The sequence below is a fragment of the Pseudomonas sp. W15Feb9B genome, assembly GCF_000828175.1.
GTDB classification, from domain to species: Bacteria; Pseudomonadota; Gammaproteobacteria; order Pseudomonadales; family Pseudomonadaceae; genus Aquipseudomonas; species Aquipseudomonas parakoreensis.
This window is the reverse complement of the sequence record NZ_JTKF01000029.1, coordinates 1-57671: the sequence shown is the minus strand read 5'-3', so window position 1 is coordinate 57671 and position 57671 is coordinate 1. Positions and strand designations below refer to the sequence as shown.

33 protein-coding genes (1 of these 33 running past the window's edge) are annotated in these 57671 nt (G+C 61.6%); 12 read left to right on the top strand and 21 right to left on the bottom strand.

Features of this window, described 5'->3' with window-relative positions; all coding sequences use genetic code 11:
- From OC71_RS15665 to OC71_RS15655, 3 genes are all read right to left on the bottom strand, one after another.
- A protein-coding gene (locus OC71_RS15665) for an Ig-like domain-containing protein (protein ID WP_041070963.1) crosses the window boundary here: on the bottom strand, positions 1–730 show its start. It extends 6584 nt beyond the left edge of the window; 730 of the gene's 7314 nt are visible here — the first part of the coding sequence; its start codon is at positions 728–730; its stop codon lies beyond the left edge, outside the window.
- 53 nt (positions 731–783) lie between these two features.
- Complete coding sequence (locus tag OC71_RS15660) at positions 784–1629, bottom strand: sulfotransferase (protein ID WP_041070960.1); 846 nt, start codon at positions 1627–1629, stop codon at positions 784–786.
- A 138-nt stretch (positions 1630–1767) separates the two neighbouring features.
- The gene (locus OC71_RS15655; RefSeq protein ID WP_041070957.1) at positions 1768–3363 is read right to left on the bottom strand and encodes a glycosyltransferase family 39 protein; all 1596 of its coding nucleotides are present in this window, start codon (positions 3361–3363) and stop codon (positions 1768–1770) included.
- A 241-nt stretch (positions 3364–3604) separates the two neighbouring features.
- Between OC71_RS15655 and OC71_RS15650 the strand changes: the two genes are divergently transcribed.
- Both OC71_RS15650 and OC71_RS15645 read left to right on the top strand, forming a co-directional pair.
- Positions 3605–4192: a phage tail protein gene (locus tag OC71_RS15650; RefSeq protein WP_041070954.1), complete on the top strand. Its 588-nt coding sequence runs from the start codon at positions 3605–3607 to the stop codon at positions 4190–4192.
- 56 nt (positions 4193–4248) lie between these two features.
- Positions 4249–4560 carry a hypothetical protein gene (locus tag OC71_RS15645; protein WP_041070951.1) on the top strand — a complete coding sequence of 104 codons (312 nt, stop codon included), beginning with the start codon at positions 4249–4251 and terminating at the stop codon, positions 4558–4560.
- Positions 4561–4569: 9 nt separating this feature from the next.
- Here OC71_RS15645 and OC71_RS15640 read toward each other — a convergent pair whose 3' ends face one another.
- From OC71_RS15640 to OC71_RS15570, 15 genes are all read right to left on the bottom strand, one after another.
- Positions 4570–5064, bottom strand: a complete 495-nt coding sequence (locus OC71_RS15640) for a GNAT family N-acetyltransferase (RefSeq protein WP_041070948.1) — start codon at positions 5062–5064, stop codon at positions 4570–4572.
- Between the two features lie 11 nt (positions 5065–5075).
- A complete protein-coding gene (locus OC71_RS15635) occupies positions 5076–7172 on the bottom strand; it encodes a biotin/lipoyl-binding protein (protein ID WP_041070945.1) in 2097 nt (698 codons plus the stop codon).
- A complete protein-coding gene (locus OC71_RS15630) occupies positions 7173–8492 on the bottom strand; it encodes an efflux RND transporter periplasmic adaptor subunit (protein ID WP_041070942.1) in 1320 nt (439 codons plus the stop codon).
- A complete protein-coding gene (locus OC71_RS15625; RefSeq protein ID WP_041070939.1) occupies positions 8489–9268 on the bottom strand; it encodes an efflux RND transporter periplasmic adaptor subunit in 780 nt (259 codons plus the stop codon). The genes OC71_RS15630 and OC71_RS15625 overlap by 4 nt, the downstream gene beginning before the upstream one ends.
- Before the next feature lie 83 nt (positions 9269–9351).
- Positions 9352–10926 (bottom strand): efflux transporter outer membrane subunit, encoded by a 1575-nt coding sequence (locus tag OC71_RS15620; RefSeq protein WP_177327916.1) that lies wholly within the window; start codon positions 10924–10926, stop codon positions 9352–9354.
- Positions 10923–11993 (bottom strand): HlyD family secretion protein, encoded by a 1071-nt coding sequence (locus OC71_RS15615; protein ID WP_041070937.1) that lies wholly within the window; start codon positions 11991–11993, stop codon positions 10923–10925. The genes OC71_RS15620 and OC71_RS15615 overlap by 4 nt, the downstream gene beginning before the upstream one ends.
- Before the next feature lie 26 nt (positions 11994–12019).
- The gene (locus OC71_RS15610; RefSeq protein WP_041070934.1) at positions 12020–13558 is read right to left on the bottom strand and encodes an MFS transporter; all 1539 of its coding nucleotides are present in this window, start codon (positions 13556–13558) and stop codon (positions 12020–12022) included.
- 189 nt (positions 13559–13747) lie between these two features.
- The gene (locus tag OC71_RS15605) at positions 13748–14665 is read right to left on the bottom strand and encodes a LysR family transcriptional regulator (protein WP_041070933.1); all 918 of its coding nucleotides are present in this window, start codon (positions 14663–14665) and stop codon (positions 13748–13750) included.
- A 193-nt stretch (positions 14666–14858) separates the two neighbouring features.
- Entirely contained in the window at positions 14859–15725 is an 867-nt protein-coding gene (locus OC71_RS15600; RefSeq protein ID WP_041070932.1) for an ABC transporter permease, read from the bottom strand.
- Positions 15726–15745: 20 nt separating this feature from the next.
- Positions 15746–16606: an ABC transporter ATP-binding protein gene (locus OC71_RS15595; RefSeq protein ID WP_041070929.1), complete on the bottom strand. Its 861-nt coding sequence runs from the start codon at positions 16604–16606 to the stop codon at positions 15746–15748.
- A 5-nt stretch (positions 16607–16611) separates the two neighbouring features.
- Entirely contained in the window at positions 16612–17637 is a 1026-nt protein-coding gene (locus OC71_RS15590; RefSeq protein ID WP_041070926.1) for an ABC transporter substrate-binding protein, read from the bottom strand.
- 18 nt (positions 17638–17655) lie between these two features.
- Positions 17656–18552: a TauD/TfdA family dioxygenase gene (locus OC71_RS15585; protein ID WP_041070923.1), complete on the bottom strand. Its 897-nt coding sequence runs from the start codon at positions 18550–18552 to the stop codon at positions 17656–17658.
- A gap of 371 nt (positions 18553–18923) precedes the next feature.
- Positions 18924–20291: an HlyD family type I secretion periplasmic adaptor subunit gene (locus tag OC71_RS15580; protein ID WP_041070920.1), complete on the bottom strand. Its 1368-nt coding sequence runs from the start codon at positions 20289–20291 to the stop codon at positions 18924–18926.
- Positions 20281–22437 carry a type I secretion system permease/ATPase gene (locus tag OC71_RS15575; RefSeq protein WP_027611114.1) on the bottom strand — a complete coding sequence of 719 codons (2157 nt, stop codon included), beginning with the start codon at positions 22435–22437 and terminating at the stop codon, positions 20281–20283. Before OC71_RS15575 ends, OC71_RS15580 begins: the two co-directional genes overlap by 11 nt.
- A 42-nt stretch (positions 22438–22479) precedes the next feature.
- Positions 22480–23832 (bottom strand): TolC family outer membrane protein, encoded by a 1353-nt coding sequence (locus tag OC71_RS15570; RefSeq protein ID WP_041070916.1) that lies wholly within the window; start codon positions 23830–23832, stop codon positions 22480–22482.
- A 357-nt stretch (positions 23833–24189) separates the two neighbouring features.
- Here OC71_RS15570 and OC71_RS15565 point away from each other — a divergent pair, with 357 nt between their 5' ends.
- Positions 24190–40425 (top strand): LapA family giant adhesin, encoded by a 16236-nt coding sequence (locus OC71_RS15565; protein WP_041070913.1) that lies wholly within the window; start codon positions 24190–24192, stop codon positions 40423–40425.
- Between the two features lie 147 nt (positions 40426–40572).
- Positions 40573–40911, top strand: coding sequence for a hypothetical protein (locus OC71_RS15560; protein WP_041070910.1), 339 nt, complete (start codon positions 40573–40575; stop codon positions 40909–40911).
- A 151-nt stretch (positions 40912–41062) separates the two neighbouring features.
- Here OC71_RS15560 and lapD read toward each other — a convergent pair whose 3' ends face one another.
- Both lapD and lapG read right to left on the bottom strand, forming a co-directional pair.
- On the bottom strand, positions 41063–43009 hold the full coding sequence (lapD, locus tag OC71_RS15555; RefSeq protein WP_041070907.1) for a cyclic di-GMP receptor LapD: 1947 nt from the start codon (positions 43007–43009) through the stop codon (positions 41063–41065).
- A gap of 14 nt (positions 43010–43023) precedes the next feature.
- Positions 43024–43716, bottom strand: coding sequence for a cysteine protease LapG (gene lapG, locus OC71_RS15550; protein WP_007962016.1), 693 nt, complete (start codon positions 43714–43716; stop codon positions 43024–43026).
- Positions 43717–43912: 196 nt separating this feature from the next.
- Between lapG and OC71_RS15545 the strand changes: the two genes are divergently transcribed.
- The 5 genes from OC71_RS15545 to OC71_RS15525 all read left to right on the top strand — a co-directional run bounded on the left by OC71_RS15545 (position 43913) and on the right by OC71_RS15525 (position 50991).
- Positions 43913–44623, top strand: coding sequence for a GntR family transcriptional regulator (locus tag OC71_RS15545; RefSeq protein WP_041070905.1), 711 nt, complete (start codon positions 43913–43915; stop codon positions 44621–44623).
- 768 nt (positions 44624–45391) lie between these two features.
- Positions 45392–46168: a DUF3050 domain-containing protein gene (locus tag OC71_RS15540; protein ID WP_041070902.1), complete on the top strand. Its 777-nt coding sequence runs from the start codon at positions 45392–45394 to the stop codon at positions 46166–46168.
- Positions 46165–47094 (top strand): diiron oxygenase, encoded by a 930-nt coding sequence (locus OC71_RS15535; RefSeq protein ID WP_041070899.1) that lies wholly within the window; start codon positions 46165–46167, stop codon positions 47092–47094. Before OC71_RS15540 ends, OC71_RS15535 begins: the two co-directional genes overlap by 4 nt.
- Positions 47095–47107: 13 nt before the next feature.
- Positions 47108–50500, top strand: coding sequence for a non-ribosomal peptide synthetase (locus OC71_RS15530; RefSeq protein ID WP_041070896.1), 3393 nt, complete (start codon positions 47108–47110; stop codon positions 50498–50500).
- 23 nt (positions 50501–50523) lie between these two features.
- Complete coding sequence (locus OC71_RS15525; protein ID WP_041070893.1) at positions 50524–50991, top strand: SRPBCC family protein; 468 nt, start codon at positions 50524–50526, stop codon at positions 50989–50991.
- Between the two features lie 146 nt (positions 50992–51137).
- On the opposite strand, the gene OC71_RS15520 is transcribed toward OC71_RS15525, so the two are convergent.
- Positions 51138–53018, bottom strand: a complete 1881-nt coding sequence (locus OC71_RS15520) for a methyl-accepting chemotaxis protein (protein WP_041070890.1) — start codon at positions 53016–53018, stop codon at positions 51138–51140.
- A gap of 311 nt (positions 53019–53329) precedes the next feature.
- Here OC71_RS15520 and OC71_RS15515 point away from each other — a divergent pair, with 311 nt between their 5' ends.
- The 3 genes from OC71_RS15515 (at position 53330) to OC71_RS15505 (ending at position 57420) form a co-directional block, all read left to right on the top strand.
- Positions 53330–53830: a sigma-70 family RNA polymerase sigma factor gene (locus OC71_RS15515; RefSeq protein ID WP_041070887.1), complete on the top strand. Its 501-nt coding sequence runs from the start codon at positions 53330–53332 to the stop codon at positions 53828–53830.
- Positions 53830–54831, top strand: a complete 1002-nt coding sequence (locus OC71_RS15510; RefSeq protein ID WP_041070884.1) for a FecR domain-containing protein — start codon at positions 53830–53832, stop codon at positions 54829–54831. Before OC71_RS15515 ends, OC71_RS15510 begins: the two co-directional genes overlap by 1 nt.
- Positions 54832–54918: 87 nt before the next feature.
- Positions 54919–57420 (top strand): TonB-dependent siderophore receptor, encoded by a 2502-nt coding sequence (locus OC71_RS15505; protein ID WP_041070881.1) that lies wholly within the window; start codon positions 54919–54921, stop codon positions 57418–57420.
- Positions 57421–57671 lie beyond the last annotated feature (251 nt).

Below are 57671 nucleotides of genomic sequence, written 5' to 3'. Positions count from 1 at the left end.
TCATCGACAGGGTCGACAGCACGTTGGCGCTCTCGATCTTGCCCGTGGCGATTTCCAGATCCCAGTCGCCGCCCACGCCGGTGCGGTTGTTCGAGGCGGCTACATCGCGGCCGGTCAATTGTGCCAGCGAGTCAACGAAGCTCAGGCCTCGGTCGCCCTCGGCGGTGTAGCAGCCGTAAATGAGGATGTCGCCGCCAACGTTCATGTCCTTGCCGATGTCCGCCAGCAGCGCACTGCGTTGCGCGACGTTGTCCGCCGACAGGTAACTGTTGCCGAGCCACAGGTCACCGGCGTTGCCGTGAGCGATGATCTGCACCGAGCTGACACCCGAATGCTGGTCGAGGTAATCAGCGATCTGCTGCAAGCCGTCCTTGCTGGCATCGAGCTTGACCACCTGCGCGCCGGGAGCAACGCCTTTGAGCAGGCTGTCGGCATCCTTGACCCGGGCATCGACGAACACCACGCTCTGGCCCGGTACGGCGACAGGGCTGGCAGCCGGCGTGGCATCGGCCTGGCCGTGGGTGTCCTTGCTGACCGACGGATGATCGACCGTGGGCGCCTTCGCTGCATCGGCAGTGGGGTGGCTGTCGGGCTGGGCCGCAGCGGTATCGGCCACGGTGGCCGCGACAGCGCCGTCGAACAGCATGCGCGGTTCCAGCGACATGATCAGCGGCGCAGCCAGCGTCCGTTGGCCTTCGGTTACCCGCGACTTTTGCTTGCTCCACCACATGTTGCTCACCCGGACTCGAACAGTTGTAAACGCATCAATGAAAAACGCCGCGATCAACTGATCGCGGCGTCGGACTTCATACGAATCACATTGGCAGCGCTGGCTGAGCCATCGAGCCAAAAGGACAGATCGGCGTATTGCTTGAACAGGTCCGGCGGCAGAATCGTGCGTCGGGACTGCAGGGCGACCTTGGGTTTGACCTTGTGCAGGCCGGCCACACCCAGGGCCTGGTCGAACTCCGGCGCGTCATAGGCCAGGTGTTCGAAATCGTGCTCGAACCAGGGTTCGCCAATGAAGTCGTAGACCAGCCGCAGCACCCGCTCCGGGGCCTGGGTCAACAAGTCGTAATCGACGATCAGCAGCGAATCGGCGTGCTCGCCGTAATAGGCTTCCTTGAGTGCCGCCCAGGCAAAACCGACCAGACGATTGCGCTGGGCCAGGGTTTCGCAGCGGCTGTAGACGGTGTTGCGCTCGACAGCATCGCCGAACAACTTGGTGTTTTCATAAGGATTGGCGCGGTACAACCGTTCCAGGCTGTCCATCACCCAGGCGACGTTGCGCACGCAGGCAATGACTTTGGCTTTGGGGAACAGATCGCTGATGGCCGGCAGGCGCGAACTCCACTGCCGGTTGGTGTCGAACACCACCGGTTTGTCAGCCTTGTCGGCGTAGTAGGCATCGAACAGTCCGCGCAGCAGGCGGCGGCGCATGTCGGTGTCGATCACCGCGCCGAATTCGCTGCCGGCGCTGCATTGTTCAAGGACACCGGAGAACAGCGCGCCGACCGGGCTGGTCATGCCGGCATGAAAGCGCGGGTTCTGCAGAAGAATCGCAGAAAGCAGGGTGGAACCTGAGCGCGGCAAGCCGGAGATAAAGTGGAACTGCTGCAATCCCTTCACCTTACTTTGTAAGTCCTTTTGTCCGACGAGCGTAGTCCAACAATACCCTTTCGACTAGTAGTGTTTTGATATCAAAATAGAGCAAAACGGACTATGAAAGCCCGTTTTAATCGCGAAAAAAATGGTGAAGCGTTTAAGTCATTTCTCCGTCGTTCCGTTATCAGTGGTCAACGAAAAAAGTCGCGCATTTGCGCCACCGGCATGGGTCTGATCACGCAGCTGCCAGGTCGTCGGCAAGGGTCGGAATGGATCAGGCACGTCCACGTCCAGATCGCCGATCAACCAGACGCGAGCACTGCCCTTGGGCAGGTCACCGAGTCGATCCAGATAGACTTCCTCGGACACCAGGGTGCCAAAACCGTAGTGATTCGGGCGCGTCGAACGACCATCGGCGGCGGGTGGGGTATACAGACGCACCTGAGCGTCAGTGCGGTTGTAGTAGACGTAACTGAGGTACCAGAGCATGTCGCTGGTGACGATCCGGTCACCGCTGACGAAATGCCGGTTGATGTAATCGACCATGACGTTGAACTGATCGTGCGGGTCGACCGTGGCGTTGGTGTTCACCCCCACCAACTCAACCCCGACCCATGACACCAGGATCGCCACCGCCAGCACACGAGCGCGGCGGTACAACCGGTCAATGGCCAGCGCCGCCAGCATCGGCAACCCCAGCGCATAGGCTGTCAGGTAACGCTCGATGAACACCGGGCTGATGAAGGACACCGCGAACACCAGCAACAACGGCATACCGGTGTAAAGCGCCAGCAAGACGCTGCCATGGTTCACGCTGCGGTCGCGGGCCACAGCCACGCCCGCCAGCGCCAGCAAGGCCAGCGGTACCCCGCAGAACAGCAACATCGGCAGATGCTCGCCGTCGTCCTGGATCAACCAGAGCCAGATCATCGACGGCAGTGAGGACAGGGTCACCGGATCTTCCCAGCCCACATCGCCACCGACCTTGAGTTCTTCCATGTGTTGCGTCAGATCAAGCAGGTTCGGCAACCACGGCAGGTAGAGCACGACGATGGCCAGATTGGCAAGCCACCAGTCCTTGCGCTGGATATGCCGCAGGCGATAACCCGGCAGCAGGCGAATAAGCCCCAGATACAGCCAATGGCTCAGCGCGGCCAGCACTGCAAAGTAGTGGGTGTACAACGCCGCGCTCATCAGCAATGCATAGATCAGCAGATACCGCCGGCGCTGCGAGCGCCTGACCCAGCAGATCAGCGCCAGTGTGGAACCGATCAAGAGCAAGCCGAGCAGCGAGTACATGCGCACTTCCTGGCTGTAGCGCACCGCCGTCGGCAGCAACGCCAACAGCACCCCGGCAATGATCGCGGCGCGGCGGGTGGCCAGGCGATCGACCAGGCAGACACCCAGCCCGACCGTGGCGATGCCAGCCACGGCGCTGAGGCTGCGAATCGACAGGATGCCTTCACCGAACAACCCGATCCAGCCATGCAGCAGCATGAAATACAACGGCGGATGCACGTCGAACGCCGCGTGCTGCCAAATACCGGTCAGCGAATAGCGCGCCAGCAGCAGGCTTGAGCCTTCGTCGCCCCAGATCGCGGCAGCGGTCAGGTCATAAAAACGCACCACCGTCGCCAACAACAGAATCGGTATCAGCCACTGCTGGCGAGCCCAGCGCCATAGACGCCGGACACCGGCATTCGGTGCGGCAAACGGGTCCTGGGTATCCCCCAGCGGAGTCTCGCGACGCGCTTCCATCAACCTTCCCTTACAGATTTACCGAGTCACAACCAGCATCACTCATTGCGCACACTGTAGGCCAGAGGCGAAGTCGACGCGCGGCCATGACGACGTCCGGCAAGTCCGCTGATCCGGGTCTACGCTACGGCTTGGCGTGACCTGCCCGCGCAAATGCAAGGCGTCAGCACAGCCTGTGTACCTGCCCTGCAACTAGGCTACCGCGCGGCGCGCCGACCACATAACAGAAGGATGAGGAACCATGGAAGTCTTTATGGGTACGATTCAACCGTTCGCCTTCAACTTCGCCCCCAGTGGCTGGGCCTTGTGCAACGGACAAATCCTGAGCATCTCGCAATACCAGGCATTGTTCGCCTTGCTGGGCACCTACTACGGCGGCAACGGCACGACCAATTTTCAGTTGCCCAACCTGCAAGGTCGGGTGCCGGTGGCACAGGGTAACGGACAGGGGCTGACGCCGCGTGTCATCGGTCAGGTGTATGGCACAGAAAACGTAACGGCCACGATCGCCAACATGCCCAACCACACCCACGCGATGACCGGCCTTTCCGCCAACACCGCCCTGCAACTGGCGGTGCCTGCAAGCAATCCGGCGACCGTACCCACCGCCACCAACTCGTACATCGGCGCGTCCGGCGGCGGCCCTGGCTCGGCGAACATCTATTCCGATGCCCAAGGTGCCACACCGGTTCCCATCAAAGGCCTGACCACCACGGTCACCGGGGACATTTCCTCCACGGGCGGCAGTCAGCCGTTATCCATCGTCAACCCCTCTCTGGTCGTCAACTTCAGCGTTGCCCTGAACGGGCTGTTCCCTTCGCGCAACTGAACAAACGTCGGGGGCCTCACGGCCCCCAGCCGTTCTTTTTTCAACGGAGTCAGATCATGCTGCAAGCGGTTCAGATCCAACACGTCCAGCCGTTGCTCGGACAGCAAAGCACGCTGCACCTGCCAGATGGCACGGCATTGCCGATCCACATCGAGTACCTCAACGAAGTCCACGCCGCGAAAACCCGCTACAGCGAGCGCATGCCGTTCTGCCTCGAATTCAACAGCCTGGTGCCGACCGGGTTCGTCGACGGCCTGTGCGCACTGGAGCTGCCGGAACTCGGGCGAGTGGAAGACATTTTCGTGTCACGAGTGCCGGCGATGGGGCGGGATCCGCAACTGGGTTACTTCTGCATGTCCTTCAACTGAAGTCCCGCCTCACTGCGGATACCACACCAGCCGCTCCGCCGCCGGGTTGTGCTCCTCTACCGCAAAGCCCAACGCCAGATAGTGTTGCCGCGCGTGAGGGTTGTTGGCCCAGACCACCGTTGCCACCGGGCAGCGGACCTGCTGCGCGGCCTTTTGCACGCCTTGCAACACCGCGCGGCCGTAACCCTTGCCCCGCGCCTGAGGGATGAAGGCGATGTACAACACGCGGATTTCATTGGGGCCGAAGTCGGTGCTCAGCGCCCCGATGGCCGTGCCAAGTTTTTCCACAACGTAGTGCATGGCGTTGGGATGGTTTTCACCCACGCCCTGTTCCTGCACCTGAAATTGCTGGGCGACCACTTGCTGCACCACTTCCTGCTCGCCGTCGATCCATTGCAGATCCGGGCGCGCCGACTGATAGAGGCGGTGCAAAAACGGCTCGTCGGTGGCCCGCGAAGGTCGCACCACCAATCCGTCTGCCGCCACATCTGCGTTGCTCGCCATGTTCACGCTCCCTAGAAACCGCTTTCCCTGACCCCCAGCGCCGCCAGCCGGCGCCAGGCCACGCCGAGTACCGACTCGCCGCTGCCCTGCAGCACCACCACACCGCGCAATGGTTGAACCGGGGTGGGTGGCTGATCCAGCGTAGTCAATCGCGCGCCATATTGCGCTTGTACAGGCTCGGCTCGTTGCAGTTGATCGCGGCGCACGGCAATCGGCCCGTGATGATCGGAGGTCAGCGCCTCCTGATCGACATAGGCCACGCCATTGGTATCGATTTCATCCAGCTTTACGGCGAGCGCCGGATGCATCGGATCATCGGCGATGAAGCGCCCGGTCGCACCCGGCTGGACTCGCCACAACTCGGCTTCGGCGATATAGCCGCGCAGGCGCGAACCGTCCTCGACCACCCGCGCCAGCGCATCCTTGCTCGACAGCCAGCGCCCCGGCGTCAGGTTTGGCAGCACATCACGCACAGTGCCGGCATGGGGCGCGCGCAGCAGCAGGCGTTCGCGCCGAGCGCTCAGGCCACGGTATTGCGCCACGGCTTCGGCGAGGCGTTGCTCGATGATACTGGCGTCGGCCGCGGTTTCACTGCGACCGGCCTGTCGGCGCATCAGCAATTGCTGGATCTGGATTTCCCGGCGGACGATGGCCTGCTGAGAATCGAGGTCCGGCGATTCCAGTTCGATCAACACATCACCCTGAGCGACCGTCTGCCCGTCCGTGACCTTGACTGTTTTGACCCGTGCCGCCACCGGCGCATGCAACGCACTGGCCCGACCGCCCTCAAGCATCGTTGGCAGTTCCACCGCGCTGCGCCACGGCACGATCAGCACCAGCAGCAGACCAAGCACAGCGAGACTGCTCAGCAGCACACGCGCACCGTGGGCCTGTTCGCGGCGGCTCCACCACTGACGCCACTCATTCATGATCGGCAGAAAGATGAACCACACCAGTTCCACCAGCATGAGGAAGATCCCCAACACTTTGAAAAACAGGTGATAGACCGCCAGCGCGATCCCGAAAAACAACGCCGCACGCCATAACCACGAGCCATACCCCCAGATCAGCAAACGCCGTTGCATCTTCGGCGACCAAGGCTCCGGCGCCGGAGCACCATAGCCGAACAAAAATTCGCGCAACCGCCAGCGACACAGGGCAAAGGCCCGGCCCTGCAGGTTGTCGACCTCCCACAAGTCGCTGAGCAAAAAGTAACCATCGAAACGCATGAACGGGTTGAGATTGACCACCAGCGTGGTGATCCAGGTCGCACTGGCGAGCATGAACGCCGCTGTTCGAGCCGGGCCGTCGGGCAATAGCGACCAGACCAGCAACGCGATGCACGCCAGCAACAACTCCGCCAGCACCCCGCCGGCACCGATCAGCAGCCGCGCACGCCGATCATTGACCCGCCAGGCATCGCTGACATCGGTGTAGAACATCGGCAGGAGCACCATGAACGCCACGCCCATGCTCTGCACCCGACAGCCGGCGCGCTTGGCCATGAATGCGTGGCCAAACTCGTGACAGAGCTTGGCGAAGAACAGCGCCACACCAAACGAGAGCGCCCCACCGAGGCTGAACAGGTGCGGAAAGGTGCCGACAAAGCGCTGCCAGTCCCGCGAAACCAGAAACACCCCGAGCGCCAGCGTTACCGGCAGACCGACGCGCAACAGTCGAGGTCCGAAGCGCTCCAGCCACGGCCACGCGCGATTGAGAAAAGCGTCCGGGCGCCACAATGGAATGCGAAAAAACAGATATTGGTGAAGCAGGATTTTCCACAGGCTCTGCCGTTGCGCGAGGGCCTTGAGCGAGTAACTGGCACGCTGCTGATCGTCGAGGGCGCTGATCAGGTCATGCCCGCGCAGAAATGTCAGCAGTTGCTCCAACTCGACACCGTCCAGCGGCAAGCCCGGTTCGCGGTTGGCGGCGCGCAGCACTTGCTCGGGATCGCCCAGCGACCAGTGGCGCAACAGACGCATCGCCGCCGCACCGAGTTTGAAATACCGACCGCGCACCGGATCGGCCAGGGTCCAGCGCGGTGAACCGTCCAGTGCCGGCGCCGCGGGCGACAGTTGCAGGTCGGCACGCAGGCTCGGCAGATTCATTTACAGGCCCACGCTCTGGCGCAGACCGGCGAGCGGGCGGCGCAGCAGGTACAAGGCCAGCGGCGCGCGGTCGCCGAATATCTTGGCCGTACCGCGCAGGCCGATGCGCGGCGGTGCCTCGGTAAAATTCGCATCCAGTCGATACGCCAGTTGGCCGCCGGCCGTGGGCTGCGCTTCATAGGCCGAACGCTCAAGTCTGGCGGTGTGGCGTTGCAGCGGATCGCTGTCGAGGAACAACGCAATATCGGCGCCCGGTTCCAGCGCAATCGCGTCGCCCACCGCCAGTTCGATGCGCAGTTCGGCCTGATTCGGGTCGGCGATTTCCATCAAGCGCTCGCCGGTCTGCACCGGTCTGCCGGTCAGGCGTTCGGCATCGGCGAACACTGCAATGCCGTCACGCTCGGCGCGCACTTCGCTGCGCGCCAGCAACTCGCGGGCGTAATCGCGCTCGGCGCGTTTTTGCTCGGCGCGGGCGGCGAGCAAATCGACCCTGGCACTGGACTCGGCATCGGCAAATGAACGTTGCGAGTTGGATTTCAGCTCTGCTTCCGCCACGCCCAAGGCACGCTCGGCCACATCGGCCTGGGCCTTGAGGGTGGTGCTTTCAAACCGCAGCAGCAGGTCGCCGGTTTTCACCGGTTGATTGGGCTTGACCAGAAACTCGGCGATCACCCCGTCCAGCGGCGCCGCCACCACGCGCCCGCCCTGCGGCACCACCTCGGCCGGGGCCAGCACTGACTGGCGCACCGGGATCAACAACCCGAGCAACAGCACCGCCACCAGCGCCACCTGACGCTTGCGCGTCCAGCGCAACCGCCACGGTTTGCGCGGCTGCAGCGCCAGCCACGCATGGCTGTAGGTGTCGCCCAGTTGTGACAACAGAACTTGTTCGGAAGGATTCCACGGCACGTCGCGGGCCAGCCACAAACCGCCGAACACCTCTCCCTCGCGGTCGATCAGTGGCAGCCAGAACACCTGAGCGGCAGACAGACTGCGCCAGTCAGCCTGAATCGCTTCGCCCACCCGCTCAGGCGTGATGACCCGCGCAATCTTCAATCCATCCTGCTTGAACAACTGCGCCACCGCCTGCTCGACGAATGCCACAAACGGTGCATTCGGCTCGACCGTACTGACGCCAGTCACCGCCTGTACCTTGCCAGCGATCAGTAATGCCGTATGGCGATACCCGAACAGCGCCTGGCCGTCGTTGACCAGGCTATAGGCCAGTTGCGAGGCATCGCGAGCAGCGCGTGTCTGTCGTTCGAGATCCAGAAACCGCGCAAACACCTGTTCGGCGCCGCCGGCCACCGGGGCGTTCATTTAAGCTCCGCAAAATGCGCCGTGCCGCTCATGCCGGCGAGCAAGCCCTTGGCTTCGGGAAGTGTGGCGACCAGCAACAGGGTCTGACTGCCTTCGTCAATCCGCGCACCGAGTCGTTTGACCGTGGCGTCGATGGGCTGGCCAGTCTCATCGGGAACGAAACTGAAGGTCTGGCCTGGCTTGAGTCTGGCCATCCAGCGTGAGGGCACCAGCAGGTGAATTTCCAGGGTACGGTTGTCGACGACATCGAGCAGTGGCGCGCCGGCCGGCACACTTTCGTAGCGTTGTACCTTGCGCTCGACCACTTGCCCGTCGAACGGTGCAACCACGCTGCAGCGTTTGACCTGAACCTGATAAACCTGAGATTGCGCCTGGGTCTCGCTGACCTTGGCCTCGGCCCGCGCCACTTCGAAACGCCCGACGGAATTGAGCGCCGCCAGTTGCCGATTGTGCGCCAGCTCCTCACCGGCACCGCGACTGGCGGCCTGGGCGGCATTGAGCTGCGCCTGATACGCCGAGCAATCGAACTTCGCCAGCACATCGCCCTTCTTGAACGACTCGCCCTCGCTGAACGGCAACTCGACAATCCGCCCGGACAACTCACTGGCCAGCGTCGCCTGATCCCGAGCGCGCAACACACCCCGCGCCTCACTGCTCGCCGTGGCTGTCACAGGCGCTGCGTTATCCAGCAGCGGATCGTCTGGCCCGGGCGTTTGCGCCTGAACTGCACACGTAACAAAGGTCAATCCGATAACCCAACCGCGCAAACGCTGCATAACCGCTACTCCCTGACGGATGAGCGGAGTCTACGACAGCGGGGAATAGCGTCAAGCGAAAGGCCATCATTCGGGTGTGAGAATCAACGCTGCGCCATCTCCCCCACCGGATACACCGACTCCCATCCCCCACCCAACGCCTTGTATAACCCGACCATCGCCAACGACACACCCGTCGAACTCTCCACCCACTGCTCCTGAGTGGCCAGCAACGCGCCTTGCACGGTAAGGACGTTGACGAAATCGACCACGCCTTCGACGTATTGCTGTTGCGCGGTGCGCAGGGCGATCTGGTTCTGCCGCACGGCTTCGGCGAGGCTGTCGCGGCGGCGTTGGCTGGCGTTGTAGGCGGTCAGTTGATCGTCGATTTCATGCCAGGCGCGCAGCACGGTCTGCTGATAGGCGATGGCCGCTTCCTGTTGCTGGGCTTCGCGCAGTTGCAGCATGCCGCGCAGGCGGCCGCCGTCGAACAGCGGCAGGCTGAATTGCGGGCCGATACCAAAAGCTCGCGAGCCCCAGGAACCGAAATCGCTCAGTTGCATTGCCTGCGAGCCGAGATTGCCGGACAGGGTGATGCGCGGATAGAAGTCGCCTTTGGCCACGCCGATGTTGGCAGTGGCGGCGTGCAGGCGCGCCTCGGCCTGGCGGATGTCCGGTCGGCGTTCGGCCAGTTGCGACGGCAGGCCGATGGCGACTTGCAGCGGTGACTGCGGCACGGCAGCGTCTGTGGATAACTCTTTGGCCAGCGCTTGCGGTGGCTCGCCCATCAACAGACTGATCGCGTTGATCAGTTGCGACTGGCGTTGTTCAAGCGCTGGCAGACGCGATTCGATGGCCGCGACCTGAGCGGCGGCTTCGGCGACGTCCAGATCGGTCGCCACACCGTCGTTCAGGCGCAGTTGCGACAGCTTGAGGCTGTGCCGGGCGACATCGAGGTTCTGCTCGGTGACCGCGCGGGTGTTCTGCACGCCGCGCAGCTGGATGTAGTTCTGTGCGGTGTCGGCGAGGACCGCGAGCAGCACGCCGCGCCGATCGTTTTCGGCGACGTCGAGGGTGGCATCGGCAGCCTCGGTCTCGCGGCGCACGCGGCCCCAGACATCCAGTTCCCACGAGGCGGAGAAACCGGCGTCCCACAGGTTGAAGGCGGAATCGCCGTTGTGCCCGGACGGGTCATTCAGGCCTTCGCCGCTGTTGCGTTTGCGCGCGTAGCTGCCGGTAGCGGCGGTGTTCGGGTAGCGATCCGCGGTGATCACCTGGCGCGCGGCACGGCTTTGTTGCAAGCGGCTGCCGGCCAGTTGCAGATCAAGGTTGCTGTTCATCGCCCGCTGGGTCAGGGCTGAGAGTTGCGGGTCGTGGAAAACCTCCCACCAGCGTTCGTTCAGCGGTTCGCTGACCGCCTGGCTGGGGGCGGACTTGGCGGGTTTGGCCCAGTCGGTGATCTGTGTGGCTTCGGGCTTGTGGAAGTCCGGGCCGACGGTGCAGGCGCTGAGGCCAAGGGTAAGCAAGGCACTTAAGGTGAGTTGCTGCCACGGGCCTCTTCGCTGGCAAGCCAGCTCCCACAGAGAACTCTGTTTGGAGTGAGAATCCCGGCCAGTCTGCACACCCTCTGTGGGAGCTGGCTTGCCAGCGATGGCGCCAGCCGATTCAACAAAAATCATCGCTGAGTCACCTCGCGCTTCGCCGACGCCGAACGGCGAGTGTCGATACTCGCCTCCACCGACATGCCCACCCGCAAACGCTCGGCCATTGGCTGACCCGGCTCAAGCACGATCTTCACCGGAATCCGCTGCACGACTTTGGTGAAGTTGCCCGTGGCGTTATCCGGTTTCACCGCGGCGAATGTCACGCCGGTCGCCGGGGCGATGCTTTCGACGCGACCGTTCAAGGCCTCGCCGCCGAGGCTGTCGACGCGTACCTGTACGTGCTGCCCCGGCTGCACGTCGGTAAGTTGGGTTTCCTGGAAGTTGGCAACCACATACGCCTGCTGCAACGGCACCACCGCCAGCAGCTTGCTGCCCGGCGTGACATAGGCTCCGACGCGCACCGCACGCTCGCCGACCATGCCGTCCTGCGGCGCAGTGATGCGCGTATACGACAGCTCGAAACTGGCAATTTCCAGTGCCGCTTGCGCATGCTTCAGATTCCCTTCGGCGGCATCGCGTTGCGCCGTGAGAATCTCCACCTGCTTGCGTTCAGCCGCGAGCTTCGCGCTGGCCGTATCGAGCCGTGCGCTCGCCTGATCGATGCGCGTACGCGCCTGTTGCGCGTTCTGCACCGTGCCGGCGCCGACGCCAGCGAGGTGGTTGTAGCGATTGAGCTCTTGCTGGGCGAAGGCCATTTCTGCCTTGGCCGAGACCACCGAGGCCTGCGCCTGAGCAATCACCGAGGTCTGCCGCTCCAGCGTCGCCTTGGCGTTTTGCAGCTGAGCCCGGGCGACCAGGGTTTGCGCATCGGCCGCTTCAGCGGCGGCGCGCAAATCGCGATCATCGATCAACGCCAGCAATTGCCCGGCCTTGACCTGCTGGTTGTCTTCCACCAGCACTTCCTTGATGAACCCGGCCACGCGCGGCACCACTAACGTGTAGTCGGCGGAAACGAACGCGTCGTTGGTGTTTTGCTGGGTGCGCTTGCCGAACAGTCCCGGCACCGCCAGGGACAGCAACACGCCGACCGCCAGTGCGGCGGCCACGGCCACCGCGAGTTTTTGCTTTGCTTGAGTCGTCATAAAAACCTTCGGTATCTGTGAAGCAATCAGGTCGGCGCGCGCGGCGGAAAAATCCGCGTCGGCAGCCAGAAAATCAGCAGGATCAGCGCCACCGCGACGCCGGCCATGCACACATAGAGATCAGAGGACGTCAGCACCACGGCCTGTTCGTGCAGGCGATGGGCAAGGCCCGGATCGCTGCGATCGGCCAACGGTGAATTACCGAGGTTGTCGATCAACATGGTCGAGTGAAAATGCAGGCGCGCGGTGGTCAGCGCCTCGATGACGCCGGTGGCGATCACCGCCGCGAGGCCTTTCACCGTGTTGAACCACGCCGAAGCGAACGGGCCGTCCTGCGGCTGGATGCTGCCGGTGGAGAGCATCAACAGCGGCAGCACCGACATCGGCTGACCGAAAATCTGCAACCATTGCAGGACGTAGAAATTGTCGCGGATCCACTCCGAAGTCAGCAGCGACCCGCCCAGACAGGACAGCGTGAGCATGCTCAAACCGATGCCCAGCACCCAGCGACAGTCGACCCAGCGCAGGTTGCACAAAGCCGCCACCAGCGGCAGCGCAATCAACTGCGGCAACGCCGCGATCAACATGATCGGCGCGGTCTGCACCGGGCGATAACCCTGCACCTGCGCGAGATAGCTCGACGGAATCAGCACCACCGCCTGCAATACCACCAGCACCCCGGCCAGGGTCATCAGTGCGAACGCCAGGTTGCGAATTCCGAGCATCTGCAGCTTGAAAAACGGAATCGGCTGCGACCATTCATGGATCAGAAACGCCAGCAGCAACAGCGCGCCGGCGCCGAGCAATGCGCAGATCAGGCTCGACTCGAACCAGTCCAGCCGATTGCCCTGGAGCAAGCCAATCACCAGCATGCAGATCGCCGGAAAACCCAGCAGCAGGCCTTTCCAGTTGAACGTCTTGAGGCGCTCCAGGCGCAGCGGATCCTGCGGAATGCCCCAGGCCACCATCGCCATGGCAATCAGACACGGCACGATGATTTGCCAGAACGTCCATTGCCAGCCGACGTACTCGCTCCACAACCCGGCCAGCGGCGTGCCAAGACCCGGGCCGAACGTCGCCGTCAGCGCATAGCCGGCCAGGCCATAAAGTTTGAAATTGGCCGGCAGAAAGCGCAGGGCGACGGTCATCAGCATCGGCGGCAACGCGCCGCCCGCCAGGCCTTGCAAGGTGCGCATCAGCAGCAGGCTTTCGTAGTTCGGGGCAAACGGGCACAGCACGCCGAGCAGCGTGAACAGGCTGATCGCGCAGAGGGTGAAGCGGCGCAGGGAAAACGTCACCGAGCACCACGGCGCAAACGCCATCGCCGCCACCGAAGTCGCGGCGTAGCAGGACACCAGCCAGGTGCCTTCGTCGTAACCGATGTTCAGCGCACCACGGATGTCGGCCAAAGCGACTTTGGTCACCATCTCGTTGAGGCCCGAGACCAGCACCGCCAGCAGCACGCCGACCAGACCAGTGATGATCCGCGCGCCGAAGACCGGTGGCGTGGCCGCCGTCGCCGGACTGGCCGCAGCGACGGGCGCCGGGACGGTCAGGGATGTCATGAATACACACTCCGGAGGGAAAAATACCGGAGCATTTTAGTAAGGCTTATTGCTGACGAAAATTGACTTATCGGCAGGTTATAAGTGCGTCAGACACAATTGTTTAAAGCAAAAGATCGCAGCCTTCGGCAGCTCCTACGGACTGCGCTTCCCTGTAGGAGCTGCCGAAGGCTGCGATCTTTTGGCCCTTCAGGGCTGCGCGGCCAGCCAGGTTTCGTCGCAACACGCCTTGAGCGTTTCGCGCAGCCAGCGGTGTGCCGGGTCCTTGTCGAAGCGCGGGTGCCAGGCCTGGGTCAGCATCAGCGTCGGCAACGGGATCGGCAGATTGAACGAGCGCAGCTTCAGGCCCAGTCGGCGCACGCTGAGCAACGCTTCCTTGGGCACCGGCAGGATCAGGTCGGAATCGGGCAAGGCAAACATCGCCGCGTGGAAGCTTGGTGCAATCACCGCCACCCGTCGCTCCAGGCCCAAGGCGTTCAACGCAGTGTCGATGGGGCCGCGAGCAATGCCACGGCGCGACATGCTGATATGCGAATAACCGGCATAGCGCTCGGCGGTGATTTCGCCGTCGAGCAGTGGATGATCCTCACGTACCAGACCGACGAAATGCGTGGAAAACAGGTTCTGCACTTTGACTTCCGGGGTCACCGGACGGGTGTTGCTGACACTCAGATCAATCCGTCCTTCACGCAGCGCTTCGTCGTCGCCATCGCCTTCGGGAACGAAGCGCAATTCGCAGTGCGGCGCCTGCTGGTCGAGAGTGTCGAACAGCTTGCCGCCATATACGCCGATGAAAAAGTCGTTGGCGCGGATGCTGAAACGCCGCCGCAAGGTACCCAAATCCACGCTGTCGGCGGAGCGAAACAGCAGCGCCGCCTGCTCGACCACATCGCGCACCTGCTCGCGCAATTCGAGGGCTTTGGGGGTGGGTACCAGGCCACGGCCGGCGCGCACCAGGATCGGATCGCCAATGGCTTCGCGAATACGCGTCAGGGTGCGGCTCATGGCGGCAGGGCTGAGGTTCATCCGCCGCGCGGCGCCAACCACACTGCCCTCGTCGAGCAGAGCGTCGAGGGCGACCAGGAGGTTCATGTCCGGGAGTTGCATGCAGAGCACTCATGGCTGATCTGAATTGATCCAGGTGCAATGCTAGCAAACATCCCTCAAGTTGGCGGCTATAAGCACGCCATCGCTGGCAAGCCGGGTCCCACAGGATTTTCGGCGGTCACAGAATGAGTGAACGCCACAATCCCTGAGGGAGCTGGCTTGCCAGCGATGGGGCCAGCTCAGTCAATACACATCAGCGCTGCATGCCCCAGCGTTTTACAGTGACCCGCTCCAGCGTGTCGAACACCAGATTCTCCACCAGCAACCCGATCAGGATCACCACCGCCAATCCGGCAAACACCTTGTCGGTGTACAGCTCATTGCGGTTCTGGAAGATGTACCAGCCTAACCCGCCCTTGCCGCTGGTGGCGCCGAACACCAGCTCGGCGGCGATCAGCGTGCGCCAGGCAAACGCCCAGCCGATTTTCAACCCGGCGAGGATCGACGGCAGCGCTGCCGGGATCAGGATGAACAGCACAAAACGCATGCCCTTCAGCCCGTAGTTACGCCCGGCCATGCGCAGGGTTTCCGAGACGCCGAGAAAGCCTGCGTAGGTGTTCAACGCCAGCGCCCACAGCACCGAATGCACCAACACGAAAATCAGGCTGTTCTGCCCCAGACCGAACCAGAGCAACGCCAGCGGCAGCAAGGCAATCGCCGGCAGCGGGTTAAACATCGAGGTCAGGGTGCTCAGCAGGTCGCGACCGAACTGGGTCGACACCGCCAGCGTGGTCAGGGCGAATGCCAGGACGATGCCGATCAGGTAACCCTTGATCAGCACCACCAGCGATATCCACACCTTGCCCAGCAGCTCGCCGCTGAGCAGGCCGTCGTACAGCGCATGGCCGGTCTGCAGAAAGCTCGGCAGCAACAGGTCGTTGTTCTGCACCCGGGCGATTACTTCCCAGAGGATCGCCAGCAGAATCAGGATCAGGCTTTTACGCAGCCAGCCCTGTTGCCACAGGCGTTGCGCCAACGGCAATTCGCGCTCAAGCGGCACGCTGGTCAATGGTTCAAGGACGGTTTCAAACTCTTGTCGTACAGACGATGGTTGGCTCATCGGGCAATCCTCCAGAACGCTCAATAAGCGATACGAATGTCGTTGAAGTCATGGTCACGCTCGGTCTCCGGCGACTGGCCTTCATCGAACAGCAAGCGGTGAATGCGCCGTGCCGATTCCTGAAACGCCACGCCGCCGAGGCTTTGCAGATCGTATTGATGGCTGTGCACTTCAGCGCGTACCCGCCCCGGATGTGGCGACAGCAGCAAGATGCGATTGCCGACCACCAGCGCCTCTTCAATCGAGTGGGTGACGAACAGCAAGGTGAAGCGCACTTCTTCCCAGAGCAGCAGCAATTCTTCCTGCATCTTGCGCCGGGTCAGCGCATCCAGCGCGGCGAATGGCTCGTCCATCAGAAGGATTTTCGGCTGCATCGCCAGCGCGCGGGCAATCGCCACCCGCGCCTTCATGCCGCCGGACAAGGTGTGAGGGTAGGCGTCGGCAAACGCCGCCAGTCCGACTTTTTCCAGATAGTGCAGTGCACGTTGTTCGGCGTCTTTTTTGTTCAAGGTTCGTGAGGCCAGCAGCGGAAACATCACGTTCTGTTTCACGGTTTTCCACGGCGGCAGTTGATCGAACTCCTGGAACACCACGATCCGGTCCGGACCGGGTCCCTCGACCCGCTGACCTTGCAGGCGAATCTCGCCTTCGCTCGGTGCGATGAACCCGGCAGCGGCCTTGAGCAAAGTCGACTTGCCGCAGCCGGACGGGCCGAGCAGCACAAAGCGGTCCGCCGGATCGATTTCGAAACTGACCTGATGCGTGGCCCGCACCACCCGTTGCGGGGTGCGGTATTCGAGGCTGACGTTATCCACCGCCAGCAGCGCTTGCGTACTGGCGACCGGGTTGCTGGCCGCGTGGCCTTGCAAAGGGGCATTCATCTCGATCAGCTCCCCTGCAGCGGTTTGGCGTCCTGGAAGAAGTAGTCCTTCCACGATTCCGGTTTGTTCTTGATCGCACCGACGCGGTAGAGGAATTCGGCCAGTGGATAGGTATTTTTCGGCGTGACGCTGAATTCGAATTGCGGGTTGTCGATGATTTTCAGCAGCTCGGCGCGGTCGATCTTGGCCTTGGTCACGCGGATGTAGGTGTCCGCTGCCGCGCCCTTATCGTTCTGCGCAAATTGCGCGGCTTCGCTCAGCGCTTCGACGAAGGCCTTGTAGGTTTTCGGGTTCTCGTTGCGGAATTTCTCGGTGGCAAACAGCACCGTCGGCGAGTTCGGGCCGAGGATGTCGTAGGAGTTGAGCACCACGTGCACGTTCGGGTTCTGCAGCGCCTGATCCTGGAACGGCGGATTGGAGAAATGCCCGGTCAGTTCCGTGCCGCCGGCAATCAGCGCAGCGGTCGCATCCGGGTGCGGCACGGCGATGGTGTACTTGTCGAGGCGATTGAATTCCTTGTCTCCCCATTGTTTGGCCGCCGCGTATTGCAGGAAGCGCGACTGCACCGACACGCCCACCGCCGGCACCGCAATGCGGTCCTTCTCGGTGAAGTCGGCAATGGTTTTGACCTTGGGATTGTTGCTGACCAGGTAGTACGGGAAGTTGCCGAGCGAGGCGACTGCCTTGACGTTCTGCTTGCCGTGGGTGCGATCCCAGATGGTCAGCAGCGGGCCGACGCCGGCGCCGGCAATGTCGATAGAACCCGACAACAGCGCATCGTTGACCGCCGCGCCGCCCGAGAGCTGCGTCCAGTCGACCTTGATGTCGAGGCCTTGCTGCTTGCCGTACTTCTCGATCAGGCCCTGATCGCGCACCACGTTGAGCAATAAATAGACAATCCCGAACTGTTCGGCGATGCGGATTTCACCTTCGGCGTGGGCCACGGTTGGCGCCACCAGGCTACCGGCAAGCAGGCTGAAACCCAGGCCGATGGCCGCCGCCAGCGGTGCAAAGGGAAGACGTTTGGACATGATCGAATCTCCGGCAAATCAGAAAGGCGCGTCGCCCTGGATGGTCGTGCGATACAGCTTGCGGCGCAGGTGCGCGGGGCAGCCCGCGGCGAGGTGGATCAGCGAACGGTTGTCCCAGAACACCATGTCGTGGGGCTGCCACTGGTGGCGGTAGATGTTCTGCGGCAGCACGCTGTGGGCGTAGAGCTCGGCCAGCAGTTGTTTGCTCTCGTCCTCCGGCAGACCAACGATACGGGTGGTGAAGCCTTCGCTGACGAACAACGCCTTGCGGCCGTTTTCCGGGTGGGTACGGACGATCGGATGCACCACTTCGGCGACCTGCGCCAGTTGCTCCGGGGTCAGGGTCGGACGCCAGTTGCCTTCGAATTTGGTTTCGCTGTAGCGCGCGGTGTAGGAATGCGCGGCAGAGCGGCCTTCCACCGCTTTGCGCAGGGCCTCGGGCAGGTTGTCCCAGGCTTTGTGCATGTCGGCGAACAAGGTGTCGCCGCCCTCGGACGGTAATTCCTGCGCATGCAGCATCGAGCCGAGACTCGGCAGCTCTTTATAGGAAAGGTCGGAGTGCCAGAACTTGCCAGCGTCACCGAGACCGATGTTCTGGCCGTTCTCGACGATGTTGGAAACGATGAGGATTTCCGGGTGATTGGCCAGCAGGAACTGCTTGAGCACGTGGATCTGCAGCACGCCGAAACGACGGCTGAAATCGATCTGCTGTTGCGGGGTGATGCGCTGGTCGCGGAACACCACGACATGGTGATCCAGATGCGCGCGATGAATGCGGGCGAAGTCCTGGTCGTTGACCGGTCGGGTCAGGTCCAGACCGATGATTTCGGCACCGACGGCACCGCTGAACGGACGGATTTCAAAGCTTTGCGGCGCGGCAGTCGCGGCGCTTGGGGTGGCAGTAGCTGCGGACATCTTTCAATCTCCCACGCACGGCGCGCTCACAGGCGCGCACGTCGATCAGACACTCACGCTGGATTGCGTGTCGGTTCAGGTCGTGCGGCGCGCCGATTGGTCGGCAGGTACGCAGGTGGGTGACTTTAAAGCTATAAGAATTGGAAATTAAATACCGTTAATGAATAACGATATGGCGGTTGGTGAGGAATGGACGGGATGGTGAGTGACGATTTGCGTCACTTACTGACAGGAGTGTGTTATTCCCGCTGACCTTCGCGAGCAGGCTCGCTCCCACAGGGGTTCGTTGGTGAACACAAAATGAGTGCTTAACAAAGATCCAATGTGGGAGCGAGCCTGCTCGCGAAGAGGCCATCAGCCGCGCTGCAAATCTAACGCTCGTGCAACGCCTCGGCCCGCGCCCGAATGATCGGCTTGAGCAGATAGCTCAGCACCGACTTCTTGCCGGTGATGATATCCACCGACGCGACCATCCCCGGAATGATCAGCAGCGGCTTGTCATCGGTGCCCAAGTGGCTGCGCTCGGTGCGCACCTTGATCATGTAGTAGGTGGTTTTCTTGTCTTCGTCGGTAATGGTGTCGGCGCCAATCTGCTCCAGTTTGGCTTTCAGTCCGCCGTAAATGGTGTAGTCGTACGCGGTGAATTTGACGATCGCTTCCTGCCCCGGATGCAGGAAGGCAATGTCCTGCGGGCGGATCTTGGCTTCGACCAGCAAGGTGTCGTCCAGCGGCACGATTTCCACCATGTCGCTGCCCGGCTGGATCACGCCGCCAATGGTGTTGACCAGCAACTTGTTGACGATGCCGCGCACCGGCGAGGTGACCAGCGTCCGGCTGACCCGGTCTTCCAGCGCTTTGCCGGTGGCCTGGGCCTTATTCAGGTCGGTGCGGGCTTCGTTGAGCTGAGTCAGCGCTTCGCTGCGGAATTTGCCGCGCGTCTCGTCGATCTTGCGTTGTACTTCCTTGATCGCCGATTCGGCGCGCGGGATGGCCAGCGTGGTGGCGTCGAGCTGACCACGGGTTTCGACTTCGGCACGCTTGAGGCGCAGCACTTCCACCGGCGATACGGCACCCTGTGCCACCAGTGGTTCGGACATGTTGATTTCCTGGCGCTGCAGGCCCAGTTGCTGACGATATTGCGCTTGCTTGGAACTGAATTCGCGCAGTTCTTGCTGACGCTGAATCAGTTGTTCCTGCAGGCCACCGATTTCGTCATGCAATTGCTGACGACGGCTGATGTACAACGACTCTTCGCTTTTCGCCTGACCCGGTACGGCTTTGAGCACGTCTTCCGGGAAGTTCAGCGGACGGTCATCGACCTCGGCGCTCAGGCGTTCGACACGCAACAGCATCGACAGGCGATCAGCTTCGGTTTCGCCGACGTTGGAAGCAAATCGCGTATCGTCCAGGCGAATCAGCGGTGCGCCGGCCTCAACGATCTGGCCTTCCTTGACGAACATTTCCGAAACGATCCCGCCCTCCAGGTTCTGGATTTTCTGGATCTTCGACGACGGAATCGCCTTGCCGTCGCCCTTGGTCACTTCGTCGATCACGGCGAAGTTGGCCCACAGCAGCAGGAACAGGAAGAAGCCGATGATTGCCCAGATGGTCAGGCGCACGACGCGCGGGGCGTCCTCGATCAGCGCTTTGTTGACCTCCGGCAGCGGCTGGCCCTGCAGCGAGGCAGAACCCTTGAAGTAGCGACGGATCGACTCTTTGACACCCGACTTAAGCAACACTGATCTGCCCCTTCTTCAACGCTTCCATCACGGCGGCTTTCGGGCCATCGGCGAGAATCTGTCCACGGTCGACCACCAGCAGGCGGTCGACCAGCGACAGCAGCGAGGCCCGGTGCGTCACCAGCACCACGGTCTTGTTTTCAACGACGGCGGCCAGGCGTTGCTTGAGGCGTTCTTCGCCGGTGTTGTCCATGGCGCTGGTCGGTTCGTCGAGCAGCAGGATCGGCGGGTTGAGCAGCAGCGCCCGCGCCAGTGCGACGTTCTGCCGTTGGCCGCCGGACAGGTTCTGCCCGCGTTCACCGACTTGCAGTTCATAACCCTGCGGATGCAGGCGGGCGAATTCGTGCACGCCCGCGAGCTCTGCGGCTTGCAGCACCAGTTCGTCTTCGACATAACGCGCGCCAGAAACCAGATTGTCGCGCAGGGTGCCGGCCAGCAGTTGGATGTCCTGCGGCACGTAGCCGATGTTGTAGCGCAGCTCGCTGACGTCGATCTGGCGGATATCCACACCGTCCACCAGCAACGCGCCGTCGTCCGGTTGGTACAGGCCGACCAGCAGTTTCGCCAGCGAACTCTTGCCCGAGCCGCTGCGGCCGATGATGCCGATCTTCTCGCCGGGACGGATCACCAGGTTGATGTTCTTCAGCGCCGGGTTCTGCTGTTCCGGGTAGGTGAAGTTCAACTGACGGCACTCGATCGCGCCTTGCAGCACCTTGCGGCTCAGCGGACGCTCTTCGAAATTGCGCTCCTGCGGCAGCTCCATCATCTGGTCAACCGAGGTCATGGTCACCCGCGCCTGCTGGTAGCGGGTCAACAGACCGGACAACGACGCCAGTGGGCTGAGCGCACGGCCGCTGAGCATGTAGCAAGCAATCAGACCGCCCATGCTCAGGTTGCCGGCGATGATCTGGTACACGCCGAAGACGATCATGATCACCCCGGCCAGTTGCTGGATCAGCAGGGTGATGTTCATCGCCAGACCGGAGAGCATTTTCACCCGCAGTTCGAGGCGGCTGAGGGTGCCGATGGTCTGCTCCCACTGATACTGGCGTTCGCTTTCGGCGTTGTTGACCTTGACCGCGTCGAGGCCGGCGAGGGTTTCGATCAGGCTCGACTGACGCTCGGCGCCCAGCGCCATAGTGCGTTCCATGGTCGCGACCAGCGGCTTCTGCAACGCATAGCCGATCAACAGCGCAATCGGGAACGCCAGCACCGGAATCCACACCAGATGCCCGCCGAGAATCGCGATGACGATGAAGATCAGGATGGTGAACGGCAGGTCGATCAGGCTGGTCAGGGTCAGCGAGGCGAGGAAGTCGCGCAGGCTCTGAAACTCATGGATGTTCTGCGCGAAGCTGCCGACCCGCGCCGGGCGGTACTTCATGGCCATGCCGACGATGCGCTCGAACAGCGTCGCGGAGATGATCAGGTCGGTTTTCTTGCCGGCCAGATCCAGGCACAGGCTGCGCAGGCTTTTGAGGATCAGGTCGAAGATGTAGGCACCGGTGATGCCCAGCGCCAGCACCCACAGGGTCGCTTCGGCCTGGTTCGGCACCACGCGGTCGTAGACGTTCATCACGAACAGCGGCGCGGCCATGGCGATGATGTTGATCAGAAAACTCGCGGCGATCGCATCGGCGTACAGCCAGCGCGAACGCTTGAGGGTGTCGCGGAACCACGAGCGCGCACGCGGGATCAGCGTGCCGTGGTTGACGTCGAATTTGTGCTGCGGCTGGGCGAAGAACACTTTGCCGGTGTAGTCGTCGGCCAGCAGTTCGCGGCTGACCACCGATTCGCCGCCGTCGCTTTCGCTGAGCAGCACCCGGGCTTCGTTGTCACCTTGCCAGCCGAGCAGGACGGCGCTGCGGCCATCCTTGAGCAGCAACAGCGCCGGCATGGCAATCGCCGGAATCTCTTCCAGCTTGCGTTGCAGCACCCGACCCTGCAGCCCGGCGCGAGCCGCTGCGCGGGGCAGCAACTCGACGCTCAGGCGCTGCTTGGGCAGAGGCAGACCGGTGGTGAGCATCGCCGCACTGGCGGGTTTCTGGTGCAGCATGCACAGAGCGAGCAGACCATCCAGCAACGGATCGTCGTGCATCGCGCGCGGATCATGAATGAGTTGAACTCGACTGACTTCTGATTCCACGCTCGGCACTCTTGGCTAACAATTGAACAATGAAGGTTCTGCTCAATTCATACCCGGCAGTTGGACCTTCGGCTTCACATCGTTCTGCACGACGGATGCCAACGGTGCGACCACTCCCTGGCTCTTGAGCAACTCGCCCATGGTCGCCTTGATTCGATACTGAGTAAATAACTGAATGTTCTTGATCTCAGCCAGACGGCGCGAAGCGGTGAACAACTCGTTTTCGCTGTCGAGCAAATCCAGCAAGGTCCGCTCGCCGAGGCTGAACTGACGCTGGTAGGCGGTACGCACGGCGGTGCTGTGATCAACGTACTGCTGAGCGATCGGCACCTGCGCATTGGCGTTGTTCAGAGCGTTCCAGGCCAGACCCAGTTCTTCGTTCAATTGACGCAGGGCGTTGTTGCGGATGTCCAGCGCCTGGTTTGACAGGTACGACTTGGATTCCAGATCGGCCTTGTTGCTGCCGCCCGAATACAGGTTGAAGCGCATGCGCAGCATGGCCTGCCACTCGTTGTTGTGGCCGTTCTGACCGTCGAGATCGTTGTCGGCAGTGCGACCCAGCTCGGCGTCGAAACGTGGGTAGAACGTCGACTTGGCGGTTTCGTACTGCTTCTCGGCAGCAGCGATATCGGACTCGGCCGAGCGCAGGATCGGGCTGTTTTCCAGCATCTGCTGCCGCGCTTCATTGAGGTTGGCCGGCATCATTGCCATGAACGGCGCCGGACGCTCCAGCTGGTCAGGCATCTGGCCGACGGCACTGAGGAAGTTGGTCTCGGAGTCGGCGAGGTTGGTCTGCTCGGTGATCAGGTTATTGCGCGCCTGGGCCATCCGCGCTTCGGCCTGATCGAGGTCGGCACCACTGCCGACGCCGCGCTGGGTGCGCAGCTGAATCTGGTCGTAGATGCGCTGATGGCTCTTGAGGTTTTCTTCGGCCAGACGCACGAATTCGCGGCGGGTCAACACGTCCAGGTACACCTGGGCGACGGTCAGCGCGGTGCGCTCGGAAGTCCCCAGCAGGGAGTAGGCGCGCGAGTTGACGGTGGCTTGTTGACGCCCGACTTCGCTCGACGTCGCAAAACCGTCAAAGACCATTTGCGAGAGACGTAAACTTGACTCACTGCGGTTCAGCGTCTCCCAGTGGTTACCGCCACCGTTGGCGCGCGTGGTCACGCTGTCGGTGCCCTCACGGCCATAACCACCCAGCAGGTCGACCTTGGGCAGGTATCCACCTTTCGCAGCCTTTAACTGATAATCCGCAGCCAGACGACTGTTGACCCCTGCCTGGATTTCCGGATGGACATCCAGTGCCTGTTGCATGGCTTCCGGTAAGGATTGTGCATGGGCGAAAGAGGCGGCCAGAGCGAAGGGTAGAGCCTTGAACAAGTGCAAACGCATGGTAAAGATTTCCCAGGACTTCTTGTCTTGAATCACAGCAAAACGTGCTGCTGCGTCGGATGATTGGCAACCGGAATGACCGTATGTCGGAAAGTTCAAAATAGGAACTGGATCACACGCTGAGGGACAGGTCGCCGCGGAAATATCAATGTGACATTAGTGGGGCGATTGTTTAGGATGGCACCCAGAAGGTCAATAGTTTGGCATAAAGTTAATAGCGAAAGAATCTAGCCAAAATATTGACGAAAAGAAGCGTCAAACTTGATTCGCAAATTTTAAAAGTACGTCCAGACTGAATCGGCGCCGAAGCCATCAGGCAATGGAAGTCAACTGAACGTAACACCCGGAGAGTCTTCAATGAGCAGTGTTGTTGCCATCGTCAAAAGCATTGTCGGTCAGGTATTCGTGGTATCCCCCGAGGGTGTACGCCGCGTGCTCGTTGAAGGCGATCGCCTGTTCGTCGGCGACCAGATCGATACTGGCCTCTCCGGCGCTGTATCGCTGGAACTGGCGGATGGCCGCACCCTGGACCTGGGTCGCGAAACGCAGTGGAGCGCCAACGCGCCCGACTCCAGCACGGACCTGGCCGAAGCCACCGCGCAGGCCGCACCTTCTGTAGCCGAGTTGCAGCAGGCCATCGCCGCCGGTGCCGACCCGACCACTGCTCTTGAAGCCACCGCTGCCGGCGCGACCGCCGCGGGGACTGGCGGCGCGGCAGGCGGCGGCCACAGCTTCGTGATGCTCGACGCCACTGCTGGCCGCGTCGACCCGACCATCGGCTTCCCGACCGCGGGCATCAACGCCGGTGCGCAAGCGGCGCAGAACATCACCGGTGGCCAGACCACCGACACCACCACCAACGCTCTGCGTGAGTCGACCCTGAGCCTCAGCGCCACGCCGACCATCACCGAAGCCGGCGGCGTGTTGGTGTACACCGCGACCCTGACCCAGGCGCCGCTGACCGACCTGACCATCACCCTGTCCAACGGCTCGGTGATCGTGATTCCAGCCGGCTCCACCACCGGCACCGTCAACGTGCCGTTGGCGCCGAACGACACCGTTTATAACGACCCGACCCAGATCGACGTGACCGTCACCGGCACCACCGGCGGCAACGGCATTACCGTGACCCCGCCGACCACTCCGGCCACGACCCAGGTCACCGACACCATCGACACCACCACCGTCACCCTGACCGCTGGCAGCAGCGTCACTGAAGGCGGCCAGATCACCTACACCGCGACCCTGACCAACCCGGCACAGACGCCTGTCACCGTCATCCTGTCCAACGGCTCGACCATCACCATCGAAGCCGGCCAGACCACGGGCACTGTCAACGTGCCAACCGCGCCGAATGACGTCTATAACAACGGCAGCACCGTCACTACCACCATTACCGGTGCCAGTGGCGGAAACTTCGAGAATCTGGTGCCGAACACGACGCCAGCCGTGACGAACATCGTCGATTCGCGTGACACCACCGGCCTGACCCTGACCGCTACCGGCAGCGTGGTTGAAGGTGGCCAGATCACTTACACCGCGACCCTGACCAACCCGGCGCAGACGCCGGTCACCGTCACCCTGTCCAATGGCTCGACCATCACCATCGAAGCCGGACAGACTACGGGCACCATCAACGTGCCGACTGCGCCAAACGACGTCTATAACAACGGCGGCACCGTCAGCACCACGATTACCGGTGCTACCGGCGGCAACTTCGAGAACCTGGTGCCAAACACGACACCAGCGACCACCACCGTCACTGACTCCATCGACACCACCAACCTGTCGCTGAGTGCCACTGGCACCGTGGCCGAAGGCGGTTCGATCGTTTACACCGCAACCCTGACCAATCCGGCCGGTACCCCGGTGACCGTGACGTTGAGCAACGGCTCCGTCATCACCATCGAAGCTGGCAAGACCACCGGTACCGTGACCGTTCCCGCGCCTGCGGATGACGTCTACAAAGACGCCGGCAAAGTCGAAGTCAGCATTACCGGCACCAGCGGTGGCAATTTCGAGAACCTGGTACCAAGTACCGTTCCAGCCGTCACCGAAGTCACCGACACCATCGACACTTCGACGGTCAAACTGACCGCCGATACCTCGGTCGCTGAGGGCGGCACAGTCACTTACACCGCCACCGTAGGCGCGCCGGTCACCGGTTCGCCAGTGACCGTGACCCTGACCAACGGTCAGACCATCACCATCGAAGTCGGCAAAACCACCGGCACCGTGACCACCACCGCGCCGAACGATGCGTTGACCGGCAACCCACCGCTGACCAACGCCATCACCAACGTCAGTGGCGGTAACTACGAGAACCTCGTCGCCGACAAAACCCCGGTTTCGACCACCGTTACCGACACCGTCGACACCACTAACCTGACGTTGAGCGCGACCGGTACCGTGGCTGAGGGCGGTTCGATCGTTTACACCGCGACCTTGACCAATCCGGCCGGCACCCCGGTGACCGTGACCCTGAGCAATGGCTCCGTCATCACCATCGAAGCCGGTAAAACCACCGGTACCGTGACTGTTCCGGCACCTGCCGATGACGTCTATAAAGATGCCGGCAAAGTCGAAGTCAGCATCAACGGTGCAACCGGCGGCAACTTCGAAAATCTGGTGCCAAGCACTGTCCCTGCGGTCACCGAAGTGACCGACACCATCGATACTTCGACCGTCAAACTGTCCGCTGACACCTCGGTCGCCGAGGGTGGCACGGTGACTTACACCGCTACGGTTGGTGCACCCGTGACCGGTTCGCCGGTTGTCGTGACTCTGGCCAACGGTCAGTCCATCACCATCGAAGTGGGTAAAACCACCGGCACCGTGACCACCACCGCGCCGAACGATGCGTTGAACGGCCAAGCGCCGCTGACCAACTCGATCACTGGCGTGAGCGGTGGCAACTACGAAAACCTCGTGGCCGACAAGACGCCGGTCAGCACCACCGTGACCGACACCGTCGACACCACCAACCTGACGTTGAGCGCCACTGGCTCCGTCGCTGAAGGCGGTTCGATTGTCTACACCGCGACCCTGACCAACCCGGCCGGCACCCCGGTGACCGTGACCCTGAGCAATGGCTCCGTCATCACCATCGAAGCCGGTAAAACCACCGGTACCGTGACCGTTCCAGCGCCTGCTGATGACGTTTACAAAGATGCCGGCAAGGTTGAAGTCAGCATTACCGGAACCAGCGGTGGCAATTTCGAGAACCTCGTTCCGAGCAACGTGCCGGCTGTCACCGAAGTGACCGACACCATCGACACCTCGACCGTCAAACTGACCGCCGATACCTCGGTGGCTGAAGGTGGCACCGTCACTTACACCGCCACCGTCGGCGCACCGGTCACCAGTTCGCCGGTTGTCGTGACTCTGGCCAACGGTCAGACCATCACCATCGAAGTGGGCAAAACCACTGGCACCGTGACCACCACCGCGCCGAACGACGCGCTGACGGGTCACGAACCGCTGACCAACTCGATCACCGGCGTCTCCGGCGGCAACTACGAAAACCTCGTCGCCGACAAAACGCCGGTTTCGACCAACGTCACCGACACCGTCGACACCACCAACCTGTCGCTCACCGCCACCGGTACCGTGGCTGAAGGTGGCTCGATCGTCTACACCGCGACCCTGACCAATCCGGCCGGCACTCCGGTAACCGTGACCTTGAGCAACGGCTCGGTCATCACCATCGAGGCCGGCAAAACCACTGGCACCGTAACGGTTCCAGCACCTGCCGATGACGTCTACAAAGACGCCGGCAAGGTTGAAGTCAGCATTACCGGAACAACAGGTGGCAACTTCGAGAACCTGGTGCCGAGCACCGTCCCTGCGGTCACTGAAGTGACTGACACCATCGACACCTCGACCGTGAAACTCTCGGCCGATACTTCGGTGGCTGAAGGCGGCACTGTCACTTACACCGCTACCGTCGGCGCACCGGTCACCGGCTCGCCTGTTGTCGTGACTCTGGCGAACGGCCAGACCATCACCATCGAAGTGGGTAAAACCACCGGTACTGTGACTACCACTGCGCCGAACGATGCATTGAACGGTCACGAGCCACTGACCAACTCGATCACTGACGTGAGCGGTGGCAACTACGAAAATCTGGTGGCGGACAAAACCCCGGTTTCGACCAACGTCACCGACACCGTCGACACCACCAACCTGTCGCTGACTGCGACCGGCACCGTGGCGGAAGGCGGTTCGATCGTCTACACCGCAACCCTGACCAATCCGGCCGGTACTCCGGTGACCGTGACCTTGAGCAATGGCTCGGTCATCACCATCGAGGCCGGTAAAACCACTGGCACCGTGACTGTTCCAGCACCTGCCGATGACGTCTACAAAGACGCTGGCAAAGTGGAAGTCAGCATTACCGGAACCACCGGCGGCAATTTCGAGAACCTGGTGCCGAGCACTGTCCCTGCGGTCACTGAAGTGACTGACACCATCGACACCTCGACCGTCAAACTGACCGCCGATACCTCGGTGGCTGAAGGTGGCACCGTCACCTATACCGCGACCGTTGGCGCACCAGTGACCGGTTCGCCAGTCGTGGTGACCCTGGCCAATGGTCAGAACATCACCATCGAAGTCGGCAAAACCACTGGCACCGTAACCACCACCGCGCCAAATGATGCGTTGAATGGTCATGAGCCGCTGAGCAACTCGATTACCGCCGTAACGGGCGGCAACTACGAAAACCTCGTGGCCGACAAAACCCCTGTCAGCACCACCATCACCGACACCGTCGACACCACCAACCTGACGTTGAGCGCCACCGGTTCCGTCGCTGAAGGTGGTTCGATCGTCTACACCGCGACCTTGACCAATCCAGCGGGCACACCAGTCACCGTGACCCTGAGCAACGGCTCGGTGATCACTATCGAAGCCGGTAAAACTACCGGCACCGTGACCGTTCCAGCACCAGCCGATGACGTTTACAAAGACGCTGGCAAGGTTGAAGTCACGATCAAAGACGCCGCAGGCGGCAATTTCGAGAACCTGGTGCCGAGCACCGTTCCGGCTGTTACCGAAGTTACCGATACCATCGATACGTCGACGGTCAAACTTACCGCCGACACTTCGGTCGCTGAAGGCGGGACTGTCACTTACACCGCCACCGTCGGCGCACCGGTAACCGGCTCGCCGGTTGTTGTCACCTTGGCCAATGGTCAGAACATCACCATCGAAGTGGGCAAAACCACCGGCACCGTGACCACCACCGCGCCAAACGATGCGCTGAACGGTCACGAACCGCTGACCAACTCTATTACCGGCGTCACCGGTGGCAACTACGAAAATCTGGTCGCTGACAAAACTCCGGTTTCGACCACCGTTACCGACACCGTCGACACCACCAACCTGTCGCTGACCGCTACCGGCACCGTGGCTGAAGGTGGCTCGATCGTCTACACCGCGACCTTGACCAATCCGGCCGGTACGCCGGTGACCGTGACCCTGTCGAACGGCTCGGTGATCACCATTGAAGCAGGTAAAACTACCGGCACCGTGACTGTTCCCGCCCCAGCCGATGACGTTTACAAAGACGCGGGCAAGGTTGAAGTCACGATCAAAGACGCAGCAGGCGGCAATTTCGAGAACCTGGTGCCGAGCACGGTTCCGGCTGTCACCGAAGTCACTGACACCATCGATACTTCGACCGTCAAACTGACCGCCGATACTTCGGTCGCTGAAGGCGGCACTGTCACCTACACCGCGACTGTCGGTGCTCCGGTAACCGGCTCGCCGGTTGTTGTGACCCTGGCCAACGGTCAGAACATCACCATCGAAGTCGGCAAAACCACCGGCACCGTGACCACCACCGCGCCAAACGACGCGCTGACGGGTCACGAACCGCTGACCAACTCGATCACCGGCGTCAGCGGCGGCAACTACGAGAATCTGGTCGCTGACAAAACCCCGGTCAGCACCACCGTCACTGACACCGTGGACACGACGAATCTGTCGCTCAGCGCCACCAACTCGGTCGCCGAGGGTGGTTCAATCACCTACACCGCGACCCTGACCAACGCTGCTGGCTCGCCAGTCACCGTGACCCTGAGCAACGGCTCGGTGATCACTATCGAAGCCGGTAAAACTACCGGCACCGTGACCGTTCCAGCACCAGCCGATGACGTCTACAAAGATGCCGGCAAAGTCGAAGTCACCATCAACGGTGCAACCGGCGGCAACTTCGAGAACCTCGTTCCGAGCACTGTTCCGGCAGTGACTGAAGTCACTGACACCATCGACACCACGTCGGTGAAACTGACCGCAACCGAGTCTGCTGCTGAAGGTGGCGCCGTCACCTACACCGCCACTGTCGGTGCACCAGTGACCGGCTCGCCTGTGGTCGTGACCCTGGCCAATGGTCAGAACATCACCATCGAAGTCGGCAAGACCACTGGCACCGTGACCACCACCGCACCGAACGATGCGTTGAACGGCCATGCGCCGCTGACCAACGCCATCACCGACGTGAGCGGCGGCAATTACGAGAATCTGGTTGCCGACAAGACTCCAGTCAGCACCACCGTGACTGACACTGTCGACACCACCAACCTGTCGCTGAGCGCCACTGGCACTGTGGCCGAGGGCGGTTCGATCACCTACACCGCGACACTCACCAACGCTGCTGGCTCGCCAGTCACCGTGACTTTGTCCAACGGTTCGGTGATCACCATCGAAGCGGGCAAGACCACTGGCACGGTGACCGTTCCGGCCCCTGCCGATGACGTCTACAAAGACGCCGGCAAAGTCGAAGTCACGATCAAGGACACAGCGGGCGGCAACTTCGAGAACCTGGTGCCAAGCACCGTTCCAGCCGTTACCGAAGTCACCGACACCATCGACACCTCGACGGTCAAACTCACCGCCGATACTTCGGTGGCTGAAGGCGGCACTGTCACTTACACCGCTACTGTCGGCGCTCCAGTGACTGGCGCGCCTGTTGTTGTGACCCTGGCCAACGGTCAAACCATCACCATCGACATCGGCAAGACCACCGGCACCGTGACCACCACCGCACCGAACGATGCGCTGAACGGTCACGAGCCGCTGAACAACTCGATCACCAATGTCAGCGGCGGCAACTACGAAAACCTCGTCGCCGACAAAACGCCAGTCAGCACCACCGTGACCGACACCGTCGACACCACCAACCTGTCGCTGAGCGCGACGCCGGCGGTGAACGAAGGCGGGCAGATCACCTACACCGCCACCCTGACCAACGCCGCCGGCACTCCGGTGACCGTGACCTTGAGCAATGGCGCGGTGATCACCATCGACGCCGGCAAAACTTCCGGCACCGTGACCGTCGATGCGCCGAAGGATGACGTCTACAAGGACGCCGGCACCGTTGAAGCGACCATCAAAGGCGCGACCGGTGGCGACTTCGAAAACCTGGTGACCAGCAACACCCCGGCGGTGACCACCGTCAACGACACCATCGACACCTCCACCGTGTCGCTGACCGCTACCGCCAACGTCGCCGAAGGCGAAACCGTGGTTTACACCGCGAGCGTGACCGCACCGGTAACCGGCTCGCCAGTCGTCGTGACCCTGTCCAACGGCCAGACCATCACCATCGCCGTCGGTGAGACCACCGGCAGCGTGAACTTCGTCGCGCCGAACAGCCCATTGGCGGGCGGCAGCTCGTTGAGCGTGGCCATCGACAAGGTTGCCGGCGGCAACTATGAAAACCTGGTGGCCGACAAGACACCGGCGAACACCTCGGTGTCGGACACTGTCGACACTACCAACCTGAACCTGACCGCCAGCGACTCGGTGGCGGAAGGTGGTTCGATCGTTTACACCGCGACCCTGACCAATCCGGCCGGGACGCCGGTGACCGTGACCCTGTCCAACGGCGCGGTGATCACCATCGAAGCCGGTAAAACCTCGGGCACCGTGACCGTTCCAGCTCCGGCGGATGACGTTTACAAAGACGCGGGTAAAGTCGAAGCAACCATTTCCAGCGCTACCGGTGGCAACTTCGAGAACCTGGTGCCGAGCACCGTTCCGGCCGTCACCAACGTGACCGACACCATCGATGCCACCACGGTCAAACTGACCGCGACCGAATCGGCTGCGGAAGGTGGCACCGTCACTTACACCGCGACTGTTGGCGCGCCAGTGACTGGCTCGCCGGTCGTGGTGACCTTGGCCAATGGTCAGAACATCACCATCGAAGTGGGTAAAACCACTGGCACCGTGACTACCACTGCGCCGAACGATGCGCTGACCGGCCACGCGCCGCTGACCAACGCCATCACCGACGTGAGCGGCGGTAACTACGAAAACCTCGTGGCTGACAAAACCCCGGTCAGCACTAACGTCACCGACACCGTGGACACCACCAACCTGTCGCTCAGCGCGACCGGCACCGTGGCCGAGGGTGGCTCGATCGTTTACACCGCAACCCTGACCAACGCGGCTGGTTCGCCAGTCACCGTGACCCTGTCCAACGGCGCGGTGATCACTATTGAAGCGGGTAAAACCACTGGCACCGTGACCGTTCCGGCGCCGGCCGATGACGTGTACAAAGATGCCGGCAAAGTCGAAGCGACCATCTCCAGCGCTACCGGTGGCAACTTTGAAAATCTGGTACCGAGCACTGTGCCGGCCGTCACCAATGTCACCGATACCATCGACACCACCACGGTCAAACTGACGGCGACTGAATCCGCTGCGGAAGGTGGCACCGTCACCTACACCGCCACCGTCGGTGCTCCGGTAACCGGCTCGCCTGTGGTCGTGACCCTGGCCAACGGTCAGAACATCACCATCGAAGTCGGCAAGACCACCGGTACGGTCACCACCACCGCACCGAACGATGCGTTAACCGGTCATGCTCCGCTGACCAACGCGATCACCGGCGTGACTGGCGGTAACTACGAGAATCTGGTGGCCGACAAAGCTCCAGTCAGCACCACCGTGACAGACACCGTCGACACCACCAACCTGTCGCTCAGCGCTACCAATTCGGTCGCCGAGGGCGGTTCGATCGTTTACACAGCAACCCTGACCAACGCCGCTGGCTCGCCAGTTACCGTGACGCTGAGCAACGGCGCTGTCATCACCATCGAGGCCGGCAAAACCACCGGCACCGTGACTGTTCCAGCTCCGGCGGACGACGTTTACAAAGATGCCGGTAAAGTCGAAGCAACCATTTCCACCGCCACCGGTGGCAACTTCGAAAACCTGGTGCCAAGTACCGTGCCGGCTGTCACCGAAGTCACCGACACGATCGACACCTCGACCGTCAAACTGACTGCCGATACCTCAGTGGCCGAAGGCGGCACCGTCACCTATACCGCAACCGTCGGCGCGCCAGTGACCGGTTCGCCTGTGGTCGTGACCTTGGCAAACGGTCAGAACATCACCATTGAGGTGGGTAAAACCACTGGCACCGTGACTACCACTGCGCCTAATGATGCATTGACCGGTCATGCTCCTCTGACCAACGCGATCACCGACGTCACCGGTGGCAATTACGAAAACCTCGTGGCTGACAAAACCCCGGTCAGCATTAACGTCACCGATACCGTCGACACCACCAACCTGTCGCTCAGTGCGACCGGCACCGTGGCCGAGGGTGGCTCAATCGTTTACACCGCGACCCTGACCAATGCGGCTGGCTCGCCAGTCACCGTGACTCTGTCGAACGGCGCCGTGATCACCATCGACGCCGGTAAAACCACTGGCACTGTGACCGTTCCGGCGCCAGCCGATGACGTGTACAAAGACGCAGGTAAAGTCGAAGCGACCATTTCCACCGCGACCGGTGGCAACTTCGAAAACCTGGTGCCAAGCACCGTTCCGGCTGTGACGCAGGTCACCGACACCATCGATACCACCACGGTCAAGCTGACCGCGACCGAGTCGGCGGCCGAGGGCGGCACCGTCACCTACACCGCCACTGTCGGTGCGCCGGTCACCGGTTCGCCAGTTGTGGTAACTCTGGCCAACGGCCAGAACATCACCATCGAAGTCGGTAAAACCACCGGTACCGTAACCACCACCGCACCGAACGACGCGCTGACCGGCCATGCGCCGTTGACCAACGCGATCACTAGCGTGAGCGGTGGCAACTACGAAAACCTCGTTGCCGACAAGACCCCGGTCAATACCACGGTCACCGATACCGTCGACACCACCAACCTGTCGCTGTCCGCGACCGGTACCGTGGCCGAAGGCGGCTCGATCGTTTACACCGCGACCCTGACCAACGCTGCCGGCTCGCCGGTTACCGTGACGTTGAGCAACGGCGCCGTGATCACCATCGACGCGGGCAAAACCACCGGCACCGTGACCGTTCCGGCACCGGCCGATGACGTCTACAAAGACGCCGGCACCGTTGAGGCCACGATCAAGACCGCGACTGGCGGCAATTTCGAAAGCCTGGTGACCAGCAACACCCCGGCCGTGACCAGCGTCACCGACACCATCGACACCACCACGGTCAAACTGACCGCGACCGAGTCGGCTGCTGAAGGTGGCACTGTCACTTACACCGCGACCGTCGGCGCGCCGGTCACCGGTTCGCCGGTTGTGGTGACCTTGGCCAACGGCCAGAACATCACCATCGAAGTCGGCAAAACCACCGGCACCGTGACCACCACCGCGCCTAACGACGTGTTGACCGGTCATGCACCACTGACCAACGCGATCACTAACGTCAGCGGCGGCAACTACGAAAACCTGGTGGCCGACAAAACGCCGGTCAGCACCACCGTGACCGACACCATCGACACCACCAATCTGTCGCTGTCCGCGACCGGCACCGTGGCCGAAGGTGGCTCGATTGTTTACACCGCAACGCTGACCAACGCCGCTGGTTCGCCAGTGACCGTGACGCTGAGCAACGGTGCAGTCATCACCATCGACGCCGGTAAAACCACTGGCACCGTGACCGTCCCTGCCCCGGCCGACGACGTCTACAAAGACGCCGGCACTGTTCAGGCAACGATCAAAACCGCGACCGGTGGCAGCTTCGAGAACCTGGTACCAAGCACCACGCCAGCAGTGACCAGCGTCACCGACACCATCGACACCACGGGCGTGAAACTCACCGCCACGGGCACCGTGGCCGAAGGTGGCACCGTCACTTACACCGCTACCGTTGGTGCGCCAGTTACCGGCTCGCCTGTCGTCGTGACCCTGGCCAACGGTCAGACCATCACCATCGACATCGGCAAAACCACCGGCACCGTGACCAGCATCGCACCGAACGATGCGCTGACCGGTCACGCGCCGTTGACCAACTCGATCACTAACGTGACCGGCGGCAACTACGAAAACCTTGTGGCCGACAAGACCCCGGTCAGCACCACCGTGACCGACACTGTCGACACCACCAACCTGTCCCTGAGCGCCACTAATACGGTCGCCGAGGGTGGTTCGATCATTTACACCGCCACCCTGACCAACGCCGCTGGTTCGCCAGTGACCGTGACCCTGAGCAACGGCGCAGTGATCACAATCGACGCCGGTAAAACCACTGGCACCGTGACCGTTCCTGCCCCGGCTGATGACGTCTACAAAGACGCCGGCACCGTGCAGGCAACTATCACCAATGCCAGCGGCGGCAACTTCGAAAACCTGGTACCAAGCACCGTACCGGCCGTGACCAGCGTCACCGATACCATCGACACCACTACCGTGAAGTTGTCTGCCACCGGTACAGCGGCTGAAGGCGGCAACGTCGTCTACACCGCCACCGTCGGTGCGCCAGTCACAGGTTCGCCAGTCGTGGTGACTCTGTCCAACGGCCAGACCATCACCATCGACATCGGCAAAACCACCGGCACCGTAACCACCACCGCACCGAACGATGCGCTGACCGGCCACGCGCCGTTGACCAACGCCATCACCAACGTGAGCGGCGGCAACTACGAGAATCTGGTTGCCGACAAGACTCCGGTCAGCACCACCGTGACCGATACCGTCGACACCACCAACCTGTCGCTGTCCGCGACCGGCACCGTGGCCGAAGGCGGCTCGATCGTTTACACCGCAACCCTGACTAACGCCGCTGGCTCGCCAGTGACCGTGACCCTGAGCAACGGCGCAGTGATCACCATCGACGCCGGCAAAACCACCGGCACCGTGACTGTTCCAGCACCAGCCGACGACGTCTACAAAGACGCCGGCACTGTGCAGGCCACAATCAAGACGGCCACCGGTGGCAGCTTCGAAAATCTGGTACCAAGCACCACGCCAGCCGTGACCAGCGTCACCGACACCATCGACACCACTGGCGTGAAACTCACCGCCACGGGCACCGTGGCCGAAGGTGGCACCGTCACCTACACCGCCACCGTCGGTGCGCCTGTGACTGGTTCGCCAGTCGTGGTAACCCTGGCCAACGGCCAGACCATCACCATCGACATCGGTAAAACCACCGGCACCTTGACCAGCATCGCGCCAAACGATGCACTGACTGGCCACGCGCCGTTGACCAACTCGATCAGCAACGTGACCGGCGGCAATTACGAAAACCTCGTGGCCGACAAAACCCCGGTCAGCACCACCGTGATCGACACCGTCGACACCACCAGCCTGTCGCTGAGCGCGACCCCGGCGGTGAACGAGGGCGGCCAGATCACCTACACCGCAACCCTGAGCAACGCTGCCGGTTCCCCGGTGACCGTGACCCTGAGCAACGGCTCGGTGATCACCATCGACGCCGGTAAAACCACCGGCACCGTGACCGTTCCGGCTCCGGCTGACGATGTCTACAAAGACGCCGGCAGCGTGCAGGCGACCATCACCAATGCCAGCGGTGGCAACTTCGAGAACCTGGTACCGAGCACGGCACCGGCCGTCACCAGCGTCGCCGATACCATCGATACCACCACCGTCAGCATCACCGGCAGCACCTCGGTGACCGAAGGCCAGACCGCCAGCTACACCGTCAGCCTGACCCACCCGGCGCAAACCGACGTGACCCTGAAAATCGTCTACAGCGGCACCGCCGCCGACGGTTCGGACTTCACTGGCGTGTACACCGTGAAGATCCCGGCGGGCGCCAGCAGCGCGCAGTTCAACGTCGCGACCATCGATGACAAGATCACCGAAGGCACCGAAAACTTCGTGGTCAAGATCGACTCGGCCACCGGTGGCAATTTCGAGAACCTGGCTGTCAGCAGCACCAACGGCAGCGTCAGCACCTCGATCATCGACAACGATGCACCACCGGTCATCGACCTGGATGCCAACAACTCCAGCGGCGCCACCGGTGCCGACTACAAGGTGACGTTCACCGAAAACACGCCGGGCGCCGGCGTGTCGATTGCCGATACCGACCTGACGATCACCGACCCGGACAGCACCATGCTGACCGGTGCGACCATCGTTCTGACCAACCGTCAGGACGGTGATGCGCTGAACCTCGGCAACAGCGTCAACGGCATCACCATCAATGCCAACAGCACCAACGGCACCGTGACCCTGACCCTGTCGGGTAACGCGACGCTGGCCGACTACATGCAGGCCATCAAGAACATCACCTTCACCAACAGCAGTGAAGACCCGAGCACCGTGCCACGGATCATCACCGTGACCGTGACCGATGGCGGCAACTACTCCAACACCGCGACCACCACGGTCAACGTGGTGGCGGTCAACGATGCGCCGGTTGCAGCGCCAGTCAACGTCACCGGCACCGAAGACACCCCGCTGATCCTCGGCTGGTCGACCTTCGGTGTGACCGACGTGGACAGCCCGGCCAGCAGCCTGGGGATCAAAATCACCCAGCTGCCGGGCGAAGGCAAACTGCAGTACCTGGACGGTTCGACCTGGAAAGACGTCGCCAACAACCAGACCTTCAGCAAGGCTGACATCGACGCTGGCAAGCTGCGCTTCCTGCCGGATGCCAACGAGTCGGGCGTCAACGGTTACGGCGGCACCGGCCTGGGCAACAACCAGGCCGACTACGCGCAGATCAAGTTCCAGCCCACCGACGGCCAACTGCTGGGCAACACCGGCACCGTGAAGATCGACATCACGCCAGTGGCGGATGCACCGACCGTGAGCGTGGCCGACAACAGCGTGAAATCCACCGGACTGGTCAAGGAAGTCTGGACCGGTCTGGCGGGCCTGGGTACCAGCGGCAATGGCGCTGACTCGACCACGCTGAAAAACGTGATCGATGGCGCCGGCACCCCGAACTCCAGCACCAACGTGACCAACGTGCAGTCGGACGGCAGCGTGAGCGCCGGCACCGCGTCGAAAACCTCGGGCCTGATCTATCTGGAAGCCGGCAAGACCTACAGCTTCAGCGGCGTGGCTGACGACAGCTTGCTGATCACCATCGGCGGCAAGAGCGTGGCGTCGGGCACCTGGGGCGCGGGCGGTACGATCAGCGGTTCGTTCACCCCGACCACCAGCGGCTACTACACCCTGGACATCTACCACCACAACCAGAGCGGCCCGGGCAGCTATGACGTGAACCTGTCGGTCAACGGCAGCACGCCGATCGACCTGAGCAGCGCCGGCGTGCCGATCTACACCGGCGTGCAGGATCTGGTGAACGCCGGTGTGACCGTCTCCGACCTGCACGGTACCAACGGCGAAGGTTATTACGACGGCTACAAACTCAACACCGGCGCCGAAGGCACCACGGTGAAACTGTCGGCGATCAACACCGCGCTGACCGACACCGACGGCTCGGAAACCCTGAGCGTGAAGATCAGCGGTGCGCCGGTCGGTTCGGTACTCTCCGACGGCCATGGCCACAGTTTCACCGTCACCGCGAGCAACGGCGAAGCCAACGTCACCGGCTGGAGCCTCGGCAGCCTGACCGTGACCCCGCCGACCTACTACAACGGCCAGTTCAACCTGACCGTGACGTCGACTTCCACCGAGATGGTCGGCGGCTCGGCCAGCAGCACCGCGACGATTCCGGTCACCGTGGTGCCAGCGGTATACAACGCCGTGGTCGGTACTTCGGGCGATGACACCTTCAACGGCACCGACGGCAACGACATCATGGTCGCCGACATCGGCGGTCTGACCGTGGTGCCGGGCACCAACTACAACATTGCGTTCATGGTCGACAGCTCGGGCAGTATGAGCACCTCGTCGATCAACGCGGCCAAAGACTCGCTGACCTCGGTGTTCAACACCCTCAAGCAGAGCCTGGGCGGCAGCAATTCGGGCACGGTGAACATCTTCCTGGTGGACTTCGATACCCAGGTCAACAAGTCGGTCTCGGTCAACCTCAACGACCCGAACGCGCTGACCCAGCTCAAAGCCGTACTCGACTCGATGACCTCCGGTGGCGGCACCAACTACGAAGACGTGTTCAAGACCACGGCCAACTTTTTCCAGAGCACGGAAGCGCTGGCCAACACCGGGGCGAAGAACCTTACCTACTTCATCACCGACGGCCAGCCGACCTACTACCAGAGCGGCGAGCAGACCAACCCGACGCTGTATGGCAGCGTGAAGTTCGACAGTGTGGTCACGACCAGCAACTACAAGCTGGGCGATACCTTCAGCACGTACATCGACAATACGCATTACCTGAGCATCACCGCCAGCGGTTATGCCCAGTTGCAGACCTACAACGGCCGCGGCTGGACCACCACCAACCTGGGCACTGTCCACGCTCAGGGTGATGGCACCTACGAGCTGTCGAGCCTGGCCGGTACTGGTAACAGCACCACGACTGCCACCACCGACAACTCCAGCAGCAGCTTCGCCTTGCTCAGCGGTCTGTCGAATGTCGAAGCCATCGGTATCAACAGCGGTGTCAGCCTCAACGACCTGAAACCGTATGACTCGGATCACTTGCCGCAAACCAACATCGATCCGAAGGATCTGGCCAACTCGATCATCGGCCATACCGAAGCAACGATGCCGGGCAACGACACCGTCAGCGGTGGCGACGGCAACGACATCCTGTTCGGCGACCTGGTGAGCTTCAACGGCATTGCCGGCGAGGGTTATCAGGCGATGCAGGCGTTCGTGGCGCAGCAGACCGGCGTGGATGTCAGCAAAGTCACTACCAGCAATGTGCACCAGTACATCACCGAGCACTATCAGGCGTTCGATGTCTCCGGTGCGCACGATGGCAACGACACGCTGTTGGGTGGCGCAGGCAATGACATCCTGTTCGGCTCGGGCGGTAACGACCTGCTCGACGGCGGCAAGGGCAATGACATCCTGCTCGGCGGCACCGGCAACGACACGCTGATCGGTGGCCAGGGCAACGACATCCTGATCGGTGGTTCCGGTGCTGACACCTTCGTCTGGAAAGCAGGCGACACCGGCAACGACGTGATCAAGGACTTCAACGCCAGCGAAGGCGACCGCATCGACCTGCGTGACCTGTTGCAGGGCGAAACCGGCAGCACCATCGACAACTTCCTGAAGATCACCACGGTTGATGGCACGTCGTCGCTGCAAGTCAGCTCGGCGGGCAAGTTCAACTCCGGCGACGCGGCAGCCGCCACCCCGGACGTGACGATCAAACTGGAAGGCAACAACTGGTCGAGCGCCAACATTCACAACCTGATCGCCGGCAGCGATCCGACCATCAAGGTCGACCACAACAACAGCTGATGCGTGAACAAAACGGCCGCCCCTTGGGGCGGCCGTCACGTTTGCGGCTAACTCGGCGGTGACGATTTCGTCGCCACCCCGCATACTCGCGCGCAGTTGGCCTATGCTGCTGACAGCATGACGCTGGTTCTTTCTGAGGGATGCTCAATGTTTTACGTGCAACGCGATGCGCAGGGTCAGTTGATTCGCGTGGAAGCGGCGGCCTACGCCGAGGCCACGGAAACGCTGCCGGCCGACCACCATGACATCCAGGCCTGGTTCGCCAACGCAGCCGTGGAAAACAGCCTCAAACAGCTCAAGCAGAGCGACTTTGAAATGATTCGGGTACTCGACGACCTGATTCAGGTGTTGACCCAGAAGGGCGTGATCCGCGTCACCGACCTGCCGCCGGCGGCGCAGGCCAAACTGATGGACCGGACCCAGGCACGGGAAGCATTGGGCGGGTTGAGCCAGTTGATCGATGAAGATGAAGGCGGGCTGATCTGATCCCGAATCTTCGTTGACTGATCTGGCCTCATCGCGGGCAAGCCCGCTCCCACAATGGGATGGGTTACCGCAGTTATGTGAACGACACAAAATCCTGTGGGAGCGGGCTTGCCCGCGATGGCGGCATCACTGACGCCACGCGGACAACGGCTCAGCTCCAGGGCTTGGGCTCACCAAACAGCTGCCCCTGCACCCCATACAAACCCATCTCGCGAATCACCGACAATTCCCCTTCGGTCTCGACGCGCTCGGCAATCAGCGGCAGATCAATGCTGTGCGCCGCCCGCTGGATGGCTTCGATGAACAGACGCTTGTCACTTTCCTGATCGATCGCACGAATATAGCTGCCATCGATCTTCAGATACGCAAGCCCCAACCGCGCCAGGTTGCCGATCATGCTGAAGCGTCCACCAAAGCGCTGCAGGCTCAGGGAGAAACCGAGTTCACGCAGACGCCGGGTCAACTGCTCCAGCACCGCTTGCTCCGGCAGTTGCTCCTCACCGATCTCCAGCGTCAGACGCTCGCCGAGGTCGGAGTGCGCGCGCAGAATCTCGAACACTTTGTTCAATGCCTGTGGATCGGCCAGGGTTGCCGAGGACAGGTTCAGCGCCAGCGAATCCTCGTGCCCTTTCATCTGCTCCAGAACGCGTTCGAGCATCAAGCGGTCAAGTCGTGCGGTCCAGCCGAAACGCTCGAGCCATGGCAGGAAACGTCCGGCCGGGATGGTCTGGCCCTGCTCATCCAGCAAGCGCGAGAGCACTTTGTAATGCAGCACCAGTTGCGTGTCCTGCGCAGCCACCACCGGTTGGAAGTACAACTCGAACCGCTGCTGATTCAGCGCCTGATCAAGCAATCGATGCCAGGCGTGATGATCGTCGCCAACCTCGGCCACCAGGCTCTGATCAATGCACGCCCAGTTCTGCTCGCCCTGCCCCTCGGCCTGCGCCAGCGCCTGATCACCCAGGGTCAGCACTGCTTGCGGTGAATCGCCGTGGGCAAACGGGGCAAGGCCGATGGAGGCCACGGCCGGCACATCAGTGGCGCCGGTGGCGTGCAGGCTGCTCAGCGCACTGTCGAGGTTTTGCGCCAGTTGCAGCGCCTCTTCACGCACCAGCCCCGGCGCCAGCACGGCGAATTCACCGCCGCGAATCCGGGTGATGAGGTTCTGGGTTTCCGGGTATTTGGCGCATTCGCGGGACAACTGCTCGCCGACGGCTTTCAACAATTCATCCGTGCGCTGACCGCCCAGGCGCTGGTTGAGCCCGGCCAGATCCTTGACCCGCAACAGCAGCAGGTAACCGGAACTGGCCTGCTCCGGGTTGCTCACCCGATTGTGCAGTTGCATCTCGAAATAGCGCCGGTTGGCCAGCCCGGTGAGGGTGTCCTGATAAGACTCGGCGCGCAGTTTTTCACTGCGCTCGGCCTGTTCCTGGAACAACGCCTTGAGCTTCTCGACCATCTGGTTCATCGCCTGCACCACGCGCCGCAGTTCCGGGGTGCGCGGCAGCTCCGGCAGGCTGAGGAACTCGCGACGGGCGATGGCGTGGGACTGCTTGACCATGTAATCCAGCGGGCGCAGTTGCCGGCGCAGCAGCAGCGCGCCAAGCACGGCACTGACCGCGCCGCACAGCAACAGCCAGCCGAGGCTGCCCAACGCGCTCTGCCACAGCTTGGCCACGGCAAACATCGGGTGGCTGACCACCTCGACCCGCGCGGCCTGCTCCCAGCCACGGCTGACCAAGGCATCGCCACCGGCCGGTTCCAGGCCGATCAGTTTGACGAACCAGTCAGGCACATTGCTCACCGCCGGAATCCCGCTGCGCTCGACAATGGTCTGGTCTGTCTTGAGATCGACCACGCGGATGCTCGCGTAATAGCCGCTGTCGAAAATCGAGCTGACCAGCAGCTCGACCATCGCCGGGTCGTCGATATTCGGCGTCAGCGACAACGCCAGCGCCGTGGCAGCGTCCTGGGCATGGGAGCGCAGCTGGTTGACGTACTGGGTGCGCGAGCTCTCCAGACTGACCATGAAGCTGCCGGTGAAGGCGACCACCAGGAACAGACAGATAGCGATCAACAGCTGTTTGAACAAAGACATCTGAGCGCGTGCTCCTAGTTAGTCGTTTCGACCGGAAAACCTTCGGCCTGCATTTTCTTCAGCACATCCTGCCAGCGCGACAGGCGTTTGGTGTCACCGACCTTTTTGTTGCCCTTGGCTCCCGGCAGGTACAGACCTTCAGCATTGAAAGAGTAGACCGGCAGCAAATCGGTTCGCTGGGACGCAGGCTGAATCGGATCGATCAGGCTGTCGAGCACCAGCGGCATGGCATCGGGGGTGGCGTAGTAAGTCAGTACCATGTGCGCGCGATTCTGGCGCAGTGCCTTGACGTAGGTGATGCGCAGCTTGTCACTGGAAACCCCAAGATGGCGCAGGCTGAAATACTTGGCGATCGCGTAGTCTTCGCAATCGCCGGCGCCTTTCCACAACGCTTCGATGGGTGTCTCCCAATAATCGACCTGGCCCCACAGATCGATGTCCTCTACATAGCGCACCTGTTTGTTGAAAAACAGGTTCACGACTTTCAGCTTTTCCATCTCGCTGACTTGTTTCTGCGTGGCCAGCAGGTTCTGCCAGGCATCGATCCGCTGCTGCCCGGCGCCCAGCGGCCCGTACAGCGCCGTGGCTTTGCGGCTGATCGCGGAAAAATCCCAATCGGCATGCAGACCGCCCAGCATGACGCCGGCCAGCAGCAGTGCGCAGCCTAGCCAGCGCAAAGTCCGAGGGATCGCGAAACGTACCGCCACAGCTGGTTTCCAAGGGGCAGGAAGGAAAGCGTTTGATGGTGAAGCTTAGCCCGGCAAAAAACAATGGCACCATGAGATCATCGCCAGCGCGCTAAACTTTACTCAGGACAGCAATCCTTTACATGGTTTGACAACCTGTAGAGCAATCACTAGTGTCTTTGGATCCAAATTCCGTCTTCATTCAGGGTGAGTAGTTGTGACACAGAAGCCCAAACCGCTGCACAGCATCAAGGTCGATGGGCCGATTCCTGCACATCTTGCCCGTTCGATCATCGAAGAGACCTTACGCTCGGCGATCCTTGACGGTCGTTTACCGTGCGGCACCGCCCTGCGTCAGCAGGATCTGGCTGACCTGTTCGGGGTCAGCCGCATGCCGGTGCGCGAGGCTCTGCGCCAGCTCGAAGCGCAGGAGCTGCTGAGCGTCACCACCCACAAGGGCGCCGTGGTTGCCCCGCTGATTCAGGGCGACGCTACCGAAACCTACGAGTTGCGAATCCTGCTCGAATCCGAAGCCATGCGCCAGTCGATCCCGCTGCTGACCAGCGCCGATCACGCGCTTGCCGCCAGTTTTATCGAAGCACTTGAGACCCAGCACGACTACAGCGAAATCGGTCGGCTCAATCGCCTGTTCCACATGGCTTTGTACAGCAAGGCGCCGAATCAGCGGTTGCTGCGACTGGTCGAAGGCGGCCTGAATGAAGAAGAGCGCTTTCTGCGATTCAACCTTGAAGCCATGGGCCTGGGCAAACTATCCCAGGAAGATCACCGCGCGATGCTCCAGGCCGTAATCGAACGCGATGTCGAACTGTCGGTGAAGCTGCTCACACAACACCTCAACCGTGGCGTCGAGGTGATCACCCGTTACCTCGCCAGCCCTGCCGGACAACACCGCAAGGCCGTTCGCTGATCCCCTCCACGCCGGTTTCAGACCCTTGCAGCTGACCGGCGAATAACCCGCTTACAAATCCTCTCTACGGTCTGCCGCAAACCCGGTGGCGGATTCGCCTGTTCGCTCTAACCTCCCAGCGCCCCCATAAGTCCGGTATTGCAGCTCGCCGCGGACGAATCGGTCATAGCCGTCCCGCCAATTTACCCGCACTCTTGAACAGCCAACCCATGAAGAACGGGGACGCACGGCACCGCCGGCGCAGTCCTCGCACCAGGAACCTACGGAAGGAGCCTTGCCACGGGATAAAAGGAAGTTACGGCGCCGTTCCCGGCCAACTTTCACCCCTATACATAACTTCAACCCTTGTATCGAAAAGTTGCTCTGAGTGAGGCATTCACTCTTGTCTTCAATTTTGGCCACTGTTCGCCGAAAGGAGCAACTACGCCCAAGTAAAACCTAATTAATAAGTTTTACCGGATCGTCTCATACTTAAAAAACAGCAAACTTAAAATAATTAAAAATAAACTTGTTAAGTTATTTGATGATGTATTAGTTTTTCCTCGCCGAGCAGGTTAAACCCCGCAAACACGGCACGGCTCCGCACTCAGCTGACAGCCTTGGCAAATAGTCGCCCAGGCATAGTCCAGAGCCTCCCATGCACTTCGCACACTTTCATTTATCTGAATGAGGCCAGCGCTCGCCACTATAAAAGTTCAAGAAACAGCCAGTCCGCGTTGACGCACCGAACGAGCAACTTTCTCTATTCCAATAACACCGAGGTTAGCCATGATGCCAACTAAAGAACAACTCGCCCTGATAAAAGCTCAATTGAGCGTTCATCCGATCTTTACTGAAATCGATTCGTTATCGGTACTGCGCCGGTTCATGGAATCCCACGTCTTCGCCGTCTGGGATTTCATGTCGCTGACCAAACGTCTGCAACAGGAACTGACCTGCACCCGTCTGCCTTGGCTGCCGCCGCGTGATCCGCATGCTGCGCGGCTGATCAACGAGATCGTGCTCGGCGAAGAGTCCGACGACCGTCCCGCTCACGGCCATTACAGCCATTTCGAGCTGTATCTGGACGCAATGCGTGAAGTCGGTGCGAGCACCACGGCGGTCGAACGGTTTGTCGCGTTGCAACAGGAAGGCGTGAGTTACGACGTCGCCCTGCAAAGCGTGGAAGTGGATCCGGCAGCAGCAAAATTTGTTCGCGAGACGCTAAACACCGCGCTGCATGCGCCAGGCCACAGCGTCGCTGCCGCGTTTCTGCATGGTCGCGAGAGCGTCATCCCGACCATGTTCCAGCGCATCCTCGATGACTGGGGGATCGGTATCGAACAGGCGCCAACCTTTCGCTATTACCTGGAGCGCCACATCGAGGTCGATTCCGAAGATCACGGTCCGGCGGCGGAGCAACTGCTTGAGCGTCTGGTCGATGGCGATCCGCAACGCGAAGCCGAGGTCTACGCCAGCGCCATCGCGGCGGTGGAAAGCCGCATCGCCTTGTGGGACGGCCTGCGTCTGAGCATGCGCGAACCGTTGGCGGAGGTGGCCCAATGAACGCCGCCGATTACCAATCCTTCGCCGACGCCTGGGAAAGCCGCGCCACCATCCGCACCCGGCCACGGCGCGTACTGGAAGACGATGAGCGCCTGATCTATCCGTTGAGCCGCCAGCCCTTGGTACTCAGCGAAACCTTCCTGCGCGAGTGCCCGCAACAACGGGATTTTGCCCTGGTGCAGACGCTGTACAAGTTCATCAACGACGTGGTGATTTTCGAGACCGAGATCGTCGACAAGACCGCGCGCAGTATCGCCAAGAATCGCTTTGCCGTGGCCTTCCCGTTCGCCTGTCGCTACGACGCCATGACCGTGGTGGTGGACGAGGATTACCACGCGCTGGTGGCGATGGACTTCATGCAGCAGACCGTGGCGATGACCGGCATCGAGCCGATCGAACTGCCCACTGAAATCGAACTGAGCCGGGCAATTCCTGCCGCCGTGGCACTGGCGCCCGAGCACCTGCGCAGCGCAGTGGAACTGATCTGCGTGGCCATCGCCGAAAACACCGTAACCGGCGATGTCGCAGCGTTTGCCCGGGACGATACGGTCAAGCCGTCGATCAAAGGCCTGATGGCCGATCACTTGCTCGATGAGGGCCGGCACTCCAGTTTCTGGGCGCGCATGGTGCGCATCTATTGGCACACCACCAGTGACGCAGACCGGGAAACCATCGCGCAGATCCTGCCGGTGTTCATCGGCCATTACCTGACCAACGACATTCAGAAGTCCTTCGATCTGCGCCTGATCGACGCCTTGCCGGTCAGCGATGCCGTGCGCCGTTCCCTCAGTGACGAGATGACCGGGCTGGCCTTCCCGATCAATCGCCACCATCCGCTGGTGGGCAACATCGTGCGTTTTTTCCACAGCAGCTCGCTGCTCGACACGCCCTGCGTGCAGCACGCCCTGCGCGACTATCTGGTTTGATGAGGAGGCTGACATGAGACGTCTCGACATTTTGCTGATTGGCGCCAGCCAGGCCATGACCGACCTGGCGCAGGAACTCGAACAACACGGTCACACCTTGCTGCGCAGCGGCGCGGCGCAATCGCCGGTGGATCTGATCATCGACGATGGCTTCATCGGCGCCGGCGATTTCTGCGCCATCCCGCACTTGCATCTGCGCCTGGGTATCGCTGCGCAAAGCCTTGGCGGTTTACCGACGCTCGACCTGCTGTGCTTCCTTGGTTCGTCTCTGATCTGCCGAGTGCCGATTGGCGATGAGCCGTCCGGCAACGGTCAGGCTCTGCGCCAGCGGGTGCTGACGCAGGTGGTCGACGAAGTTGCGCTGCTGGTCAGCCGTTTCTCCCGCGATGCCGAGTATTTCCAGCAGGTGATGCCCGCCACGGCAGCGGATTTCGAACAGGTGGAAGACCTGCGGTTTCTCGACAGCCTGGCCTACGTCCATCGCCTTAACGACACGGCCAACCCGGTGCTGCTTACGCAGGCGCAGATCCCGTTGATCGAGCGTCTGCAACGCAGCCTGATCGAACACGCCGAGCGACCGGCGCTGCACCTGGCCGAGCAGTCGCTCAGCTATCGCCAGTTACACGCCCACAGCTGTGCGATCCAGCAACACCTGCTGCCATTGCTCGAGCAACATCCGCAGCCGTGGATCGTAGGTATCTGTCAGCCGAAAAGCCCGGCGCTGTTTGCCTCGATTCTGGCGGTGCTCGGCAGTGGCGCAGTGTACCTGCCGCTGGAGCCGAGCCATCCGTTGCAGCGCCAGCAATACATCCTGCAGAACGCCGGCGCGGTGTTGTTGCTGCACGACGGCGAGCATCCGCTGAGTGAGTCAATGCCCGGTCTGGATGTCAGCTGTATCGGCAGCGCGGATGCGGATCCCAGCCAACCGTTGATGCGTCAGCGGCCGACGCTTGAAGCGCCGTGCATGGCGCTCTATACCTCGGGCACCACCGGGCATCCGAAGGGTGTGCTGCTGAGCCAGGCGAACCTCGCGCACTTCACCGCGTGGTACGCCGATTACGTGCAGTTGCGCGCTGAAAGTCGGGTCTTGCAGTTCTCTTCGCTGAGCTTCGATTCTTCGCTGATCGATATCTTCCCGAGCCTGCTGCAAGGCGCCGAACTGGTGGTGCCGGATGACACCCAGCGCCGCGATCCGCTGCAACTGGTGGCGCTGATCCGCCGCCGGCAACTGACCCACGCGTTCTTGCCGCCGGCGCTGCTGAGCATCCTGCCGCTGGAGCAACTGCAAGGCGTCGAGGTCATGACCGGCGGCGACGTCTGCGAGCCCTTCGTCATCGAGCAACTGACCCGTCAGGGCAAATTGCATAACCTCTACGGCCCCACCGAAGCCACGGTGCTGATCACCGCCCGGCAACTGCAACCGGGTGACAGCAACCGCACCCTCGGCGCGCCGATCGCCAACAGTCAGGTGCTGATTCTCGATGACGACTTGCAACCGGTGCCAGAGAACACTGTCGGCGAATTGTTCATCGTTGGCCCCGGCGTTTGCCTCGGTTATCTGAACAACCCGCAGCAGACCGCCGAGCGCTACCTGACCCTGCAACTGCCGCACGGCCAAACGTTGCGCGCGTACCGCAGCGGCGACATGGCCAAATGGGGCGAGCACGGTATCGAGCTGTGCGGACGGCGCGACAATCAGGTGAAGATCCGTGGTTTCCGGGTCGAGCCGGAGGAGATCGAACGCTGCCTGCGCGAGAGCCAGTTGTACCGTCAGGTGGCGGTGGTGATCGACAGTCAGCGGCGGATTCTGGCGTTCCTTGCGCAGCCGCAGTCGGACGCTGCACGCGATCTATTGAAGGCGCATGCCCAGCAGTTTTTGCCGGACTACATGCAACCGGTAGCGTGGACTGAACTGCCGCACATGCCATTCGCCAGCAACGGCAAGGTCGACCGCAAGGCGTTGCTGGAACTGCCGGTGAGCGTGCAGGACAGCGGCCCGAAATGCCTGCCGGCAAATGCCGACGAAGCGCTGCTGCTGGAGATCTGGGCGGAACTGCTGGAGCTGCCCACCAGCGATATTTCCACCGACGAAAGTTTCTTCAACCTCGGTGGGCATTCGATCCTGCTGTCGCGCATGTTGCTGCGTTTGCGTGAGGAGTTCGGGCGCAGCATCTCGATCAACCGCTTCATCGAATTGCCGACCATCATCAAGCTCGCAACGCTGGTGCGCGGGACCGATGACAGCGCGGTGCTCAGCGCCCAGGCCATGGCCGACGCCGAACGCCCGCTGAACATCGAGCCGTTGCCGATCAGTCGCCTGGGCGATGTGCACAAGGTGATCGTCACCGGCGCCAACAGTTTTGTCGGCGTACACATTGTCGAAGCGCTGCTCGGCTGGGGCGCCAGCGAGGTGGCGTGTCTGGTGCGTGACGGTGGCGGACAAACGGCGGCGCAGCGCTTTGCCCAGGCGTTGCGCGAGAACCGCCTGGAGCATCTGGACCTGAGCCGGGTGCGGATCTACTCGGCAGACATCACCCGTCCGCAACTGGGCCTGGCCGACGCCGATTATCAGCGCCTGGATCGCGAGTTCGGCGCACTGGTGCACAACGCCGCCAACGTCAACCACGTACTCGATTACGAGTCGCTGGCCGCGGATAACGTCGAGCCGATTTTCGAGCTGCTGCGCCTGTGTGAAGGGCGCAGCAAAAAGGTCTTCAACTTTGTCTCGACGCTGTCCGCTTCAAGCACTGTCGATAGCGACGGCCGCGTGCTCGAACTGCCCGCCGCGCCAACTCCGCCGATCTACATTCGTAACGGCTACAACCTGTCGAAGTGGGTTGGCGAACGCATCCTTGAACGGGCGCGCGAGCGTGGGGTGTGGGTCAACCTGTATCGCCCCGGCAACATCAGTTTCAACAGCCTGAGCGGCGTCTGCCAGCCGCACAAGAACCGTTTGATGCTGATGCTCAAGGGCTCGATCCAACTCGGTCAGGTGCCGGCCTTCGCACTGAATTTCGACCTGATGCCGGTGGACTTTCTCGCCCGTTTCATCGCCTTCCACGCCAGCCGTTATTCGACCGAGCGAGCGGTGTTCAACCTGCACAACCCCGAGCCACTGAGTTGGGATGCCTACGTCGCTTCGTTCCGCGAAACCGGCAGCGAATTTTCGCTGGTCAGTGTCGCCGACTGGCAACAGCAACTGGGCCGGGTCGACGCCGACAACGCGCTGTTCGGCGTGCTCGGTTTCTACCTCAACGGCTTCGAGGAAGACATCGGCGACATCTCCCTGATCGGCCACGCCAACGCGGAAGCCGGCGTGCAACAAATGGGCGCGCAGTACCCGGAAAAATCCCCGGCGCTGCTGCGTCGCGGCTGCGATTACCTGAAACAGATCAACTTCATCTAGTTCACCCAAAAAGGAGCAACACCATGAGCAATCTGCAACCCGACACCTTGATCAAAAACCCGCACGGCTGCCACGTTGTGTCGTCGGTGGAAGTGCCGGCGGACGCGGCGCAGGTTTGGGCGGTGGTCGGCAACTTCGCCGGTTTCGACCGGTTTATTCCGGCACTGTCGCACATCGAAATGACCGGTGAAGGCGTGTCCTCGCTACGCAAGAAGTTCTTCAAGGACGGCAACGTGGTGGTCGAGCAACTCAACTCCCGCGATGAGCAGGCGCGCGCCATGACCTGGACCACGATCTACAACACGCTGGGTGTGGCCAATCTGTGGGCGGCGATGAATGTGGAATCTTTGGGGGCGGGCAAGTCGCGGGCGACCTGGACAATCATTGCCGAACCGGCCAGCGGAGGTGCCGAGGCGCTGCCGGGGTTCAAGGATTTCGTGCAGGGGTTTGCCGATGATGCGATGGGGAATGTGCTGAAGCTGTTTGTCTAAGGCTTCAGATTGGCAGTGATTGCACAGCCGCTATCGCTGGCAAGCCAGCTCCCACAAGTTCCAGGTCGGTCACAGATATTGTGTTCGCCAGAAATCCTGTGGGAGCGGGCTTGCCCGCGATGAACGATAACGCAGTCTGCTAGACGTCAGATCTTGAAGCTGTCGACCAACTGCTTCAACCGATTCGCCTGCTGCGACAACGCATCACAATCCTTCAACGTTTCATTGAGGTTGGCGACGCTCTGCTGGTTCAGCAGGTTGATCTGATTGACGTCGACGTTGAGGGTTTCCACCACCGCCGTCTGCTCTTCGGTTGCTGCGGCCACCGACTGGTTCATGCCGTCGATTTCACCAATGCGCTGGGTCACGCTGACCAGGCGCAGGCCCGCCTGATTGGCCACTTCCACGCTCTCTTCGCTGGACGCCTGACTGGCGTTCATGGTGGTCACCGCTTCACGGGAACCGACCTGCAACGAAGTGATCATCTTGTGGATCTCTTCCGCCGACTCCTGAGTGCGATGCGCGAGGTTACGCACTTCGTCTGCCACCACCGCAAAACCACGTCCGGCTTCACCGGCACGGGCCGCTTCGATGGCCGCGTTGAGCGCCAGCAGGTTGGTCTGCTGCGAGATGCCTTTGATCACATCGAGGATGTGGCCAATGTTGTCGGTGCTGGCATTGAGGGTTTCGATCTGGGTGCACGACAGGCTGATCTTCTGCGACAGCTCGGTCATCGCCTGAATCGTCTGTTCGACCACCTGACGACCGTCATCGGCCTGCTCACTCGCGCCGCTGGCGTGTTGCGAAGCGTCGGCGGCGTTGCGGGCGATTTCCTGAGTCGCAGCGCCCAACTGGTTGATCGCGGCGGCCACGCTGTTGGTGCGGGCGCTTTGTTCGTCGGAACCGACGATCGAAGCGTTGGACGAGGCCATCACCCGTTGCGACAGGTCGTGTACATGACGGGTGGCCGACGACACTTCGGAGATCGACGCGTGAATGCGCTCGACGAACTGGTTGAACGAACTGCCCAGTTCAGCGAACTCATCCTTGCCTTGCACGACCAGACGACGGGTCAGGTCGCCTTCACCTTGAGCGATGTCCTGCATCGCACGACCCATGGTGGTCAGCGGACGCATCAGAACGTTGATCAGCAGGCTCAGCAGCAGCGCAATCGCAGCGACCGCGACGAACATCGCGATCAACGCCGAAGTGCGGAACTGGCTGAGCGCGGCATAGGCCTTGTCACGATCGATCGACAGGCCGATGTACCAGTCGGCATTCGGCAAGCCGCTGACCGGGGTGAACGACAGAATGCGCTCCTGGCCGTTGAGTACCACGTTCTGGTTGCCCTTCTCGATGCGCACGCCAGTGTTCGGGTAGATGTCCTTGAGGTTCTTCATTACCTGGTCTTTGTCCGGGCTGACGATCACCTGGCCGTCACCGCTGACGAGGAATGCGTGACCGAGGCCACCGAAGTCCACCGAGTTGATGATCTTCACCAGTGTTTCCAGGCTCAGGTCACCGCCGACCACACCCAGCAGTTCGCCATTCTTTTTCACCGGCATGGCGATGGTCACGACCAGACCACCGACCGCCGCCATGTACGGCGGCGTCAGCATGGTTTTGTCGGCGACCACGGCCTGCTTGTACCAAGGGCGCTGACGCGGGTCGTAGCCGTCCGGCATCTTCGCGTCAGGACGCTGGGTGAACACCCCGTTGGCCTGGCCGACGTAGGTGAACTGGAAGTTCGAGGTGAAGGCCGGTTGATCGACCAGCCCCGGGAAATCGGCGTCCTTGCCCTGATGGGCAACGTTTTGCGCGAGGTTTTCCAGCACCAGAATTCGCCCGCTCATCCAGTTCTGCACGCTGCTGGCGGTCAGATCGCCGGCCTGCTGCACGGACGACTGAAGGTTCTGGCGAATGGTGTTGCGCTGCAGATAGTCGTTGTAGAGGGTGAACAAAGCGAAAGCCAGGACCACGACGCCCGAGGCGGCCAACAGGATTTTATGGCTGAACTTGAGATTCATTTCATGGGACTTCTTATGCAAAAGTGGGGATGCGTTCCGGGATGCAACATTCCATGTACAGCGCAGGCGGCGTTCTGACGGCCGCTCTACTTTGGTGCACGCATGTCTCACCAGTCTGTCGGCACCGTTCGCGGAAAACTTAGGGCGTTGTGGGAAATGTGCGGCATTTCTGCCAGATTCCCGCCGAACGGCGTGCCAGAGCGTTCGCCACGAAGTTTTTTTGCTGGATCTCCGAGCAGAGGTTGCAAAATTCGCAGCCCCTGATAAAAATGCGACTAATTATCATTTGTGACGTTCGGGCTGTCGCGTTCATGTCCTCACCTGAGTTTGCAGTGCAGGCGCTTTACAGGAGTCATCACGGCTGGCTCAACGCCTGGCTGCGGGCGCGACTGGGCAATGCCGCGGATGCGGCGGATCTGGCCCAGGACACCTTCGTCCGTCTGCTGCAGCGCAGCGAACGCCTGGAACTGAAAGCACCTCGCGCATTTTTAAGCACCATCGCCCGTGGTTTGGTGATCGACCTCTGGCGTCGTGAAGAAATCGAACGCGCCTATCTCGAATCCATCGCCCACTTGCGCGAAGCCGAAGCCCCAAGCGCCGAAACCCGCGCGCTGGTGATCGAATTGCTTGAGGACATCGCGCGCATGCTCGAAGGCTTGCGGCCGAAAGTGCGTCAGGCGTTTCTGCTCGCGCAGTGCGAAGGCTTGACCCACAAGCAGATCGCCGCGCGAACGGGCTTGTCTCTGCGCTCAGTCGAACGTTACGTCGCCGCTGCGCTGTATCACTGCTACGTGTTGCGGTACGCAAGTTGATGCTTGTGGATAACAACTCAGTCGGGCGTCACGCCGAGCCGACGCAACAGGTGGTCAGGCAAGCCATCCACTGGTTGCTGCGGCTGCGCAACAATCATGGCAATGCGCGCCTGAGTCATCAGTGCGACGCGTGGCGCGCCGAACATCATGAACATGAACTGGCTTGGCAGCGCGTGCAAACGCTGCAGGCTGAACTGAGCCATAACCTGCGCGCCGTGCCCGGCGCCCAGATCGCATTCAATACGCTGGAAAACAGTGCGCAAGGACTGGGCCGGCGACAAGCCTTGAAGCTGCTGTCCGGCGCGGTGCTGATGGGCTCCGCGGCATGGCTGGCCAAGGACACCTCCGTCTGGCAGCAGTGGCGCGCAGATTACGCCACAGCGACCGGCGAGCGTCGCGGGTTCCAGTTGCCCGACGGCACGCGGATCGAGCTGAACACTGCCAGCGCAGTGGATCTGGATTACACCGCGCAACAGCGGCTGATCAAACTCACTCGCGGCGAAATCATCGTCACCTGCGGTGGTAACGATGAAGGCGCGGCGTTCAATCGGGCGCTACGCGTACAAAGTCGTCACGGCGTTTATGAGCCGACCCACGCCCGCTTCATTCTGCGTCAGGACAGTAATTGCACGCGGCTGAGCGTCACCCACGGCCGTGTGACCATTCATAGCGCTGGCACCTCGGTCGAGGCACTCGCCGGGCAGACCTACCTGATCGATCACCACCAGGTACGCCCGGCGCCGCCACCAGATATGGACGCGGGCGCGTGGGTCGACGGTCTGATCGTCACTCGCAATATGCGCCTGGGCGACTTTCTCAACGAGATCGGACGTTATCGTCCAGGTTTCGTGACGTGCGCGCCGGCGGTGGCAGATTTGCGCCTGTCCGGCGTGTTCCGCCTGGAGGACACCGATAAGCTGTTGGCCATTTTGCCGCAGACGTTGCCGGTGCAATTGCGCTACCGCACCCGGTGGTGGGTAATGATTGAGGCAGTGGCCTGAAATTATTTTGGCGGTTTTTTGCGGCAAGTCCGGCTTAGTCAGTAAGCACTTCCATTCCGCTCTAGCGACTTGCCACGGAAACCGACAATGACTGTCCGCATCACCTGTAAGAAACCTCTGCATTTCACTGCCGAATCAGGCCTGTTACGCCACGCCGTTCGCGCCGCCCTGCTCTCCACTGTTCTGGGCACCGGAGTGTTGCCTGCCCTGAGCCTCGCCGCTAATGCCAGTGAAGCGAGCAGCCATCGCTACAACATTGGCGCCGGCCCCTTGGACGAAGCACTGAACCGGTTTGCGCGCGAGGCGGGTATTACCTTGTCGATGACACCCCAGCAAACGCAGGGGCGGCAGTCGCCGGGCGTGCAGGGCGAATATTCAACCGATCAAGCGTTGAGCCATTTGCTGAGTGGCTCGGGTCTGGAAGCGGTCAGCCAGGATGGCAGCAGCTACATTCTGGACTCGGTCAGCGACAGCGATGCACTGGCGCTGCCGGCCACTGATATCAAAGGCTTCGCTCTCGGAAATGCACTGGGCAGCATGGAGGGCTACAACGCCACCCACAGCCAGATCGCCACCAAGACCAGTACCGCGTTGCTAGAAACGTCACAAAGCGTATCGGTGGTGACTCGCGAGCAAATGGACGACCAAGGCTCGCAGACCGTCTCCCAGACGATGCGTTATACCCCCGGCGTGCTGACCAACCCTTACGGCGCGACGCATCGCTACGATTACGTGGCGATGCGCGGTTTCAACGACGGTTCGGTGGACAACATCTATCTCGACGGCCTCAAGTCGATGGGCGACAGCGGCACCTACAGCACCATGCAGGTCGATCCGTATTTCCTTGAACGCGTGGATATTCTCAAAGGCCCATCGTCCGTGTTGTACGGTCGCAGTTCGCCCGGTGGCCTGGTGGCGCTGACCAGCAAAAAGCCGTTGTACGAGGCCTATCATCAGGTTCAGGCCACGGTCGGCACCCAAGGCCAGCGTGGTGTCGGTTTTGACTTCAGCGGTCCGATCGATGACGACAAGCGCATCGCCTATCGTCTGACCGGTTTGACGGATCAGTCCGACACGCAATTCGACCACAACAAGGAAAAACGCTTCGCTCTCGCCCCGACCCTGAGCATCGATTTCACTGAAGACACTTCGCTGAAGCTGCAGGCGTACCTGCAGCACGATCCGGATGGCGGCTACCACGGTGGCGTGCCGGCAGACGGGACGATTCATCAGCGCAACGGCAACCGCATCTCGCCGCACTTCTTCGAGGGCGAGCCGGGAGTTGATGGGTATTCGCGGAATCAGCAGTCGTTTGGCTATCAGTTCGAACATCGCTTCAACGATGTCTTCACGGCGCGGCAGAATTTCCGTTACCTCGACTCCAAAGTGAACATGGATCAGGTCTACGCCTATGGCTGGACGACGCCAACCAGCAACGAACTGAATCGCTATTACACCGGCGGCGATGAGCGTCTGCATGCGTTCATCGTCGACAACATGCTGCAGGCCGAATTCTTCACCGGTGCCACCAAGCACACCGTGTTGATGGGCGCAGATTATCAACGGCGCAAAACCGTGGTCGACTGGACCAGCGGCGGCTTGGCGCCGATCAATGCCTTCGACCCGGTCTACGGCAATTCGGCGATCGACATGTACGGCGAGACCAGTTATCTGCGCCACCTGGAACAAACCGGCGTATACCTGCAAGACCTGATCGAGATGGACCAGTGGCGCTTCTCACTCGGCCTGCGTCAGGACTGGGTCGAGACTTCCGATGAGAACCGTATCGCCGAAGCGGGACGGCCAGTGGGCACCGAAATCAACGACCGCCGCACCAAGCTGACCGGCCGCGCTGGCGCGTTGTATCTGTTTGAAAACGGTTTGGCGCCGTACATCAGCTATTCCGAGTCGTTTAACCCGAACTCGTATGCTGACAGCGCCGGCAATCCACTGCCGCCAACCGACGGAACGCAATGGGAAGTCGGCCTGAAGTACCAACCGCCGGGCACCGACAATCTGTTCACCGCCTCGCTGTTCCATATCGATCAGGAGAACCTGGCGACCAAGCTGCCGCAGGAAAATTTCTACCGTGCTGTCGGCGCCGTGCGTTCGCAAGGTCTGGAACTGGAAGCGCACATGCAGGTGACCGACAACCTGAAAGTGCTCGGTAGCTATACCTTCACCGATATCGAGTATTCGAAGTCGATGGTCAGTACCCTGAGCACGCCGACCGACGTGATCGAAAACAAAGGCAACTCGCCGACTCAGGCTCCGCGGCACATGGCATCGTTGTGGGCCGACTACAAGTTCGATAGCGCGGCATTCGATGGCCTGCGTTTGGGCGGTGGTGTGCGTTATGTCGGTTACAGCTGGGCGGATGCGGAAAACACACTGAAGGTGCCATCTTACACGTTGTTCGACGCATCGATCGGTTATGACCTGGGCAAGGTCGGCTTAAAGGGCGTCGACGTTCGATTGAATGCGAACAACCTGACCAACGAGTCTTACGTGGCCTCCTGCGCCAGTCTGAGCTTCTGCTACATGGGCGAAGAGCGCAACGTCGCGGCCACAGTCAGCTACCAGTTCTGAACCTTATCCTTATGCATAAAAAAGCCAGCCCCTGATCATTCAGGGGCTGGCTTTTTCGATTTTAAGGGCGCCGTTCAAACGGCCTCAGCTGAGGCGCTGTGATTACCCCCGTGACAAACCGTTCCGGAGTAATCGGTTGCGTGGAAGATCAATACGGCTCGCAAAGCGGCCTGATTTTTTAATTCCCTGAAACGACAAAACCCCTGTCTGCGTTAGCAGACAGGGGTTCTGGAATTTAATCTTGACGATGA

What these genes read in the sequence shown, in the direction of transcription:
- OC71_RS15515 (WP_041070887.1), top strand. Translation starts at nt 53,330, where the DNA reads ATGTCCTCACCTGAGTTTGCAGTGCAGGCGCTTTACAGGAGTCATCAC.
- OC71_RS15535 (WP_041070899.1), top strand. Translation starts at nt 46,165, where the DNA reads ATGAACGCCGCCGATTACCAATCCTTCGCCGACGCCTGGGAAAGCCGC.
- OC71_RS15610 (WP_041070934.1), bottom strand. Translation starts at nt 13,558, where the DNA reads ATGACATCCCTGACCGTCCCGGCGCCCGTCGCTGCGGCCAGTCCGGCG.
- OC71_RS15630 (WP_041070942.1), bottom strand. Translation starts at nt 8,492, where the DNA reads ATGAACGCCCCGGTGGCCGGCGGCGCCGAACAGGTGTTTGCGCGGTTT.
- OC71_RS15655 (WP_041070957.1), bottom strand. Translation starts at nt 3,363, where the DNA reads ATGGAAGCGCGTCGCGAGACTCCGCTGGGGGATACCCAGGACCCGTTT.
- lapD (WP_041070907.1), bottom strand. Translation starts at nt 43,009, where the DNA reads ATGTCTTTGTTCAAACAGCTGTTGATCGCTATCTGTCTGTTCCTGGTG.
- OC71_RS15565 (WP_041070913.1), top strand. Translation starts at nt 24,190, where the DNA reads ATGAGCAGTGTTGTTGCCATCGTCAAAAGCATTGTCGGTCAGGTATTC.
- OC71_RS15570 (WP_041070916.1), bottom strand. Translation starts at nt 23,832, where the DNA reads ATGCGTTTGCACTTGTTCAAGGCTCTACCCTTCGCTCTGGCCGCCTCT.
- OC71_RS15650 (WP_041070954.1), top strand. Translation starts at nt 3,605, where the DNA reads ATGGAAGTCTTTATGGGTACGATTCAACCGTTCGCCTTCAACTTCGCC.
- OC71_RS15525 (WP_041070893.1), top strand. Translation starts at nt 50,524, where the DNA reads ATGAGCAATCTGCAACCCGACACCTTGATCAAAAACCCGCACGGCTGC.
- OC71_RS15600 (WP_041070932.1), bottom strand. Translation starts at nt 15,725, where the DNA reads ATGAGCCAACCATCGTCTGTACGACAAGAGTTTGAAACCGTCCTTGAA.
- OC71_RS15605 (WP_041070933.1), bottom strand. Translation starts at nt 14,665, where the DNA reads ATGCAACTCCCGGACATGAACCTCCTGGTCGCCCTCGACGCTCTGCTC.
- OC71_RS15530 (WP_041070896.1), top strand. Translation starts at nt 47,108, where the DNA reads ATGAGACGTCTCGACATTTTGCTGATTGGCGCCAGCCAGGCCATGACC.
- OC71_RS15590 (WP_041070926.1), bottom strand. Translation starts at nt 17,637, where the DNA reads ATGTCCAAACGTCTTCCCTTTGCACCGCTGGCGGCGGCCATCGGCCTG.
- OC71_RS15625 (WP_041070939.1), bottom strand. Translation starts at nt 9,268, where the DNA reads ATGCAGCGTTTGCGCGGTTGGGTTATCGGATTGACCTTTGTTACGTGT.
- OC71_RS15615 (WP_041070937.1), bottom strand. Translation starts at nt 11,993, where the DNA reads ATGACGACTCAAGCAAAGCAAAAACTCGCGGTGGCCGTGGCCGCCGCA.
- OC71_RS15560 (WP_041070910.1), top strand. Translation starts at nt 40,573, where the DNA reads ATGTTTTACGTGCAACGCGATGCGCAGGGTCAGTTGATTCGCGTGGAA.
- OC71_RS15640 (WP_041070948.1), bottom strand. Translation starts at nt 5,064, where the DNA reads ATGGCGAGCAACGCAGATGTGGCGGCAGACGGATTGGTGGTGCGACCT.
- OC71_RS15620 (WP_177327916.1), bottom strand. Translation starts at nt 10,926, where the DNA reads ATGATTTTTGTTGAATCGGCTGGCGCCATCGCTGGCAAGCCAGCTCCC.
- OC71_RS15595 (WP_041070929.1), bottom strand. Translation starts at nt 16,606, where the DNA reads ATGAATGCCCCTTTGCAAGGCCACGCGGCCAGCAACCCGGTCGCCAGT.
- OC71_RS15540 (WP_041070902.1), top strand. Translation starts at nt 45,392, where the DNA reads ATGATGCCAACTAAAGAACAACTCGCCCTGATAAAAGCTCAATTGAGC.
- OC71_RS15505 (WP_041070881.1), top strand. Translation starts at nt 54,919, where the DNA reads ATGACTGTCCGCATCACCTGTAAGAAACCTCTGCATTTCACTGCCGAA.
- OC71_RS15510 (WP_041070884.1), top strand. Translation starts at nt 53,830, where the DNA reads ATGCTTGTGGATAACAACTCAGTCGGGCGTCACGCCGAGCCGACGCAA.
- OC71_RS15645 (WP_041070951.1), top strand. Translation starts at nt 4,249, where the DNA reads ATGCTGCAAGCGGTTCAGATCCAACACGTCCAGCCGTTGCTCGGACAG.
- OC71_RS15585 (WP_041070923.1), bottom strand. Translation starts at nt 18,552, where the DNA reads ATGTCCGCAGCTACTGCCACCCCAAGCGCCGCGACTGCCGCGCCGCAA.
- OC71_RS15635 (WP_041070945.1), bottom strand. Translation starts at nt 7,172, where the DNA reads ATGAATCTGCCGAGCCTGCGTGCCGACCTGCAACTGTCGCCCGCGGCG.
- OC71_RS15520 (WP_041070890.1), bottom strand. Translation starts at nt 53,018, where the DNA reads ATGAATCTCAAGTTCAGCCATAAAATCCTGTTGGCCGCCTCGGGCGTC.